Genomic DNA, 55431 nt, shown 5'->3' with positions numbered 1-55431 from the left:
CGTGCCCGCGGACCGGCTCGACGTCGGGTGGGCCGAGCGATGGGTCCGGGACCACGTCGTCGGGCGCATCCCCGGCGGGACGCACGACCCGGAGGCGGGCTCGTGATCCTCTCCGACCTGCTCGACGCCCCGGTCGTCGGTCCCGACGGCGCCCCGCTCGGGTTCGTCGTCGACGCGCGCCTCGAGCTCGACCTCCTCGCGGAGGACGACGGGCCCGGCGGGGCGCGCGACCGCGAGGACGTCGCGCCCCAGGAGGACACGGAGCAGGAGGCCGGGGCGCACGACGAGCCGCTCAGCGCCGGGACCGCGCGCCGGGGCGCGGTGGGCGACGCGCGCGTCGTCGGGATCCTCGTCAGCCCGCGGAAGGCGGGGTCCTTCCACGGGTACGAGCGCACGGACGTGCGCTCCCCGTGGCCGATCCCGCAGCTCGTGCGGCGGCGGCACCGCGGGACGTACCTGGTGCGCTGGGAGGACGTCGCGGACGTGGGGCCGGAGGGCGTCCGGCTCGCCGCCGGGTACACCGAGCACGACCCGGGCCTCGACACCCCGGCCTCGTAGCCCGAGCGGCTGCACGCCCCGGGTGCCGGTCGGGCGAGTCCTGGAGGCCGTGGTTACGGTGTCGGGAGGGTCGAGCAGCGCGCCCACGACGTCATGAGCTGCGTCCGGAGGTGGCCGCCGTGAAGGCCCTGTTCGTCAGCTGCACCCTCAAGAAGTCCCCCGAACCGTCGAACACGGAGGCCCTGGCCCGGGTCGTGGCCGAGGCGCTGCAGGACCGTGGCGTCACCGTGGAGCACGTACGGCTCGTCGACCACGAGGTGCCACCCGGCGTCGTCACGGACCTCGGCGGGGGCGACGAGTGGCCGCAGGTCCACGAGAAGCTGCTCGACGCCGAGATCCTCGTCGTGGTGACCCCGACCTGGCTCGGCCGACCGTCGTCGGTCGCCCAGCGCATGCTCGAGCGCATGGACGCGATGATCTCCGAGACCGCCGACGACGGCACGCCCGTCGCGTACAACCGCGTCGCCGGCGTCGTGGTGACGGGCAACGAGGACGGCGCCCACCACGTCATCTCCGAGATCAGCGGGGCGCTCGTCGACATCGGGTACACGATCCCCGGCCAGTCGTGGACGTACTGGAACCAGGGCCCCGGGCCCGGCCCCGACTACGTGCAGACGGGGCACGGGCACGAGTGGGCCCGCTCGACCGGCAAGCTCATGGCGCACAACCTGCACGCCGTCGCGACGGCGCTCGCCGAGCGTCCCGTGCCGCCGCAGGGCTGACCCGGGAGAAGCGGTTCTCCGCGTGCGGGCGCTCCGGGCCCGTGCCAGCGTGAAGGCGCCGGGTCCAGCAGAGAGCCCGTCGTCCCTTGCGTGAGGAGCGACCATGGCCGAGAAGTTTGAGACCAGGACCACGACCGACCACGACGAGGAGCTCGCCTTCCTCTACCAGGCGCAACGCTCCGGGGGCGGCGGGAGCACCTTCTTCACGCTCGTGCGCCGGTGAGCGCCCCGACGACGCCGCGGCCCGTGCAGCGCGCAGTGGTCACCGGGGGCGCGGGGTTCGTCGGCAGCCACCTGTGCGAGGCGCTCGTCGCGGGCGGCACCGAGGTCGTGTGCGTCGACGACCTGTCGACGGGCCACGAGCGCAACGTGGCGGGACTGCGCGACGACCCGCGCTTCGACCTCGTGGTGACCGACGTCTCCGCGGGGCTCGAGATCCCGGAGCCGGACCGTGTCGACCTGGTGCTGCACCTCGCGTCCCCCGCCTCGCCCGCTGACTACCTGCGCCTGCCGGTCGAGACCCTGCTGGTCGGGTCGGCCGGGACGCGGAACGCCCTGGAGCTCGCCGAGCGCGCCGGGGCGCGGTTCGTGCTCGCGTCGACGTCCGAGGTGTACGGCGACCCGGAGGTCCACCCGCAGCGCGAGGACTACTGGGGCCACGTCAACCCCGTCGGACCGCGCAGCGTGTACGACGAGTCCAAGCGGTTCGCCGAGGCCATCACGACGGCCTACCGGCGCAGCCGCGGCGTCGACGCGGGCATCGTCCGGATCTTCAACACCTACGGACCGCGCATGCGGGGCCACGACGGCCGGATGATCCCGACGTTCGTGCGGCAGGCGCTCGCGGGCGAGCCGCTCACGGTGGCGGGGGACGGGTCCCAGACGCGGTCGGTCTGCTACGTCGACGACCTCGTCGAGGGCCTGCTCGCGTTCGCGGCGAGCGGCCACACCGGGCCGATGAACCTCGGCAGCACCACCGAGCTCACGGTGGAGCGGGTCGCGCAGGACGTCGTCGCCGCGACCGGGTGCGACGCCGGCATCGTGCGCGTGGACCTCCCCGAGGACGACCCCCGCCGACGGCGCCCCGACACGACGCTCGCGGAGCGCGAGCTGGGGTGGGCGGCCCGTACGTCCTGGCCCGACGGACTGGCGCGCACCGTCGCGTGGTTCCGCGCCAGGCCGCAGGACCGCCCCGACGCGCCCGACGACAGCGACCGCGCAGGCGCTGCGGTCGTGGGGGCCGCGGCGGTCGGGTCGGCGGGCGGGGCGGACGAGGTGTAGCGCCGACCGAGGTCGACCCGGGGTGCCGAGGGGGCGGTCGACGAGCCGGTCGCTCAGGCGGTCTCGCCGGACCCGTGCACGTCGAGGGGGCGCTGCATGACGTACCGGTCGAGCGTGACGTCGCCCCGGTGCACCGTCTCGCGCTCGACGACCGCGAACCCGGCACGCTCGAACACCGGCCGGGCGACCTCGCTCGCGTGGGTGCTGAGTGCCGGGACGCCGTCGTGCCGCGCCGTCTCGACCACCTGCGCGAGGAGGCGCGCGCCGATCCCGCGGCGCCCGTGGTCGGGAGAGACGAACAGCATGTCGACGTAGCCGTCGTCGCGCAGGTCGGTGAACCCCGCGACCTCTCCGTCGACGAGGGCCACAACCGTCCCCGCCGCGGCGCGCCGCTGGTGCCACGCCGCCTCGTCCCGCGGGCCGCCGAGCCACGCCAGCACCTGCGCCTCGGAGTACCGCGAGCGAGCCGTCTCGGTGACGGCCCGCTCGAAGATCCGCAGGGTGGCGGCGGCGTCACCGGCTGCGTAGGGGCGGATCGTCACGTGGTCCGAGGTCACCGCAGGAGACTACCCACCGTGGTCGGTGCCGACGCCACCGCCGGCCGTCCGGACCGTGCACGCGTTGAGCGGGCGCAGATGCTTGTCATGTTTACTAAAGGGGTCTAGCGTCGTCGCATGCTCATCCCGCCCGGCGCCCGGGCCGGCGCGCTCGTCTGGCGCCTGTCGACCCGGTGGCGCACCGCCGTCGACCGCGCCGTGGCACCCCACGGCCTGACGCACGCCACGTACGTCGTGCTCACGACGCTCTTCGCGATGCGCGGTGCCACCCCGGCAGGAGAGGACCCGGGCGCGCCGAGCCAGCGTGCCCTCGCCGAGGTCTCGGGCCTGGAGCCGATGTACGTCTCTCGGCTCGTCCGCACGCTGGAGGCCGACGGCCTGGTGGCCCGCAGCCGGGACGACCAGGACTCCCGCGTCGTCCGCCTGGAGCTGACGGAACGCGGTCTGGCCGTCGTCCGCCCGGCGATGCGCACGGTCCAGGCACTGCTCGACCAGCTGCTCGCGCCGCTCGGCGGTCGCGACAGCCCGCGCAGCGCGGAGCTGGTCGCCATGCTCACCGCGCTGCTCGACGCGCCCCTCGACGCACGACCCGACACACCGCCCGACACGCCCCTCGACCCAGGAGCCATCGATGCCTGACGTCCCCGTCCTCGGCTCGACCCTGCACTTCACGGAGTCCTCGACCGGTGCCCCCGGTGCGGCTCCGGTCGTGTTCCTCCACGGCAACCCGTCGTCGTCGTACACCTGGCGCCGGGTGCTGCCGGCCGTCGGGCACGGCCGGCTGCTGGCGCCGGACCTGATCGGCATGGGCGCGTCCGGCAAGCCCGACCTCGCGTACACGTTCGCCGACCACGCGCGCTACCTCGACGCCTGGTTCGACGCCGTGCTGGGGGACGAGCCGGCGGTCCTCGTCGGTCACGACTGGGGCGGGGCGCTCGCGATCGACCGCGCGGCCCGGTTCCCCGAGCGGGTCCGCGGCGCAGCGCTGTTCGAGGCCGTGCTCCGGCCGGTACGACCCGAGCACCTGTCGCCGCAGGCGCGGGCGCGCCGCGAGCTCGTGGCGTCTCCGCAGGGCGAGGTGATGTTCCTGGACCAGGACACGGCCGTCCGCCAGGCCTACACGGGCGGCGTGCTGGCCCCGGCCTCCGCGGAGGACCTCGCCGCGTACCTCGCGCCCTACCCCACGCGGGAGAGCCGTCGCCCGCTGCTGGCCTGGGCTCGCCAGCTCGGCGCGCCGCCCCCGGAGCTCGTCGCACGGCTCGAGCGGGCAGGGGTCTGGCTGCAGGACTCCTCGGACGTGCCGAAGCTGCTGCTCGCCTTCGAGGGCTCCCCGACCCTGCTGCTCGACGAGCCCGCGGTCGCGTGGGCGCGGGAGACCATCTCTGCGCTCGAGGTCGAGCACCTCGGTGCAGCAGGCCACCACGCGACCGAGGACAGGCCCGTCGAGATCGGCCGCGCGGTCGGGGCGTGGCTCGACCGCCACGCCCTGCGCTGATCGCGCCGGCTGGTCAGCGGCCGGTCTGCTCGTCCGCGAGCAGCGCGTCGGCCGCGTCCGTCACCTCGTCGACGGTGACGCGCTCGAGCGCCGGGTCGAGGTCCTCGCCGTGCGGGTCGCCCCGGTAGGGCGCGGGCTCGCCGTGGGCCGCCGGGAGCACGTCCTCGCCGTGCCAGAGGACGACGTGCCGGTCCGGCTCGATCGCCGGCCCCCACAGCGCGGGCGGCGTCGGGCCGAACAGCACGACCGACGGCGTCCCGTACGCCGTCGCGAGGTGCGCGACGCCCGTGTCCCCGCTCACCACGAGGAGCGCCGTCGCGACGACGTCGGCGAGCGCGGGGAGGTCGAGCACCCCCGCCGCGTGGTCGACGGCGCCGCGACGCGTGCGCGCCCGGTCGCCGGTCGCGCTGCCGGTCGGTGTGTCGGTCGGCGAACCGGTCGGGACGGGCGCGTGCGCGTCCGTCGCCTCCGCGACCACCCGTTCGCACAGCTCGCGCTCGTCCGCGCTGCCCGTGACGACGACGTCGTACCCCGCGTCCGCGAGGTGCCGCACCACGGCGGCGAACCGCTCGGCCGGCCACCGCCGGGAACCCGACGCGGCGCCCGGGTGCACGACGACGTGGGCGTCGCGCGGGGCGGGTGGCTCGAGCCGCAGGTCCTCGCGCGCGCACTCGCCCCCGGCGGAGGTGACGAGCCGGCACCAGCGGTCCACCTCGTGCTCGTCCCGGTCCCACGCCGGTCCGTCGACCCCGGCCTCGCCCGACGCGAACGCCACGAGCCGGTCCGGCTCGGTCGCGAGCAGCACGCGGTGGCTCTCCGGCCCGCTGCCGTGGAGGTTCACCGCCACGTGCCCTGCCGCGGGCATGCCGGTGACGGTCTCGGCCTCGTCGACCCAGCGCAGGGGCGCGAGGCCCCTCGTCGGGACGACGCCGTCGACGAGCCCCAGCCCTACGAGCCAGGAGCCGACCTCGGCCGGGGCGGCGAGGAGCACGCGCCGTCCCGGCCACGCGCGTCGGATCCCGCGCAGCGCGGGGATCGCGGTCACCGCGTCGCCGAGCCCCAGCGCGCGCAGCACGAGGACCGTGCCCTCGTCCTCACCCTCGACGACCGCGGGCAGGTCGGGGGCCAGCTCGGTCGCGCCGTCGCTCACGGCCACGACGTCTCGCCGGAGGCCATCACCAGCATCTCGCGGATCTCGCAGCCCACGGGCTGGCGCAGCGCGGTGACGACGGCGGCCGCCGTCGCGCGCGGGTCGTTGAGGTCGGCGTCCGGCCCGGGCTTGTACTGCTCGGTCCGGCCGTCGAAGAACGCGGTCCGCATGCCGCCCGGGACGAGGCACGTCACGCCGACCGTGCCGGCGAGCTCGGCGGCGAGCGCCTGCGAGAAGCCCCGCACCGCGAACTTCGACGCGCAGTAGGCGGTCGCGTCCGAGACGCCCTTGAGCCCGAGCGTCGAGGCGACGGTCACGACGGTCCCGCGCCGCTCCGCGAGGTAGGGGATGGCGGCGCGCACGACGGCCACGGTCCCGAAGAGGTTGACGCGCACGACGCGCTCCCACGTCTCGACGTCGATCTCGTCGAGCCGCCCGCACGCGTCGGTCCCCGCGGCGGTGACCACGGCGTCGGGTGGGCCGACCTCGACCGCGAGCCGATCGACGGCCGCTGCGGCTGCCGCGGAGTCGGACAGGTCGACGATCGCGTGCAGGCCGCCGTTCGCCGGGGCGACCCGGTCGAGCACGACGGGCTTGCCGCCCGCGGCGGTCACGGCCTCGACGAGCGCCGCACCGAGGCCGCTCGCGCCGCCCGTGACGTAGACGGTGCCGACCTCGCGGGGCACGGGGAGCGGGGAGTCGGCGGGCTGCTGGAACGTGGGGGAGGTCATGCGGAGGTCTCCTTCGGGGTCGGGGAGGTGGTCGGGACGGGAGCGCGGTCGGTGCCCGGGTGGCCCTCGGGGCCTGCGCCGGGAGCGGCGGCGGGCGCGTAGCGGCCCGAGCGCTCGAGGATCGAGGTCGTGGAGCGGCCGGCCACGTAGGGCAGGACGACGACGCGCCCGCCGTGGCCGCGGACGACCTCCGCCTCGGGAAGCGTCTCCTCGGTGTAGTCACCGCCCTTGGCCCACACGTCGGGACGCAGCGCGTCGAGCGCGGCGCGCGGGTCGTCCTCGTCGAACACCACGACGGCGGACACGCAGTCGAGAGCGGCCAGGACCCGCGCACGGTCGGACTGCGCGACGACGGGCCGCTCGGGCCCCTTGAGCCGCCGCACGGACGCGTCACCGTTGAGGAGGACGACGAGGTGGTCGCCGAGCCGGGCCGCGGCCTCGAGCGTCGCGACGTGCCCGGCGTGCAGGATGTCGAAGCACCCGCCCGTCGCGACGACGGTGCCGCCGAGCGCGCGCAGGCGCTCCCCGACCTCCTGGGGCGTCGGCGCGTCGCTCCGCGCGACGCCGCGGGGGTCGCCGTCGGCGAAGGCACCGCCGGCGACGGACCTGCCCGAGCCGGCCGGCTCGCCCGACCCCGTGGTGCCGGACGGCCCGGTCCGGTGCGCCGCGCCGCCGACCTGCCCCGAGGTCTCCGCGCGTCGCCGGTAGCCCTCCGCACCGCCCGTGGCGACCCACGTGGACGCGACGTCGACGCCGCGCGCCACGGCGTCGACGAGGCCGGTGCCGCGCGCGAGCTCGGCCGCGACGGTCGACGCGAAGCGGTCGCCCGCGCCGCACGGGTCGCCCGCGACGGCCGTCGCCGGGACGTAGGCAGGCTCGCCGGTCGGCCGCGCGACGAACGCGCCGCGGTCGCCTGCGGTGACGCAGACCGCGCCGACCTCCCAGCCGCGCGCGAGCGCCTGCGCGAGACCGCCGAGGTCGTCGGGCGACGCCTCGATCCCGAGCGAGTCCGCGGCGTCGAGCGCCTCGGCGAGGTTCGGCGTGACGAGCGCGGCGCCGGGCACCGGGCGCCCGCCGCGCGGGTGCGGGTCCCACACGACCGGCGTCGACGTCGCGGCCTCGGCGAGCAGGTCGCGCAGCGGGCCGTCGTGCGTGGTGCCCGCGCCGTAGTCGGAGACGAGCACGACGGCCGCGTCGGCGAGCGCCGTGCGGACCCGCGCGACCGGGACGTCGACCGGGCGGGCGGGGCCGCCGTCGTCGACGCGGACGACCGTCTGCCCGGCCGAGCGCACGCGCGTCTTGCGGCGCGTCGTGCCCTCCTGCGGCACGGCCACGACCTCGACGTGCCGGCTCAGGAGGCCGCGGAGGTCGCGCCCGGCGTCGTCGTCGGCGAGGGGTGCGACGAGACGCACGCGCGCGCCGTCGGCCGCGAGGAGCGCGGTGAGCCCGGCGCCGCCGGGGCTGCGCCGCACACCGAGGGTGTCGACGACGGGCACGGGCCCGTCGGGGGAGAAGCGCGTCACCTGGCCGTCGACGTCGCGGTCGAGCAGGACGTCTCCCACGACGACGACGCGTGGGCGGTCGTCCGCCGGCGCAGCGGTCTCCGGCGAGACCCCCGGTGTGACGCCCGGAGAAGCCCCTGGCGACACAGCCGGTGCGGTCACCGGCTCCGGCACGGGCTCGCCCGAGGCCCCGGTCTCCCGCTGCCGGACGTGCGCGTCGAGCGCGGCGCACAGCGCGTGGGCGACGACGAGGTGCAGCTCCTGGACGGACGACGTCGAGGCGCCCTGCATCGCGAGCGTGTCGTCGCACGCGGCCGAGAGCCCGCACGGGCTCGGCCCGGTGAGGGCCCACGTCGTGAGGCCGAGCTCGCGCCCGCGGTGGGCGGCCGCGACGACGTTCTCGCTGTTGCCCGACGTGGACAGCAGCAGCAGGACGTCGCCCGGGCGGCCGTGCGCGGCGACCTGCCGCGCGTACATCTCGCCGATCCCGTAGTCGTTGACGATCGCGGTGAGGCTGGAGGTCTCGGCGTGCAGGCTGATCGCGGACAGCGGCACGCGCTCGCCCTCGAACCGTCCCACGAGCTCCGCGGTGAGGTGCTGCGCCTCCGCGGCGCTGCCCCCGTTGCCCGCGACGAGCAGGCGCCCGCCCCCGAGCACGACGTCGGCGAGGTGCTCGCCCCACGCGTCGATGCGCCCGGCCTCGGCGAGGAGCAGGTCGAGGCCCTGGTGGAGGTCGTCGGCGTGCGCGCGCAGCCAGCGCTCGGCCGCGGTCATCGGGCGCTCACCGCCCGCACCGGACGGCCGTCGGGCGCCATGTCGGGAGGCGTGGTGGTGGGCGTGGCGGTGGGTGTGGCGGTACGCACCGCGGGGGGCACCGGGCCGTGCGCGGTCCTCGTGTCCCGTGCGGCCGACCGCCGACCCTCGGCGACGACGCGCTCGTACGACTCCAGCGTGCGCGCCGCGACGGTCGTCCAGCCGTACAGGCGCTCCGCCCGGACCCGTGCCGCCGACCCGAGGCGCTCGCCGAGCGCCGGGTCGTCGGCGATCCGCCGCAGCGCCGCGGCCAGCGCGGCCGGGTCGCGCGGAGGGACCAGCAGGCCGGTGCGGCCGTCGACGACCGAGTCGAGCAGGCCGCCGACGGCGGCCCCGACCACCGGGCGTCCGCAGGCCGCGGCCTCGAGCGGGACGATGCCGAACGGCTCGTACCACGGGTCGCACACCACGACGTCGGCCGTCTGCATGAGGCCGCGCACGTCGTCCTGCGTCACGCTCCCCACGAGCCGGACGCGGTCGAGGACGCCGAGCGCGTCGGCGAGCTTGACCAGGCGGCGCGCCTCCTCGTCCTCCTCGAGGTGCGCGGCCGGCGGCCCGCCGGCGACGACGAGCTCCGCGCCCGGCAGGTCGGGCAGCGCCTCGATGACGGTGTCGACGCCCTTGCGCTCGACGAGGCGACCGATCGACAGGAGCCGCAGCGTCCCCGGTTCGCGATGCCGGTGCACGGAGCGCCGCGGGCCGGGGCGGAAGCGCCCGATGTCGACGCCGCACGGCACGACGTCGACGCGGTCCGGGTCCGCGCCGAGCGCGACGAGCTCGGCGACCTCGTCGCTGCACGTCGCGACGATGCGGTCGACCCCGCGGCACAGCAGGCGCTCCCGCGCGACCCGCTCGCGCGGGCTCGTGTCCCGCGCGCCCTGGTGCCGCCGCTTGACCGAACCGAGCGCGTGGAACGTCTGCACGAGCGGGATGCCGAGCGGGGGCGCGGACAGCAGGCCCGCGATCCCCGACATCCAGAAGTGCGCGTGCACGACGTCGGGCACGGCGTCCGGGACGGCCGGGTCCGACCAGCGGCGCAGGAGGTCCGCGCCGAACGCGTCCATGTGGGGGAGCAGCTCGTCCTTGGGGACGGGGACCGGGGGACCCGCGTCCACGTGGACGACCTCGACCCGCGGCGCGAGGGGCACCCGCTCCGGCAGCGAGGCGTCGTCGCGGCGGGTGTAGACCTCCACGTCGTGCCCCTGGGCGCCGAGCCGCGTCGCGAGCGACGCGACGTGGACGTTCTGGCCGCCGGCGTCGACGCCGCCCAGGGCGGCGAGCGGGCTGGCGTGCTCGGAGATCATGGCGATCTTCATGAGGTCACCTCCTGGAGGACCGTGTCCCAGCGGTGCAGGAACCTGGCGTGGGAGTAGTGCTCGAGGACGTGGGCGCGCGCGGCGGAGCCGTGCTCGCGCGCCTCGTCCGGGTCGGCGAGCCAGCGGCGCGCGGTCGCGACGAGCTCGTCGGGGCGGGAGCTGAGCGTCCCGGCGGTGGGCGGCACCGCGACGGGTGCCTCGGTGGTCGGGAGGGCGAGGACGGGCATCCCGAGGGCCATCGCCTCGAGGAGCGACAGGCCGAGGCTCGTCCAGCGGTAGGGGTGCAGGTAGGCGCGCGACGTCGCGAGGCGCGCGTGCATCGCGGCCTGCGGGACGTCGTCGTGCAGGCCGTGCGTGCGGTGACGGGCGGTGCCTGCGGTGACGGGTGCTGCGCCGGGCGCGTCCAGGTGCTCGGCGAGCTTGCCGACGCCCATGCCGTACACGTCGAGCGGCACGTGGCGGCCCACCTCGACGAGGACGTCGGTGCCCGCGACGCGCCAGCGCCGCACGGGCTCGTTGACGACGACGCCGACGCTCGCCCGCTCACCCGAGTAGAGGTGGCCGGGGTCGGGGATGCCGTGGTCGACGACGAGGGTCCGCGCGTCGCCGGTGTCCCACATGAGCGCGTTGAACGCCGTGACGTGGACGATCGGGACGAGGCCCTCCTCGACGACGTCCAGGTCGGCGAGCGGGTGGCGCGTCGAGGCGGCGTGGCCGGTGGGCGCGTTGTGCTCCACGTAGACGGCAGGGACGTCCCGGCCGGGGACGAGACCGGTCCAGCGCCGCAGCAGCTCGACCTCCTCGGGACGCTGCAGCACGACGACGTCGATCCCGCCGCCGGCCGCGAGGTCGGCGAGCTGCTCGGGCGTCGCCTCGCGCACCGTCGCGGGCCAGTCCCACGTCTGCGCGCGACCGCGACCCTCGGGCCCGCGGTCCGCGACGACGGGGACGACGTACTCGTGCTCGCCGGCGACGAAGGCCGTGGCCCACGAGCCGTGCACGTGCCAGACGAGGATCCTCATGCGACGACCTCCGCGGTCTCGGGCGCCGGCCCGCGGGCGGGTGACGCGTCGGTCGGGTGGTGCTGGGGCGTCCGGAAGGGCTCGCCCGGCGGGCCGGCCGTCGAGCCGGGAGCGAGCCGCGCGACGGCGTCGACGACCTCCTGCGGGTCGACGCCCGTCAGGCACGGGTGGCCCGGGACGGGGCACTCGCGGGCACGCGAGCCCTGGCACGCCGCGGACCGGTCGCCGAGGACGACCGTCGGCACACCCCACGGCGCCCAGCGGTCGGCGGGCACGACGGGCGAGAAGAGCGACACGACAGGGGTCCCGACGGCTGCGGCGAGGTGCGCGGGACCGGTGTTGCCCACGACGACGCACTGCGCACCCGCGAGCACCGCCGCGAGGCCGGGGAGGTCCGTCCGGCCGGAGAGGTCGACGACACGTGCGGCGCCGCGTCCGGCGACAGGTCCGGCGGCGACGTGCGCGGCGAGGTCGGTCTCGCGCGGCCCGCCCGTGACGACGACGCGGTGGCCGCGCTCGACCAGGGCGGCGACGACCGCGCGCGCGTGGTCGGGCGACGGGGCGCGGGCGGGCACCGACGCGCCCGGGTGCACGACGACGTACGGCGCGTCGTCGTCCGCGCCCGCGGCGTCGGTGGGGACGGGCAGGAGGTGGCGCACGTCGGGCAGCGGCCCGCGCACGCGCAGCCGGTCGTCGCCCGGGGCGGAGGGGAACCCGGCGGCGCGCGCGAGGTCCAGAGCGGCCTCGACCTCGTGCAGGCCGTCGGGTCGGCGGTGCCGCACGTCGAGCAGCGAGCCGGGGTAGTCGTCGCTGGTCCCGGCGACGTGGGGGATCCCGGCGAGCCGGGCCAGCAGCGCCATGGGCAGCGGGCTCTGGTGGAACGACGTGAAGACCACCGCGGCGGCGTACCGGCGCGCGGCGAGCGTCTCGACCAGGGCCATGACCTCGGCGCGGTCGAGCGGCGGCGGGTCGTACCCGGACCACGGCGCGTCGAACGTCAGCACGTCGCGCACGCCGGGAAGCAGGCCTGCGGCCGCGCGACCGGCCGACGACGCGAGCACGTCGACCTGGCCCCCGCGGGCCGCGGCGCCCGCCGCGAGGGCGCGGACCGCCGGCCCCGTGAGGAGCACGTCGCCGTCGCTGTCGAGCCGGACGGCCAGCACGTCGGCGCTCATGACCCACGCCCCCCGAGATCGGCAGATCGGCGCGAGATCGGCAGTCGCGGGCTGCCGATCTGATGCGATCCTGCCGATCTCGACGTCACGCCCTCAGGCGGCGCGGCGTGGCGCCGGTCGTCGAGCATCGTGACCGCGGCGGCGAGGTCGGGGGCGACGCGCGGGGCGGCGTCGACCTCCTCCGGGCGGGTGACCGGCGTCGGGACGAGCACCGGCACGGCGCCCGCGGCGACCGCGGCCCCGACGTCGGCCCCGATGTCGCCGACGACCGCGCAGCGCCACGGCGGCACGCCGAGCTCCGCGGCGGCGGCGAGGACCATGCCGGGCGCGGGCTTGCGGCACGCGCACGCGTCGTCGGGCCCGTGCGGGCACACCTGCCACGTGTCGAACGGCCCGAGCAGCTCCTCGACGCGCGCGTTGACGGCGTCGACCTGCTCGCGCGTGAGCAGGCCCCGGGCGATGCCCGACTGGTTCGAGACCACGCCGACGCGCACGCCGCGCGCCCGCAGGTCGTCGAGGACCGCGCGCGCGCCCTCGACCGGGCGGACCTCGGCCCGGTCGCCGTTGTAGGGGACGTCGTGCACGAGGGTGCCGTCGCGGTCGAAGAGGACGGCGGCGAGCGGCGGCGGCCACGGGTCGAGGCCGCGCCGCGCCGCGACGGTCCCGGCCACGCGGTGGCGCACGGCCGCGAACGGGATCGCGGCGCTCGTCCAGAGCATGCGGCGCAGCTCGGCACCGAAGACGTCGTCGCCGGGTCGCGGGCCGGGCGCGAGGCGGCGTCGCGCGAAGTCGAGGGTGAGACCGGCCCATGCCGCGGCGCCGAGCGCGGCGACGCGCCGTCGACGGGCGAGCATCCCGGCGACGCCGACGCCCGCCGCGGCGACCGTCGCGACGTGCCACGCCAGGCGGCCACGGCCCGTCTCGGCACGCTCGCGCCAGTCCGGCCCGTGCAGCGCGCGCATCGTCGCGTCGTCGCGCGTCCCGGCCTGGACGCGCAGGCTCACGCCGTCGTCGGTCGGGCGGACGGGGTGGGTCGTGGTGCGGGTGCCGCGCTCGAGGTTCCAGCCGGCGTCGCGGACCCGCAGCGCGAGGTCGGCGTCCTCGCGGTAGGCCCGGGGGAACCGCTCGTCGAACCCGGACACCTGCTCGAGCGCCGCGCGGCGGTACGCCATGTCGGCGGTCGGCCACAGCGCGTCCTGCAGGCCCGCGGTCCCGCGCTCCCAGTCGGTGGGACGGCGGTCCGTCGGCAGCGGCACGTGCAGGCGACCCTGGACGCCGCCGGTGCGGTCGTCCGCCGCCGCGAGGTCGGCCGCGAGCAGCCCGGCCCAGCCGGCGGGCAGCTCGACGTCGTCGTCGAGGAAGACGACCCACGGCGCGGAGGTCGAGCGCCACCCGGCGTTGCGCGCCGCCGCAGGGCCGCGGCCGCCCGTGCGCACGACCCGCGCGCCGAGACGGTCGCCGGCCTCGCCGAGGTCCAGTGGTCCCGGAACGGAGGATCCGGTCGCGCCCCGGCCGGGCAGGGGGAGGCGGCGGTCGTCGGCGACGACCACCTCGGTCGGAGCCGGCGCGCTGGGGGACGACTCCGCCTGCGCGGCGAGCGTCTCGAGCAGCCGCAGGAGCGAGGGCCGGCCGATCGACGGGACGACGACGGCGTAGGGGTCGCGGGCCAATGCCCCCGGCCGACCGGCTCCGGCCTCCGGGGCCGCCGCGTGCCGGGGCGTCGTCATGCGTGCTCCTCCCCGTCGTCGCCGCCGGCGCCGTCCCCGCCGGCGAACACGTCGGCGCGCCGCACGAGGTGCGGGCCGAGCACGAGCAGGTCGACCGGCGCGGACCCGAAGAGCTCGAGCGCGTCGCGCGGGTCGTCGACCATCGGGCGGCCCGCGGTGTTGAGGCTCGTGTTGACGACGACGGGCAGTCCCGTGCGGTCCTTGAAGGCCCGGATCATGGCCTGCAGGCGCGGCGTGGACTCGTCGACCGTCTGGATGCGCGCGGTCCCGTCGACGTGCACGACGGTGGCGATCCGGTCCCGCCACTCCGGCGCGACGTCGTGGACGAAGAGCATGTACGGGCTGGGGATCGGGCCGCCGCTGAAGATCTCCGCCGCGTCCTCGAGCAGCACCATCGGCGCGACGGGGCGGAACTGCTCGCGGCCCTTGACGTCGTTGAGCCGCTCGAGGTTCTCGACCGGGCCCGGGTTGGCGATGAGCGAGCGGTGGCCGAGCGCGCGCGGGCCGAACTCGGCGCGGCCGTCGAACCATGCCACGACCCCGTTGTCGGCGAGGACCTGCGCGACCTCGCCGGGCAGGTCGTCGGGGGTCGTGAACGGCACCTTCGCGGTGCGCAGCCAGCCGGCGAGCTCGTCGTCGGTCCAGGATCGTCCCAGGGCGGCCGAGCCCATGGGCTCGACCGTGTCGCCGGCCTCGGCCGCGAGCTGCATCGCCGCGCCGAGCGCGGTGCCGGAGTCGCCCGCGGCGGGCTGGACCCACACCTCCTCGAACGGCGTCTCGCGCCAGATCCGGGAGTTCGCGACGCAGTTGAGCGCCGTGCCGCCGCCCATCGTGAGCACGCGGTCGCCGGTCTGCCCGTGCAGCCACGTCGCCAGGTCGACCAGGACCTCCTCGAGCCGCGCCTGCACCGACGCCGCGAGATCGGCGTGCTCCGCGAGGCCGCCGTGCTCGGTGCCCCACGTGCCGTCGTCGACACGTCGCGGCGCCCAGCGCGTCCAGTCCGGGGCCTCGGCGACGAACCCGCCGTCGTCCGTGGCGTGGAGGATCTCGCGCAGGTCGTCGAGGAACCGCGGCTCGCCGTACGACGCGAGCGCCATGACCTTGTACTCGTCGCTCGACCGCAGGAACCCGAGGTGCTCGGTGAGCGACTCGTAGACCAGGCCGAGGGAGTGCGGCAGCTCCTGGCTCGCGAGCACCTCGAGCCGGCCGTGGTCGTAGCGGCCCGCGAGGTGCGACGAGCGCTCGCCGCGCCCGTCGAGCGACAGCACGCTGGCCACGGGGAACGGCGAGGCGAGGGCGGCCGACGCCGCGTGCGCCACCTCGTGCGGCACGAACCGGACCGCGGCGGGGGACAGGCCGGGCAGCGCCGTCGCGATGAACTGCGGGGCGCGCTCCGCGTACTGCACGCGCAGCCAGTCCCACGGGTCGGGCAGGCCCATCTCCTCGGCGGGCTTCGCGAGCGCCGGGTCGAACGAGTAGGCGACGGCGTCGAGGTCCTGGGGCCGCAGCCCGCCGGCCTCGAGGCACCAGGCCATCGCCTTCTCGGGCAGCTCCCACGCCGCGAACGGCACGGGCCGCTTGCCGTGCTTGCGCCGGGAGAAGCGTTCCTCCTCCGCGGCCGCGACCACGCGGCCGTCGACGACGAGCGCGGCGGAGGGGTCGTGGAACAGGGCGTTGACGCCGAGGACGCGCATGGGCTGGCGAGCCTTCCTCGATGGGGCCAGGCTCGTGGTGCGCCTCGAGAATCCGTGGGCGCTCGCCTGACGCGTACGGGTCGGCTCTGCTGCAACCCGTCCTCACCCTGACCCCGAGAAGCGCTTCTCGCACCTCGGCCCCGCACGGACAGGTACTTCTCCTCGTGTCATCCCCTCTGGAGGACCGCATGACGACGACCTCGACCTCACGTCCCGCCCTCGACCCGCACGCTGCGCCGACCGCCGTCTCCCCGGGTGGACGCCGGCTCGAGCGCACCGACCCCGCGACCGGCCGTCCGGGGACCCCGGTGGAGTGCGCCGGACCGGACGAGGTCGACGCCGCCGTGCGCGCCGCCGTCGCGGCATGGCCCGCGTGGCGCGCGACGCCGCCGGGCGAGCGTGCGGCTGCGCTCCGTGCCGCCGCGACGGCGGTGCGGGAGGCCGCCGACGAGCTCGGGGCGCTCCTGCGCGCGACGACCGGTCGACTCGAGGGCGAGGCGCGCGCGTCCGCGGAGGTCGCGGCGGAGCTCTTCGAGGAGGCCGCCGTCTCGGGCCTCGGCCGGTCCGGGCGCGTGCTCGCCGGGGACCCGACGGCGCTCGACGTGGTGCGCCGGGAGCCGCGCGGCGTCGTCGCGGTGATCACTCCGTGGAACGACCCGTACCCGGCCGCCGCGGGGCTGATCGCCGCGGCGCTGGTCACGGGGAACGTCGTCGTCCACAAGCCGTCGGAGCGCAGCGACGCCCCGGGCGTGCGGCTCGCGGAGCTCGTCGCGGGCGCCCTGCCGCCCGACGTGCTCCGCGTGGTCAGCGGCGACGGTGCGACGGGCGAGGCGATCGTCGCGCACGACGACGTGGCGCTCGTCGCGCACGTCGGCTCCACCGCCGCGGGGCGCCGCATCGCCGCGACCGCGGGCGCGCGGGGTGCGAAGGTGCTGCTCGAGAACGGCGGCAAGGACCCGATCGTCGTCGACGCCGGGGTCGACCCGGCGCTCGCGGCCCGCCAGATCGCGACGGGCGCGTTCACCAACGGCGGGCAGCTGTGCACGGCGGTCGAGCGCGCGTACGTCGTGGAGGACGTGGCCGACGCCGTCGTCGCCGAGCTCGCGCGCATCGCCCAGGACCTGCGGGTCGGCGACCCGGGCGACGAGGCGACCTCGATGGGGCCGCTCGTCGACGAGGACCAGCTCGCCGTCGTCGACGAGCACGTGCGCGGTGCGACCGCCGCGGGCGCCGAGGTGGTGACCGGCGCCGAGCGGCTCGACCGGCCGGGCTCGTTCTACGCCCCGACCGTCCTGGACCGCTGCCCCGACGACGTCGCGCTCCTCACCGAGGAGACGTTCGGCCCCGTCGTCCCGGTCGTGCGGGTCGCGGACTTCGAGGAGGGTCTGCGCCGCGCGTCGGCGTCCGCGTACGGGCTCGCGGCGACGGTGCTCACGCCGTCGCTCGCCCACGCCCTGCGCGCGGCCGACGTGCTCGACGTCGGGACGGTCAAGGTCAATGCCGTGTTCGGCGGCGCGCCGGGCGGGTCCGCAGACCCGCGCCGCGGCAGCGGCGGCGGCGCGGGCTACGGGCCGGACCTGCTCGACGAGCTCACCGTCCGCAAGGCGATCCACCTCGAGGGCCTCGCCTGAGTCCTGCCGCGCGTCGCGCCCGCCGGTGCGACGCCCGGCCCAGCCGAGCGCCGGCTGCCGAACCCCGGGTCGAGCGGCTCTCACAGGGCTGATGACCGCACGACCCGGGGTTCGGCAGGTGACCGCACCCGACTGAGGCGTCAGCGGGCGTCAGCTGCCGGCCTCGATCGCCGTCGGGGTGGCGGAGTGGCTCACCTCGATGCGGCGCGGCTTCGCCTCCTCCGACACCGGGATGGTGAGGGTCAGGACGCCGTCGGCGTAGGACGCGCCGATCTGGTCGAGCGCGAGCCCGCGGCCCAGGGTGACCTGGCGTGCGACGGTGCCGGTCGGGCGCTCGCGGAGCAGCCACTGGCCCTCGGCAGAGCGCGCCGTCCGCTCGGCGCGGATCGTCAGCGTCCGGTCCTCGCACGAGACGTCGATGCTGCCGGGGTCGATGCCGGGCAGGTCCACGGCGAGGACGTAGTGGTCACCCTCGCGGAACAGGTCCATCGGCATCGTGGGGGCGTTCCGCGAGCTCAGGGCCAGCGAACCGAACAGACGGTCCATCTCCTGGAACGGGTCCCAGTAGGTAGCCATCGCGCATCACCTCCTCGACGAGGCCGCGCACCGCGACCTCGACCGCGATCAGTGCGCCGGGCCTTCCGGCGTCACCTGGCTACAGCACCACTATTAGCACTCGACGGGGCCGAGTGCCAAGAGGTGGTGGCCGAGAGCTTCGAGGCTCCTCAGGCGGGCTCGCCGCTGCGGTACCCGTTCACCTTGTGGGTGCCGTCGCACCACGGGGGGATCGCCGTGCCGCCGCACCGGCAGAGCGCGACGGTCGCCCGGTTCCGCTCGATCTCCCGGCCGTCGGCGTCCACCAGGCGCGCGGGGCCACGGACGAGCAGCGGTCCGTCCGGGCAGGCGGTGACCGTCACGTCGTCGTGCGCGGGGCGGGTCACGAGGCGCCCCGTCCCGCGGCACGGGCGCGCAGCGCGGGGATCGGGTGCGCCGCGCGGCGCAGGCGCGTCCCCGCGTAGGGGACGCCGCCGAGCGTCCACCACCCGAGCGCGAGCCACGCGCACAGCGCGCGCTCGACCACCCACGCCGGCGCCCACAGGGCGGCGGTGGCGGGGAACGCGGCCGTCCCGCCCGCACGCCGGCGGCCGGCCTCCGCGAGCACGACGGCGCCCGTCATCAGCACGAGGAGGACGGCCCACCCCGCCGACCGGGTGAGTCCGCGTCCGCGGACGCCGCAGAGCACGCCGGCGCCCAGCACCGGAGCCACGGCGAGCTCGACGGCGAGGCGCGCCGGCTGCGCCAGCGAGTCGTAGGCCTGGCGCACCCGTTGCTCGGCGAAGCGGCGCACGTCGGGCGGTCGGCGGGGGACCACGAGGTCGACCGCGTGCACGACGCGTCCGCCCCGCGCGACCAGCGTGCGCTCGAGCTCGAGGTTCTCGAACAGCACACGGGCGTCGTAGCCCCCGGGCCCGAGGGCGTCGCGCCGCAGCGCCGCCGTGCCGGCGTAGTCGTGGCCGACGGCCCGGTTGACGAGCGACCGGGCGGTGTCCCAGCGCGCGTGCCACGGCATCGGGTCGAACACGTTCTGCGGCACGACCAGGTCGGCGTCGTCGAGCAGCCCGAGCGCGCGGTCCAGCGACGGACCGTCCCACCGGACGTCGTCGTCCGCCACGACGACGCGCGGCTGGGCCGTCGAGGCCAGCCCGGCGAGGACCCCGACGACCTTGCCGTTGGTCCCCGGCGGGACCGGCGGGACGGCCACGAGCCGGGCGGCCCCCGCCCACGACGCGGCGTGCCGCGCCCGGACGTCCGGCGGTGAGCCGTCGGCGACGACGACGGGCAGCTCGCGCGCGAGCCGGCGCAGGTAGGCCGCGAGCTCCGCGAGCTCGCCGTCGTCCACCGCCGGGCGTCGGAGCGGGAGGACGTAGACGGCGTCAGTCCTGGGCACGCGCCGGCTCCCCGGGCTGTCGAGGCTCAGCCGCGAGCGGCGTGCGCAGCGCGGACAGGCCCCCCTGCCAGCGCTCCAGGGCGTACGCGGCGACGTCGCCCTCGACGGCGAGGCAGGCCGCGGCGCCGAGGAGGACGTCGTCGCACAGCGCCGGCTCCTGCTCGACGAGCCGGCCGGCCAGGTCACGCGCGGCGATCTGCTCGTGGACGGCGTCCGCCTCGACGTGCTCGTCGAAGTACCACGTGGTGCCCTCGTCGTGGCCGAGCCGTCGGAACCCGTTCCCGTACAGCCGGCTCGGGACCGACGACGTCATCTCGAACGCCGCGAGGTGGCCCACGATCGCTCCCCGCAGGCGACGGTGCAGACCGAACAGCGACATCGTGTTGAGCGCGACGAGGACCGGCGTGGGCACGGCGTCGACGTACCGGCCGTACGTGTCGTCCAGCCCGACCCCGCGCATCGTGCGCGCGAACAGCTCGGCATGCATGCGACCCGGCCGTCCGCCGCCGTACTCGTCCGCCTGGATCTCGACGAGCGCGGCCTTCGGCGCACCGGCGAGCCGTGGGACCGCCCACGTGTGCGGGTCCGCCTCCTTGAGCTGGTAGAGCGACTTCAGCGCGAGCAGCTCGCGCACCTGCGCGTCGTCGGCCCGCTTGGCGACGTAGCGCGACAGGCTCGGCCCGTCGTCCTCCGCGGCGAGCTCGAAGAGCCGCCGTGCCACCGTCGCGGCGTCCGTCCCCGGGCAGGCCGGGCTCCCGGCGCGCTCGCGCACCGCGGCCTCGAACGGCCGCTCGATCGTGGCGCGCACGGCGAGCAGCGACGGCTCCCACTCCCACGCGTCGTCCACGCCGTCGACGCCCCGGTAGTGCAGCTCGTAGAGGACCGTGAGCGTGAGCTGGAGGTCCTCGTCGTCGAGCACGTCGCGGCCCGACGTCGCCCGGTGCAGCCGGTCGGCCACGGTCGCCCGGACCGCCTCGAGCCGGACGTCGGCCGACTCGTCCGACGAGCCGTCCGGCGGGCCCGCCGTGAGCGCGGCGAGCAGCGCGGTGCTCACGGGCCCGCGGGGGGCAGGGAGCGGCAAGCGGGTGGAGGCGGCGGTCGCGGTGGTGGCCGCGTCGGCGGCGCCGGTGCGTACCGGGGTCGAGGTCATCGGGGCGCTCCAGGGTCGCGGGAGAGGCGCCCCTGCTCGACACCACCGTCATCCTGCGCCTGGCGCGCCGCGCTCGCTCGCCGGGAGGCGCGGACGCTCGGACCGTGGGGCCGCGCGGACCTGCGCACCCGCCGACGTCGCACACGCACGGGCGCGCGAAGGCCCGGGCGACGGGGTCGCCCGGGCCTCCGACGTGCTCAGCCCTCCGTGGCCTGCGAGCGGACGTCCTGGGCGGCCTCGCGCCCGTGCTCGCCGACCGAGCGGGCCGCGTCCTTCGCGGAGTCCGCGACCGCCTGCGCGCTCTCCTTCGCGGGCTCCTTCAGGTCGTCGACCATCTCGGTGGCCGTCGCCTTGACGTCGTCGACGAGCGGCGCCGCCTTCTCCTTGACGGTCGTCGCGGCGCGCTGCTCCGTGCGGCTCGCCGGGATGAGCGAGGCCGCGACCAGACCGAGGCCGAAGGCCACGAGGCCCACGGCGAGCGGGTTGCCCTGCGTCTGCTCCCGGACCGCGCGGGGGGCCGAGCGGGCGGTGTCGGCGACCGACGACGCGGCGCCGCGCGCGGAGTCCGCGACGGACGACGCCGCCTCGCGACCGCGGTCCGCGAGGTCGTGCGTCGTGTCGCGCGCGGAGCCCGCGGTGTCGTGGGCGCTGCCCATGACGCGGTCCTTCACGGAGCCGACGCCGGACTTCACGCGGTCGACCTGACGCCGTGCCACGTTGCCGGGGCTCACCTTGTCGCCGAGCGCGTCGACGTCGCGGCTGAGGTCGCTCCGCGTGCGCTCGATGTCGGCGCGGATCTCCTCCGGGTCGCTGGTGCTCATGAGTTCTTCTCCTCGTGTCCTCGGACGGCGTTCGGGATCTTCTTGATCGTGTCGGCGGTCTCGGGCATGCCCTCGACGGTCTTGAGCTGCTTGCGACCGACCGCGGCGAGGACGGCCGCGACCACGGCCCACAGGACCGCGACCACGAGCGCCGACCAGCCGTGGCCCATGACGGTTCCCAGCGACCACCACAGGGCGATCGACAGGAACAGCAGGACCATGTGCCCCGCGACGCCCGCGCCGGCGAGCATGCCGGCGCCCTTCCCGGCGCGCTGCGCCGACTGCTTCGCCTCGGCCTTGGCGAGCTCGACCTCCTGCCGCATGAGCGTGGAGAGGTCGCGGCTGACCTCGGCGACGAGCTCGCCGACGCTCTGCTGCTCGGGCGGGAGGACCGGGTCCGCCGGGACGGCGCCCGCGCCGAGGCCCGGACCGCCGGTCCCGAGGTCCGGCCCCGTGGCGGCGGCGTGCCGCGACGTGCTCGCCGCGGCGAACGGGTCAGGTGCGCTCGACATCGGCCTCACCCCCGAGCGTGGAGGTCCCCGCGGCGCCGCCCGTGGGCGTCGGCGGGAATGACGGCGGCGGCGTCGGCTCCGCGGTGGTCGGCTGCTCGGGATCCGGCACGAGCGCGTCGTCCCCGAGTCCGTACGTGCCGGTCGTGCGGGCACCGGGCTCCCCGCCTGCCACGCCGGACCCGGACACCCCGCCGGCCGTCGTGCCGACGGACCCGGTCGTCGCCCCGGTCGCGTACGCGGAGCCCGTGCCGTAGCCGCCGGTGCCGTAGCCCGTCGTCGTCCCCGTCGACCGGTAGTCCTCGGTCCCGTAGCCCGCGGTCGCCCCGGTCGTCCCGTAGCCCTCGGTGCCGTAGCCGGTCGAGCCGGCGCCCTCGGACCGGTCGGGTCCGGTGTCGGACGCGTCCTTCGCGCCCCGCAGGAGGCGGCCGACGACCAGGCCCGCCCCGGCCGCGATCGCGATGAACAGGCCGGGACGCCGGCGCGCGAAGTCCTCGACGTCGCGCAGGACCGACGAGGGATCGCGCTCCTCGAACCAGTCCGCGACGCGGCCGGTCGCGTCGCCCGCGCGCTGGACGAGGTCGCTCGCGTACCCCGGGTCCTGCGTGCCGTCGGCCATCTGCCGCAGCTCGTCGCCCAGCGAGCGCAGGCCACCGGCGAGGCGTTGCTGCTGCGACGACGCCTGCGTGCTCAGCTCGTCCCGCGTCTGCTCGACCAGACCTCGAGCGCGGTCCTTCGCCTCGTGCGCGACGTCGCGCGCCTTCTCCTTCGCGTCACCGGCGACCTCGCGCCCGGCGTCGCCCGCGTGGGACGCCGCGTCGCCGACCCGGTCCTTGACCCCGGTCGCGTGCTTGCCCCCCGTGCCCCCGTCGTCCGGCGTCGCGGAACCCGGCGAACCGGGGCCGGTGCCGTAGGGAACGTTCGTCTCGCTCATGGTCGGACTCCTGTCGTCGTCCTCGCCCGTAGAGGATCTGGGACTGACGGCGGAGCGGAGACCGCGCCGGGCTCTGCTCCACCGGTACGGCCGCTTCATGACCAGTTCTCACGGTAGGCACGTGCGCGCCGCTCGCAACGTACGAGGAGTGGTCCGTCCGCCGTCCGCTCGGACCGTGCGGATGGACCGGCTGCGGTTGCGAGCCCCGCGAGCCTTGCGACGGTGGAGGTGGTCCAGCAGCAGGCCGTCGCACCCGCCGGGCCGCGGCTCGGCATCACGACCACGCACCGACGCCGGTGTGCCGGAGGAGCAGATCATGGCTACAGGAGAGACCGGGTTCGACGACGTCACGTTCGACCTCATCTCGGTGCAGTACCACTCGCTCAAGGCCGGGCACGACTACGGCCAGTACGTCCGTGACGCACGGAACGCGGGCAAGGAGGAGATCGCGTCGTTCTTCGAGAAGGTCATGCAGGAGGACTCCGAGCGCGCGCAGCAGTGCCACCGCTTCCTGGCCGAGCTGACGCAGCACGGCACGTCCGCCACCTCGCCGCAGGGCTCGCAGCAGGGCTGAGGTCGACCACGGAGGGAGCCGTCATGGCTACCTGTGACATGTGCGGGAACGACTACGACCGCACCTTCACCATCACGCGGCACGACGGGTCGAGCGGCGTCTTCGACTCCTTCGAGTGCGCGGTGCACGCGATGGCGGTCAGGTGCGCGCACTGCGGCTGCGCGGTCCTGGGCCACGGCGTCGACGTCGGGGACCAGACGTTCTGCTGCAGCCATTGCGCGCGCGAGACCACGGGGGCGGACCTCACCGACAGCGTGCGCGGCTGAGCCCTCGCCCGAGCGGGCCGCGGTGCGCGACGCGCCGCGGCCCACGTCGTGCGCTCGCGACCGGCGAGAGAGGCGACGCAACAGCGGCTGCGGGGTTCCTCCGTGGCGTCGCGGTAGTCAGAGCGCTTGAATCGTCGGGCCGGGCGGTGTCCGCCGCCCGGATCATCTGCACGAAGGACGAGGACCCTCATGCCCACGATCACCACCACCGACGGCGTCGAGATCTTCTACAAGGACTGGGGCAGCGGCCAGCCCATCGTGTTCAGCCACGGCTGGCCCTTGTCGTCGGACGACTGGGACGCCCAGCTCATGTTCTTCCTGCACCAGGGCTTCCGGGTCGTCGCCCACGACCGCCGCGGCCACGGCCGCTCCGAGCAGGTCGCCACCGGTCACGACATGGACCACTACGCCGACGACCTCGCCGCGGTCGTGTCGCACCTCGACCTGCACGACGCCGTCCACGTGGGCCACTCCACCGGCGGCGGCGAGGTCGTCCACTACCTCGCCCGCCATGGCCAGGACCGGGCTGCGAAGGCCGTGCTGATCAGCGCCGTACCGCCGATCATGGTGCAGACCGAGGCCAACCCCGGTGGTCTGCCCAAGGAGTTCTTCGACGGCGTCCAGGAGCAGGTCGCGACTCGGCGGGCCGCGTTCTTCCGCGAGTTCGCCGAGGGCCCGTTCTACGGCTACAACCGCGACGGCGCCGAGCCCGCGGAGGGCGTCATCGCCAACTGGTGGCGCCAGGGCATGGCCGGCGGCGCTCAGGCCCACTACGACGGTGTCGTGGCGTTCTCGCAGACCGACTTCACCGCCGACCTGCAGGCCGTGACGCTGCCGACCCTGGTGCTGCACGGCGAGGACGACCAGGTCGTGCCGATCGCCGACTCCGCCGAGCTGTCGGTCAAGCTCCTGGTCAACGGCACGCTCAAGACCTACCCGGGCTACCCGCACGGAATGCCCACCACCCACGCCGACGTGATCAACGCCGACATCCTCGACTTCATCCGCGGCTCCAGCGTCGACTGACCGGCTCCTCACGACTCGCGCCCGCGTCGCCGCGACCTTCCGTCTCCCGGCGACGCGGGCCCACCACCGGCCGATTCACGGGAGACAGGACGAATCCCCGCACGCCGGCAGAAGACCCGAGGGTCGTCACCACCACGCCCGCATCCCGGCTGCGCGGCCGTCGGCGAGGCCGAGATCGGCGTTCTCGACGACCGTCAGCGCGGCGCCGCCGAGAGCACGGTCCACCGTCTCGCTCGCACCGGTGCAGCCCCCGACGTCGACATCCGAGGGGGTTCGACTCACGGCCGGAGTCTCCCGCCGCCTCGAGCGCGAGGTCGGACGATCCGGGGAGGACGAAACGGCGGCGAGACCGCCCGGTGGCGTCAGGCGCCGTCGTCGCCGGACGCCTCGCCGCCGGAGCGCGGGTTGAGGTTCGCCGGGTCGGCGTCGGGGTCGCCCCCGTCGTCGGTGTCCTGGGCCCCCTCACCCACCCGTGGGTTGAGGGAGCGCGGGTCGGCGTCGGGGTCCTCGCCGGGGTCGTAGCCTCGGCCCTGCTCGTCGCTCTCGCTCATGTCGGCACCTCCGCAGACGACGTCGTTCCGGCGCCCGGGCGGGCGGCGGTCCCGTCACCGTCGCACGCGCCGTCAGCGCTCGCAGGCCCGGGGTGCCCACGGCGGCCGACCCTCGTAGCCTGACGTCGACGGCCGCCGCGTCACCCGGTCGTCACGGAGTCGAGAACTGGCCCCGCCCGGTCGCACGGCACGAGCCGTGCGGTGGAGTCAGGAAGGTCTCGATGACGATCCAGGACAGCGGCACTCTCGACGGGCTCCCGCGGCTGCGAACTCTCGCGGAGGTCGCGGAGCTGGTCGGTGTCGTCGACCCCTTGTACGTCCGGTTCAGCGGGGGGCCCGAGGACGACCGGCGGAGCGTGAGCCGCGACCACGAGAGCGGCTGCCTCCTGCCGGGGCTGAGCGTCAACCCGATGAACCCCGAGCCGTGGTGGGACCGGCCCGTCGAGCACTGGGTGGCGAGGCAGCTGTGCCAGTACGCCCATCTCATGACGACCGAGCGCTTCCCCTGGTTCCTCACGGGCGAGATCTCCGGGCGGGGTCCGGACTGCGAACCCCTCCTCGTCCGGGTGCTGCCCGTCGCCTCGCTCGACCCGGGCGTGGTGGACGAGGCGGGGCGCCTCTACCGCGAGGTGTTCGACGCCGGCGACGACGGCACCTGACGGAGCGCACGGGGCCGCGGTGCAGCGGTTGCGGGGGGCGACGACCGCACCGACCCTGGGGCTGGCCCGGACGTGGCCGCTCGACCGGCGCCCGGGAGGCCCTCATGACCGCGCTCGCGCGCACCGACGTGTCCGCCCTCGACGGGGTGCCCCTGGCAGCGCCGGGCTCGACGGGTGGTGGGGTGCTCACCGCCGACGACCTGGACACCGTGCGTCGCCTGGGCACCGACGTCCCCGCGACGATCGCGTGGGTCGCCGACGTCGCCGCGCGGCTCCCGCTCCCCGGCACGGGTCGCACCGCGGACCTGTGGGCGGCGCTCGCGGCCGTGGCGGCCGTCGACGTGGGCGTCGCCCGGACGCTCGAGCCGCACCTCGACGCGCTCGCGATCCTCGCCCAGGCCCCCGTCCCGGTCGATCTCGACGCCGTCGGGGCGGGCGAGCGCAGCACGTGGGGAGTCTTCGCCGCCGAGGGGCCGGGCGCGCGGCTCGAGGCGACCGCGACGCACGACGCGTGGTCGCTGACCGGCACCAAACCCTGGTGCTCGCTCGCGGCCGACCTCAGCCACGCGCTCGTCACGGCGTGGACTGACGAGGGCCGGCGCCTGTTCGCCGTCGACCTGCGCCCGGCGTCGGTCGTGCCGGCCGAGGGGCCGTGGGTCGCCCGGGGCCTCGCGCAGGTGGTCAGCGCCCCCGTCCGGTTCGACGCCGCCCCGGCCGTGCCCGTCGGAGCGGCGGGCTGGTATCTCGAGCGGCCCGGGTTCGCGTGGGGCGGGATCGGCGTCGCCGCGTGCTGGTGGGGCGGCGCCGTCGGGCTCGCTCGCACGCTCTGGGAGGCGCTGAGCCGTCGGGAGCCGGACCAGCTCGCGCTCGCGCACCTCGGGGCGACCGACGTCGCCCTGGGCGCGGCCCGCGCGGTCCTCGCGGAGGCGGCCGCCGCCGTCGACGCCGGTGTGGCGGGCGCGGACGCCGCGCTCGTCGCCCGGCGTGCCCGGTCGGTCGTCGCCGACGCCGTGGAGGAGGTGCAGCGCCGGTGCGCCCACGCACTCGGGCCCGGTCCGCTGACGACGGACGAGGAGTTCGCGCGCCGGGTCGCCGACCTCGGCCTCTACGTGCGCCAGCACCACGCCGAGCGGGACGAGGCCGCGCTCGGGCGGGACCTGCTCGCGGCGGGGGAGCGGCCGTGGTGAGCTTCGACCACAGGGAGCCCGGGACGTCCGAGGACGACTGGGTGCGCGCGGGCGTCCTCGACCGGCCGCGCGACCTCGACGTGGACGACGTCGCGGCGCTCGTCGTGCTCGCGGCGCACCCCGACGACGAGTCGCTCGGCGCGGGAGGCCTCGTCCACCGGCTCGCCGCACGCGGCGTGCCCGTGACCCTCGTCGTCGCGACCGACGGCGAGGGTTCTCACCCGGGCTCGACGACCTCGCCCGCGGAGCTGCGCGCGACGCGACGCCGCGAGCTGCTCGAGGCGGTGGACGCCCTGGCGGAGGGCTCGCGCGTGCTCCTGCTCGGTCTCCCCGACGGGGGCCTGCGCGAGCGCCGGGACGCGCTGCGCACCGCGGTCGGCGCGGCCCTGGACGTCGCCCGCGCCACCGCGACCGGCCCGGCGTCGACCGGCCCGGAGGGGCGCAGCACCCTCCTGTGCGCGCCGTGGCGGGGCGACGGGCACCGCGACCACCGCATCGCCGGGGAGGTCGCCGCCGAGGTCGCGGCGCGGCGCGGCGTCCGGCTCGTCGAGTACCCGTTGTGGCTCTGGCACTGGGGCGACCCGACAGGTCCCGACGTGCCGTGGGACGCGCTGCGCGGTCTGCGCCTCACCGACGCGGAGACCGCGGCGAAGGCCAAGGCCGTCGCCGCGCACGCGTCGCAGGTCGGCCCGCTGTCCCCGCGTCCGGGCGACGAAGCCGTCGTCGGCCCCGAGATGCTGCGCCACGCGGCCCGACCGGTCGAGGTGCTCGTCGAGACGGACGGGCCCGACCGGGAGGCAGGCCCGTCCGAGGCGGCCGGCGGGAGCGGGCGTGCCGACGCCGACCGCTCCCTGGCACGGGACTTCTTCGACCGCTTCTACACCGGTCGCGCCGACCCCTGGGGATTCGAGTCGCGCTGGTACGAGGAGCGCAAGCGCGCCGTCCTCCTCGCGTCGCTGCCGCGGCCGCGGTTCCGCGCGGCGCTCGAGATCGGGTGCTCCACCGGGGTGCTCACGGCGGAGGTCGCGTCCCGCGCCGACCGTGTCGTGGGCGTCGACGTCGCCGACGCGCCGCTCGCGGCGGCCCGCCGCCGCCTCGGCCCGGAAGTCGAGCTGCTCCGGCTCGACACCCCGGACGAGTGGCCGGAGGGCGAGTTCGACCTCGTCGTGCTCTCCGAGGTCCTGTACTACTACGGGCGCGAAGACCTCGACCGCGCGCTGGACCGGGCCGTCGGATCGCTCGCGGACGACGGGGTCCTCGTCGCGTGCCACTGGCGCCACGACGTCCCCGAGTACCCGCTCGCCGGGGACGAGGTACAGGCGCGCGTCGTCGCACGGCCCGAGCTGGGCGTCGTCGCGCACCACGAGGAGGAGGACTTCCTGCTCGACGTCCTGGCCCGGCGCCCCGCACGTTCGGTCGCGCGCGAGACGGGGCTGGTATGACCGCGGGGCGTCACGGCACGCGGGCAGCCGGCCCGGGCGGCGGTCGTGAGGGAGGTGCTCCTCCTGTCGGAGCGGTCCTCGTCGTGGTCCCCGCGCACGACGAGGAGGAGCTGCTCCCGGCCTGCCTGGACTCCGTGGGGCGTGCGGTCCGCACCCTGGGCGACGCGCGGCCCGGTCTGTCCGTCGTCGTGCTCGTCGTGCTCGACGGCTGCACCGATGCGAGCGCGGACGTGGTCGCCTCCGTCGGTGTGCCCGCCCTCGTCCTGGACCGCGCGGGCGTGGGCCCGGCGCGACGCGCGGGCGTCGAGGCGGCGTTCGACCTCCTGGGCGCGGGTGGGCAGGCCCGGGAGAGGGTCTGGCTCGCGTGCACCGACGCCGACTCGGTGGTGCCCGACCACTGGCTGACGCACCACCTCGCCCTGGCCGACGACGGTGCGGACGTGGTCGTGGGCACGGTACGACCCCGGCTCGACGACCTCTCGCCCGACCGTGTCGCGGCGTGGCGGGAGCGCCACGTCCCGGGGCACGCGAACGGGCACGTGCACGGCGCCAACCTCGGCATCCGCCTGGCGACCTACGACGCGGCAGGCGGCTTCGCGGCCGTCGCCGAGCACGAGGACGTGGGGCTCGTGCACGCGGCGCAGCGGTCGGGCGCCCGGGTCGTCGCCGACGCGGTCGGGGAGGTGCTGACCTCCGGACGGCTCGTCGGCCGGACCCCGGGCGGCTACGCGCGGCACCTGCGAGAGGACCTGATACCCCTCGGACGGTCCGCCTAGGCGCGGCACCGCGACCCCCCGAAGAGGCGAGCGGGAGCGTGTGATGCAGACACTGAGGTGACAGGAGGGGAGGCTCAGTGGTCGACGCACTGCAACCGGGTCGGGTCGCCCGCCTGCTGGCCCGGCTGGATCCGGGACTGCCGCTGGCGAGCGGGCTGTGCAGCGCCTGCGTGGAGGTGCTCGGCGCACAGGGAGGGGCACTGACGCTTCTGCCGACCGGCGTCGAGCGCTTGAGCGCCAGCACGTCGGACGCGGTGACGCGACGGCTCGAAGATCTGCAGGAAGTCCTGGGCGAAGGGCCGGGCCGGCTGGCATACGTCGAGAACCGCCCGGTCGCCCTGTCGCTCTCGAGGGACGCGGAGGAGCCTCCGGCGCTGTCGCTCTTCGCCTCCGCGGCCGCCGGTGTCAGGGCGTCGGCGGGGGTGGTCGCCGTTCCACTCCGCCTCGACCGGCGACCGCTGGGGTCGCTGACCCTGTACCAGGAGGCCGGTCGAGCACCGATCCCGACCGACGACGCACAGCCGCTCGCGGACACGGCCTGCGCCGTGCTGCTCGGCTCTCGTGCCCCGCTCGAGCAGCAGTGGCCCGACCAGACGAGGAGGCATCGCGCGATCGGGATGGTGATCGCCCAGCTGCGGGTCGGGCCCGACGACGCGCTCGCGGTCCTCCGCGGGCGTGCCCTGTCGCGCGCGTCCACGCTCGCGGCCGTGATCGACGACGTCCTGGAACGCCGTCTGAGCTTCGGGTCGGCGCGAGCCTCGTGAGCGGTCGTGTCCCCGACCGGGTGAAAGTGGGCTAGGTTCGGACCGTCGAGTCTTGCCCTGGCTCCTCGCCGACATCGAGAACCGGTGGTCAAGGATGTCCGTCCACGACGCAGAGATCGAGCACGCCCTGGCCCGGGGCGCCGGCCAGCAGATCGGCCGCTACCGGCTCGACCTGGCCACCGGCGTGTGGTGGTGGTCGTCCGAGACGTTCCTCATGCACGGGTTCGCGCCTGGTGACGTCGTGCCGACCACCGCGCTCGTCCTCGCGCACAAGCACCCCGACGACCGTGACCGGGTGCGACAGGTGCTCGAGCAGGCGCGTCGCACGGGGGAGCCGTTCTCCAGCCTGCACCGGATCATGGACGCCCGTGGGCGCGAGAGGTCGCTGGTCGTCGTCGGCCAGGGACGACGACGCGCCGACACGGGGCAGGTCATCGAGCTGGTGGGCTACTTCATCGACGTCACGCAGACGGTCCGGGCCGAGGCCGCGGCCCGGGCCGAGCGCGACATCGCCGCCGCAGCGCACAGCCGTGGACCGATCGACCAGGCCAAGGGCATGGTCGCCCTGGCCTGCGCGGTGGACCCGGAGGAGGCGTTCCGCCGTCTCCGCCGCGTGTCGAACGACCGCAACGTCCCGTTGCGCGAGCTGGCCGAGCAGGTCGTCGGCACGGCGACCAGCGGCGCACCGGACGTCGTGCGGCGCGTGGTCGAGATGCTCCGGTAGTCAGGCCCTCGGCCCGTAGAACCACCCGTGGAACGCGCTGCGGGCGCGCTGCGGGAGCACGCGGGACGCCAGGAGCATCGTCGTGCCCGCCGATCCCGTGGTGACCTCCGGGCGCCCCGCCTCGAGCGCGTCGAGGGCCTTGCGTGCCACCATGGCCGCGCCGGGTTTCGGCAGCCGTCCCACACGGGTGCGGCGCATCCCGGCCTCGGCGAAGAACGGGGTGCGCGTCGGCCCGGGCAGGAGCGCGGTCACGGTGACGCCGGTGCCGGTCAGCTCGCCCCGCAGCGACCAGGCGAAGGAGCGGAGGAACGCCTTCGACGCCGCGTACGTGCTGAACAGCGGGGCCGGCATGGTCCCGGCGACGGACGACGTGACGAGCAGCCGCCCGTCGCCCTGCGCGAGCAGCTCCGGCAGCAGCAGGTGGGTGAGGTGCACGACGGACCGGACGTTGAGGTCGACCAGCCCCAGCTCGGCCTCGAGAGGGGTCCGGAAGAACGGCCCGTGGACGCCGACGCCGGCGTTGAGCACCACGGTCCGCACGCCCAGGGAGCGGGCGCGGGCCGCGGCCGCCTCCACACCGGAAGGGGTCGTCAGGTCGACCTCCAACCCGGTCACCCGGACGCCGTCCCTGCTCCCCAGGTGCCGCACGGCGTCGTCGACCTCGCGGTCGGCGACCACCAGCACGTCGTGACCGCGCTCGACGAGCTCGCGCGCGATCGCGAGCCCGATGCCGCTCGAGGCGCCGGTGACCAGCGCGACGTCGCGGTCCGCCGGCCCGGCGGCCGGGCCCCGGGACCTCACGCCGCCCCCGAGGCGTCGTCCTCGGAACCCAGCGCGACGTCGGCCGGCGGCTCGCGCAACGCCTGCGCGAGGTGCCCGCCGAGGTAGGCGCTCGCTCCGGCGACGCCGTACGCGAGCAGCGAGACCGCGACACCCGCGCGTCGTCGGCCCCCGCGTCGCAGGAGCCACGACGCGCCGTACAGCACCGACACCCCGCCGTTCAGCGTCGCGTGGACGGAGCCCACGCGACGGGCCCGACGGTCGACCGCGAGGTAGTCCGCCAGCCCGGTGAGAGCAGTCGGGACCGCGGCGAGGAGGCCGAGACCCACGAGGCGCTGTGCCGCGGGGGCGCTGCGTTCGCCGCCCGTCAGGTCGAGCACCGCGGCGCTCGTCCACAGGCCGACCGGGACGTCGGTCAGGGTCGAGTGCAGCGCGTGGCCGAGCGACCGGCCGTGCAGCTCTTCGCGGAGCCTGCCGTGCGCGGGCACGACGGCGAGGGCGACACCCCGCACGATGCCCGAGAGGCCGTCGACGCTCGACGACTCCTCGAGCCGTCGCACGGCACCCAGCAGGGCGGGGGTGTCGGTCGGTTCGGTGGACATGGCGCCTCCTCGGTCGGTGCGCACAGGTCTCGACGCCTCGTCGTCGACCGTAGGCAGGATCCGCTCCGCACGCTCGCGCGCAGGACCGGGGTGAGAGGCCCCGAGGAAGGGTGCGGGACGACCCGGTCGCTCAGCCCCCGCTGACGGAGTCGTCGTCGGTGACCACCAGGGCCCGCAGGACCGTCTCCGCGACCTCCCGCCGGCTCACGTTGCGGTGCTGCGAGGCGGACTCCAGGATGCGTCGGGCCTCCGCCTCGCTGCAGCCGTTCGTGTGCATGACGGCACCGACGGCACGCTCGACGGCGACGACGTCGGACATCTCGCGGTAGAGGCCGGCGGTGCGGTCCTCCAGCTCGGCGAGCTCGAGGTGCAGCCGCACGGTGGACGCGACGAGCTGGGCGTACGAGTCGGCCGCCGCGCGCAGACGATCCGTCCAGGGGTCGGGCGACCGCGAGTAGAGGTTGAGCGCGACGCCGACGTCCGGTTCCACCAGGGCCGGGACGCCCAGCGAGGAGACGAAGCCCTCGCGCACGGCCTGGTCGCGCCACGCCTCCCAGCGGTCGTCCGTCGCGATGGCCGGCACGAGGACGGCCGTCCCGCGGCCGATCGCGTCGATGCACGGGCCGGCGTCGGCGAGCGCCTCCGCCTGGTCGCACCGCGCCGCGGACTCGGTGCTGCTCCCTGCGCGCAGGCTCAGTCCGTGCTCGCGCAGCGTGATGCTCACCTCGAGGTCGGACCCGAGGACCGCGGCCGCACGCTGGGCGAACTCGGACGGGTAGCGGGAGATGCTCATGGCGTCCGTCCTGTCTGACGGTGCACGCCGGTGTCCTGCGAGCGTGGCCGTCGTGTCGGCATGACGGCGGTCGTCGGACCGCCCTGACCTTCACCGTACGCAGGGCGCATGCGCTCGCACCGCAGGGTGCGTGCCGCTGCGAGCGCCGGGCGTCGTGCCCATGCTGGACGGACGACCGACCGACCGAGACGGGAGCACCCATGACGGACCAGACCACGCCGCAGGACCCGACCACGCAGCACCCGGAGCCGGAGCAGCCGGCCGACGACCTCCAGCCGCCCGGCCGCACGGGGGACATGTCGCAGGAGCCCGACCACGGGGAGGAGTCCTACGAGGGCTCGGGGCGCCTCGAGGGGAAGCGGGCGCTCATCACGGGCGGCGACTCCGGCATCGGGCGCGCGGTCGCGATCGCGTTCGCTCGCGAGGGCGCCGACGTCGCGATCTCCTACCTCCCCGAGGAGGAGGAGGACGCCCGCACGACGGCGCGCTGGGTCGAGGACGCGGGCCGCAAGGCCGTGCTGGTCCCGGGCGACATCCGGGAGGAGGCATTCTGCCGGCAGCTCGTCGAGGACGCGGTGGCGGGACTCGGCGGCCTCGACGTGCTGGTCAACAACGCCGCCTACCAGATGGCGCAGGACGACGGGCTCCGCGGCATCACGACCGACCAGCTCGACCGGGTCCTCAAGACGAACGTCTACGCGCTGTTCTGGATCACCCGGGCGGCGCTCGACCACCTGCCCCGCGGCGGCTCGATCATCAACACGACGTCGATCCAGGCGACGCAGCCGAGCCCGCAGCTGCTCGACTACGCGTCGACGAAGGCCGCGATCCTCAACTTCACGCGCGGGCTGTCGCAGCAGCTCGCCGAGGAGGGCATCCGCGTCAACGCGGTCGCCCCGGGCCCGATCTGGACGCCGCTCATCCCGGCGACCATGCCGGAGGAGAAGGTCGAGCAGTTCGGCGCGGACACGCCGCTCGGCCGCGCGGGCCAGCCCGCCGAGCTCGCGCCCGCCTACGTCTTCTTCGCCTCGCAGGAGTCGAGCTACATCACCGGCGACCGTCTCGGCGTCACGGGCGGCCGGCTGCTCTGAGACGTCGTCCCGTCGGCCGGGGCTGCGTCTCCCGGCGCCTCCTCGCCGCATCCCTCCCGGTCGCACCTCGGACACGTCACGAGATGCGACCGGGAGGACGCCGGTCGACGCTGGTCGCACGTTCGACGCGTCGAGAACGAGGCGCGTGCCGGGGCCTGTCCGGTACGCGGTGCCGTGCCGTGGCGGCCGACTCTCTCGAAGGAGAGACCATGTTCTTCCACCGTCAAGAGCTGCAGCACAGCGCCAAGCCCGACAAGCCCGACGCCGTCTACGCCCGCAAGCTCCAGGAGGTGCTCGGCGGGCAGTACGGCGAGATCACCGTCGCCATGCAGTACGGGTTCCAGTCGTGGAACGCCCACCTGCCCGGGAAGTACCGGGACCTCCTCTACGGCATCGGAGCGGAGGAGATGGGCCACGTCGAGATGCTCGCGACGATGATCGCGCAGCTGCTCGAGAAGGCGCCGGTCGGGGTCGTGGAGGGCGCCATGCAGGACGACCCGACGATCGCGGCGATCGTCGGCGGGACCGACCCGCAGCACGCCATCGTCGCCGGTGCCGGCGCGCGCCCGGTCGACTCGAACGGCAACCCGTGGACGGCCGGCTACATCACCGCGAGCGGCAACATGCTCGCCGACTTCACGGCCAACGCGAACGCCGAGATGCAGGGTCGGCTCCAGGTCGCCCGGCTCTACCACATGACCGACGACGCGGGGGTGAAGGACCTGCTCTCGTTCCTGCTCGCACGCGACACGATGCACCAGAACCAGTGGCTCGCCGCGGCGCAGGAGCTGCGCGACGAGGGCATCGAGGAGCTTCCCGTGCCGAGCACGTTCCCGCTGAAGCAGGAGGACCGGTCGGTGTCGTACCAGTACATCAACTTCTCGGACGGCGAGCACGCGTCCGAGGGCCGCTGGGCGAGCGGTCCGACCCCGGACGGCAAGGGCGAGTTCGAGTACGTCCCGACGCCGCCGGCCGGTGTCCCGATGCCGCCGCCCACCCAGCCCGACGAGCGGTTCCACGGCACCACGCCGAAGCCGTCCGGGCTCGAGAAGGCTGCTGGGGTCGTCAAGGACGCCCTCCACAAGGACTGAGGAGGTCCCGACCATCTGACGGACACACCCGTCGACCTGACGACGAGCGAGACCGGGCGCGACCTGCAGGACGTCCTCGGTCCGCTCGTCGCGCAGGGGCCGGTCCTCCGACGACCTGCGGCGGCTGCTCAGCCTGCCTGGGCCTCGAGGAGGACGTCGTGCGCGACGGCGGTCAGCGAGACGCCGTCACGCTCGGAGCGGGCGACCAGCTCGTCGTAGGCGGCGGAGACGTCGACGTCGAGGAGGTGGGCGAGCGCTCCCTTCGCCTGCTCCACCACGACCCGGTCCCGGAGGGCCCGTGCGATGCTCCGGCCGAAGTCCAGCGTGCTGAGGCGGTAGGGCTGGCCCACGACGAGCGTGAGCATGTCGGCGCACGCCCGCACAGAGCGGCGCTGCTCGTCGGTGAGGGGCTCCCGGCCGAAGACGTTGAGGCCGCCGACGACGCCCCCCTGCCACGCGAGCGGCACCGCGTGCACGACACGGAAGCCCGCGGCGACGATCGCGGGCCCCACGGTCGGCCAGCGGTCCACGATCTCCTGGCGGCCGACCGCCTCGACGGCTTGGCCGGTCTCGACCACGTCGACGCACGGGCCTTCTGCCCGCTGCGACTGGAACGCCTCGAGGTGCTCGGCCGCGTGCGACGTCGTGGTCAGCGTCTCCAGCCGTCCGTCCGCTCGGACGAGGAGCCCGGCCGCGTCCGCTCCGGCGAACAGCACCGCATCCCGGGTGAGGCGCGCGAGCAGGTCGGTGACGTCGTGCTCGCCGAGGAGCGCCCGGGCCGCGTCGGCGAGGGAGTCGGTGGGGGTGCGCGGCGTCATGGCTCCTCGGTCCTCTCGATCGTGATGGCGTCGGTCTCGTGGTCGGTGAAGCCGATGCGTCGCGCGAGCACGTCCTGCGCGACGTCCTCCAGCGTGGCGGAGCCGGCGAACGCGTGCGCGCGCAGGACCGCCAGCGCGTCGCGCGGCGAGATGTGCAGCTGAGCCGTGACCATGCCGGTCGCTTGGTGGATGCGGGACCTGGCCGACCAGTCGATCGACTCGATCTCACCGAGCAGGGCCGTCCCGACGGCGTCGGCGAGGAACTGGACGTCGTCGGCGTCGCGCGCGAGCCGGCTGGTCGTGACGTAGAGGCTGAGCACCCCGATGACCCGGCCCCCGGCGTGCATGGGCACGGCGTACGCCGTGGCCGGGCCGGTGATGGAGGCCACGAGGTGCGAGAAGACGGGAAAGGACCGGTCCGTCGGGCTGTCGCCGTCGAGCTCGGTGACGACGATGCGGTCCTCGTCGAGCGCGAGCTGGCCCGGCCCTTCGCCGAGCAGCTCCTCGAGGTCCTCGATCTCCGCCGACATCCCGTCGGAAGAGCTGACCGTCACGCGGTCCTCAGGCGTGGCGCGCACGGTCAGCGCGCCGCTCTGCGCCCCGAGGATCTCGACGCACGCGCGGCACAGCCGCGAGGGCATCGCCATGTCGGGGTCGATGCCTGCGAGCGACCGCGCGAGCAGTCCGAGCAGCGCCGACGCGTCCACCGCGCCCCCTTCCTCCTGTCCACCCTCACCCTGCCAGACCGACAAGTTTTCCACCGATCCGCGTGCTCGCGCGCTGTCGTCAGCGCTCGCGGTCGTCGACGACGTCGTCCCCGCTGCCCGGCGCGAGCGAGCGGAGGATCGACTCGGCGATCACGCGCCGGCTCACGCCGCGGTGCTCCGACGCCGACCGCAGCACCTCGCGGGCCTCGTCCTGGGAGCAGCCGTTGGTCTCCATGATCGCGCCGACGGCCCGCTCGACGGCGACGCCGTCCGACATGCTCCGGTACAGCCCGGCCGCCGCGTCCTCGACGTCGGCGAACTGCAGGTGCAGGCGCACGCCCGCGGCGATCAGGCGCGCGCACGCGTCGGCCGTCCCGAGCATCTCGGCGGGCCAGCCGTCCGGGGACCGGGAGTACAGGTTGAGCGCGACGGACACGCCCGGGCTGACCTCCGAGGGCACGGCGAGCGCCTTGGCGAACCCCTCGCGCGTCGTCTGCTCGCGCCACGCGTCCCACCGTGACTCCTGTGCGACGTCCGCGACGACGAGGACGGACTTCCCGATCATCGCGTCGATGCAGGGCCCGGCGTCGGCCCTGGCCTCTGCCTGGTCGCACCGTCCGGCGCCGTCCCCGCTGCTGCCGGCGCGCATCGTGATGCCGTGCTCGCGGACCGTGATGGACGCCTCGAGGTCTCCGCCGAGGGCGTCCGCGGCACGCGCCGCGAACTCGTGGAGATAGCTGGAGAGAGCCATGGGTCTGCGTCCCGTCTGGCGACCGACGCCAGTAGCGAGTCCGCCGCGCTGGATCGCCCATCACGGTCTCTCGGTCCCGGGGGGACGCGGAGTCTCCCCGAACTTCCACCGTACGCCCCCCGCGGGTTGCCAGTGGGCGGGTCGTGGCTACGGTCGGACCATGGTGACCGTCACGCGGACCGTGCGCTGCTCGAAGGACGCGGTCCTGGCCGTGCTCGCCGACGGCTGGACCTACGCGACCTGGGTCGTGGGCACCGCCCGCATCCGCGCCGTCGACGACGGCTGGCCCGCACCCGGCGCACGCATCCTCCACTCGGTGGGCCTGTGGCCGGCGCTGCTCGACGACGAGACGGTCGTGCGCGCGTGGGACCCGCAGGGCTCGATCGACATCCAGGCCCGCGGCTGGCCGGCGGGGGAGGCGCACGTCCGGATCGACGTCGTCGGGTCGGGCCCCGACACGTGCCGGGTCCGCATCGTCGAGGACGCCGACCGCGGCCCGGGCACGCTCGTGCCGAAGCCCGTGCGCAGCGCCGTGATCGCGCCGCGCAACCGCGAGACCCTGCGCCGGCTGGCGTTCCTCGCCGAGCGGCGCACGGCCTGACGCGTCAGGTCTCTCGGAGCAGGCGGGCCCACGCCGAGCGCGCGAGCGCGCGCGGGACGGCCTGCCACCCGCCTGCGGCCCCCAGCGCGGCCCGGGCGGCGTTCCAGCCGCACGCGCCGTGCACGCCGCCCCCGGGGTGGGCGGACGCGCTCGCGAGATAGAGCCCGGCGACCGGCGTCTCCGGTCGCCCGAGCCCCGGGGTCGGTCGGAGGAACAGCTGCTGGTGGATGGCCGACGTCCCGCCGTTGACGGCTCCGCCGACGAGGTTGGCGTCGGCGTGCTCGAGGTCGGCCGGGCTCTGGACGTGGCGGCCGACGACGGCGTCGCGGAAGCCCGGTGCAACGCGCTCCACCGCGTTCTCCATGCGCTGGACCTCGTCCTCGACCGCCTCGGGCGTCCACGCGACGCCGTGCGGGACGTGCGTGTAGGCCCACGCGGACTCGGTCCCGCGCGGCGAGCGCGACGGGTCGGACGTCGTCATCTGGCCGAGGACGAGGAACGGGCGGGCCGGGACGTGGCCCTTCGAGAGGTCCGCCGCCACGTCGACGAAGCCGGACCGGTCCACGCCGAGGTGCACGGTCCCTGCGCCGACGGCTCCCTCGGCGGTCCACGGCAGCGGCCGGTCGAGGGCCCAGTTGAGCTTGAACGTCGGGTGGTCCCACTGGAACCGCTCGAGGTCGCGGACGAGGCGCGGGGGCAGGTGCGAGGCGCCCACGAGGTCCCGGTACAGCGTGGGCGCGGTGACGTCGGCGAGCACGGCGCGCCGGGCGCGGACGTGCTCGCCCTGCGCGGTGCGCACGCCCACCGCGCGACCGCCCGCGACGTGCACCCGGTCCACGCGGGCGCCCGTGACGAGCTCCCCGCCGCCGGCGGCGAGCCGCGACGCGAGCGCCTCGGCGAGCATCCCCGCCCCGCCGACCGGCACGGGGAAGCCGACGTCCTGGCCGAGCATCGCGAGCAGCCACCCGTACACGCCGCTGCCCCCGGCGTCGGGCGGGACGTCGGCGTGCATCGCGTTGCCCGTGAGCAGCAGGCCGCCGCCCTCGCCGCGGAAGGTCTCGTCCGCCAGGCGACGCACGGGCAGCGTGGCGAGGCGCGCGAGGTCGAGCGCGCCGGGCACGCCGAGCCGGCGCAGCAGCCGCACGACCGGACCCGCGGCCGGCAGTGGGCTGAAGAGCGCGTCGAGCAGCGGGTCGCGGACGCGTGTCCAGGACTCGAACATCCGCAGCCAGGCCTCGCCGTCGCCCGGGGCGAAGCCCTCGAGCCCGGCCGCCGTGTCCTCGGGGTCGTCGTGCAGCACGGCGGCGCGGCCGTCGTCGAGCACGTGCGCGAGGACCGACGGCGCGCGCGACCACGCGAGCCCGTGGTCCTCGAGGTGCAGGCCGCGGATCACGGAGGAGCCGGCGGCGAGCGGGTAGAACGCGCTGAACAGGTCGGTGCGGAAGCCGGGCGCTGCCACCTCGGCGGTCCGGACGGCGCCGCCGGGCGTGTCCTGGGCCTCGAGGACCAGGACGTCCCACCCCGCGTCGACGAGCGCGTTCGCGGCCACGAGGCCGTTGGGCCCCGCGCCGACGACGACGGCGTCTACCGTGCGCACCAGCGGTCGCCCTCGCTCGACCGGTGGCCCTCGCCCGCCCGACCGCCCGGGCTCACCCGGTGGTCTCCGCCCACGGGTCGAGCACGACCTTGATGCACCCGTCCTCCTTGCGCTGGAACGTCCGGTAGGCCTCGGGCGCCTGCTCGAGCGGGACGCGGTGGGTGCGCAGGTCGAGCGCGCCCAGCGGGTCGGCGTCGTCCTGCACGAGGGGCAGGATGTCGTCGGTCCAGCGCCGCACGTTGGCCTGTCCCATGCGCAGCGTCACCTGCTTGTCGAAGAGCTGCATCATCGGCATCGGGTCCTTCGCGCCGCCGTAGACACCGGAGATCGACACCGTCCCGCCGCGCCGCACGACGTCGAACGCCGTGTAGAGCGCGGCGAGCCGGTCGGCCCCGGCGCGCTCGGTGAGCGGAGCGGCGACGGCGTCGGGCAGCATGCCGACGACCTTCTGCGTCGCCTCCGCGACGGGCGAGCCGTGCGCCTCCATCCCGACGGCGTCGATCACCGAGTCGGGTCCCCGGCCGCCCGTGAGGTCGCGCAGGGCGGACGCGAGGTCGTCGACCGTCGTCGGGTCGACCGTCCGCACGCCGTGCCGGTGCGCCATCGTGCGGCGCTCGGGCACCAGGTCGACGCCCACGACGAGACCCGCGCCGCGGTGCAGCGCGACGCGAGCGGCCATCTGCCCGATGGGCCCGAGGCCGAGCACGACGACGCTCCCGCCCTCGGGGACGTCGGCGTACTCGACCGCCTGCCACGCGGTGGGCAGCACGTCCGAGAGATAGAGGTACCGCTCGTCGGGGGTGCCGTCGTCGGGCACGGCGACCGGCCCGTAGTGCGCCTGCGGCACGCGCAGGTACTGCGCCTGGCCGCCCGGGACCTGGCCGTAGAGCTTCGTGTATCCGAACAGGGCGGCGCCCTTGTCCTGCGAGTGGACCTGCGTCGTCTCGCACTGGGTCTGCAGACCGCGGGTGCACATCCAGCAGTGCCCGCACGCGATGTTGAACGGCACGACGACACGGTCGCCGACCGTGAGGTCGCCCGCCGCGGAGCCGACCTCCTCGACGACGCCCATGGCCTCGTGCCCGAGCACGTCCCCGCTGTCGAGGAACATCCCGAGCACGCGGTACAGGTGCAGGTCGGAGCCGCAGATCGCCGTCGACGTCACGCGCACGACGGCGTCGGTCGGTTCCTCGATCCGGGGGTCGGGGACGTCCTCGACGCTCACGCTCTCGCGTCCTTGCCAGGTCAGTGCTCGCACGGTGTCTCCTTCGGGTGGTGGTGCGTGGTGCGGAGGGGGGTCAGCCCTTGCTGCCGGTCGTCGCCACCCCCTCGACGAAGTGCCGCTGGCCCAGGAAGAACAGCAGGATCATGGGGATCGTCGTGATGACCGACGCCGTCACGACGATCTCCCACTGCGACTCGCCGCCCGGGCCGAACTGGTCGATGAGGGCCTTGAGCCCACGGGGGATCGTGAACGTGGACGAGTCCTGCAGGTAGATGAGCGGGCGCATGAGGTCGGTCCACGACGCCTGCGCCTCGAAGAGGAACGTGAGGATGAGCGCGGGCCGGCACAGCGGCACCGCGAGGCGCCAGAACTGCTGCCAGTTGTTCGCGCCGTCGAGCTTCGCCGCCTCGAACGGCTCGCGTGGCAGGCCGAGGAAGAACTGGCGCAGCAGGAAGATGTAGAACGCGCTGCCGAAGAGGTTGCCCGCCCACAGCGGCACGTTCGTCCCGACGAACCCGAGCTGGTTCCAGATGAGGAACGTGGGGATCATCGTCACCGCGCCGGGGAGCATCATCGTCGCGAGCACGAGGCCGAAGAGCGGCCCCCGACCGCGGAAGCGGAAGAACGCGAACCCCCACGCGACGAGCGCGCTCGACAGCGTCACGAGCCCGGCCGCCAGGACCGTGACCACGACCGTGTTGCCCAGCCACAGCGCGAGCGGCGCCTCCTGCCAGACGGTGACGTAGTTGTCGAGCGTGAACGTGCTCGGGATCAGGCGGTTGTCGAACACGTCGGCCCGCGGCTTGAACGACGCGGAGAGCAGCCACACCAGCGGGTAGACGAACGCGACCGTCGCCAGGAGGAGCGCGACGAGCACGACGACGCGCAGCACGCGGCGCCGGGGGCTGCGGCTCCGCGCGGTGGCGCCCGGGGGCGGGGGAGGGACGACGGCGCTCGCGTCACCCGTCGCGGGGTCCGGCGCCGCGCCGGGTGCGGGGACCGCGGGGCGCGGGAAGGACGGGGCGGTGGTCATCGCTGCTCCCCCTCGTAGTAGACGAGGCGTCTCGACACGAGGAGCTGGACGACCGTCACGAGCATGATGACGACGAACAGGAGCCACGCCAGCGCCGACGCGTACCCCATGTGGAGCTCCTGGAAGCCCTCCTGGAACAGGTAGATGACGTAGAACAGCGCGGCGTCGTTGCTGTACGTCGAGTTGCCCGCGCCGAAGTAGGCCGAGTACGCCTCGGTGAACATCTGGAAGGCCGCGATGGTGTTGACGACGACGACGAAGAAGATCGCCCCGCTGATCATCGGGATCGTCACGGTGCGCGTACGGCGCCAGAAGCCGGCGCCGTCGACCCGCGCGGCGTCGTACAGGTCGTTCGGCACGTTGCGCAGCGCCGCGAGGAGGATGATCACGGCCGCGCCCACGGTCCACAGGCTGATGAGGACGAGCCCGGGCTTGATCCAGTCCTGGTCGGTGGTCCACGACGGGCCCTGGATGCCGAACCAGGACAGCACCTCGTTGACGACGCCGTACTGCCCGTTGAAGAGCAGCAGGAGCAGGACGCCCACGGCGACCGGCGGCGTCATCTTCGGGATGAAGAACGCCGTGCGGAAGAACCCGGCCGACCGGCCCGCCTGGTTGAGCAGCAGGGCGAGCCCCAGCCCGACGACCGTGTACAGCGGCACCTGGAGCACCGTGTACACGAGCGTGTTCCACAGGGAGAGCGAGACCTTCGGGTCCTGGAACATCTCCCGGTAGTTCTCCAGACCGACGAACGTCGGGTCGTTGATGACGTCGTAGTCGGTGAACGACAGGTAGGCGCTGTAGAGGATCGGCCACGCGGTGAAGACGAGGAAGCCGACGATCCACGGGCTGATGAACCGCAGCGCGGCGTTGCGCTCGCGGCGCGCGCCCGGGCTGAGGCGCCGTCGGCGGCGCGTGCCGTCGTGACCCCGCGACGCGGCGCCCGGTGCCGCGACGTCGACCGCGGTCACCTCACTCCTCCTCGTCCCACTGCGCCCACGCGTCGTCGAGGGCGCTCTGAGCCTCCTCCTGCGCCTGTGCCATGGCCTCCGCCGGCTCCTGCTGCCCGTTGAGCACGCGGTTCACCGCGTCCTGCCACGCCGTCTCGAACTCGTTGTCGGCAGGGTTCGCGGGGAGCGCGAACGTCGCGTCGTTCGCCTCGTACATCGCGTCGATCGCGTCCTGCCACGGCTGCGGGGCGTCGTCGGGCACGAGCTCGGAGCGGATCTGCTCGTCCGCCTCCTCGTTGCCCGTGAGGACGCCGGTGAAGACGAGGCCGTCCTGCTCGCGCGCGTCCGCGCGCGCCTGCGCCGCCGCGACCCACGCGTCGGTCTCGGTCATGAGCCGGGCGAACCGGCACGCGGCACCGGCGTTCTCGCTTCCGCGCGGCACGGCCCAGGCCGAGCCCGACGCGAAGGCGATCGGGTCGCCGTCGGTGGTGCGGACCGCGTCGAACGCCATGGGGGCGTCCGGCGACGACTCGTTGAGCACGTTGATGTACCACTGCTCCATGGGCATCGCGCCGAGCACGTCCGTCGCGAACTGGTTGCCGGCGCCGAAGAAGTCCGCCGAGTCGCGGTACGTCTTCACCGCGGGGAACCCGCCCTGGGCGTCGTAGATCGCCACGGCCCACTCGAGCGACTCGACGACCTCCGGGCTGTCGAGCTGCGCGGTCCGACCGTCCTCGGAGAGCAGGTCGGCGCCGACCGACTTGGCCCACAGCGGGAGGAACTCGGGCAGCTTGGAGTCGTACCCGATGACGCTCAGCGTGCCGCCGTCCGCGGACATCAGCGCCTCGTTGGCCGCGGTGACCGCCTCACGGTCGGAGCCGTTGACGTCCTCGACCGAGAGCCCCGCCGCGTCGAGGAGCTCGGCGTTGGCCATGGTCACCTGCACCTGGTTGAACTCCGGGATCCCGTAGACGCTGCCGTCGAACGTGACCTGCTCGACGGCGGTGTCGACGAACGCGTCCATGTCGACGTCCTCGGCCTCGACGCACTCGTCGAGGGACAGGATCGCGTCGCGCGAGGCGAACGTGCCGATCTGGTCGCGGTTCGCGTAGACGAGGTCGGGCGGGTTGCCGGACGCGACCGCCGAGAGGAACGCCTGGATGTCCAGCTCCCCCTCGGAGAGGTTCACGTCCGCGCCGAGCTCCTCGACCGCGCGCTCGTACCGGACCTCGCCGATCTCGTCGCCCGTGCCGAAGCCCATGACCGAGATCTCTCCGGGCGTCTCGTCGACCGAGAAGTCGGCGTCCGTCTCGGTGTCGCCCGTTCCCTGCGCGCACGCGGCGAGGGCGAGAGCCCCGACCGCCAGCATGCCTGTCCGTGCGGCTGCGGTGCCGCGTCCTCGTCGCATCTCCGGCCTCCTCGTGGGATCCACGGGGGCGGACGCAGGGGTCGACGACGCCACCGTGCTGCTCGACGGCGTCGGCGAGTCTCTGCACCGACGCCGTCAGTGAAGCACCGCCCTCCGGTGCTCACACCCCGAAGCGCTCCTCCGCCGCGACGGCACGCCCGGGAGCGACCCGCGAGGCCGTGCCGTAGCCTGCCGCGGTGACGTCTCCTGGTCCGGACGCCGCGGGCCGGGACGTCGCGGCCGCGGGCTCCCGCCGCCGACGCCGCCTCCCGCTGTGGGCGGTCGCGGCGGGCCTCGTCGTCGCGCTGCCCGCGACGGGCCTTCTTCCCGCCGACGACGCGCGGGACCTCGTCGTGCGCACCGGTCCGGTGCTCGTGTTCCTCCTCGCGATCACCGTCGTCGCGGAGCTCTGCGCGGGGGCAGGGCTGTTCGACGCGGTCGCCGGGCGCGCTGCTCGCGCAGCGCGGGGTCGTCGCCTCGTGCTGTGGGCGCTCGTCGTGCTCCTCGCGACCGTGAGCACCGTGGTGCTCTCCCTGGACACGACGGCGGTGCTCGTCACGCCCGTCGTGCTCGCCCTCGCGCGCCGCACCGGGACGCGGCCCCTGCCGCTCGCGCTCACCGTGCTCGCGCTCGCCAACACGGCCTCGCTGCTGCTCCCCGTCTCGAACCTCACGAACCTCCTGGCGGCGCACCGGTTCGGGGCCGGGTACGTCGGCGTGATGTGGCGGCCGGCGCTCGCGGTGCTCGTCGTGACGGTCGTCGTGCTGCTGTGCCTGCACGGGCGGTCGGTCTCGGGCCGGTTCGTCCTCACCGCAGCGGGTCCCACCCCGCCCGACCGCGTGCTCCTCGTGGTCACCGGCGTCGTGGTGGCCCTGCTCGCGGTCGCCTTCGCGGCCGAGCTGCCGGTCGCGCTCGCCGCCCTCGCGGGCGTGGCGGTGCTCGGGCTCGCGACGTGGTGGCGCCGGGTCCCCCTCCTCGTCCCCGTGCGCGAGATGGTCCCGTGGCGGTCCGCCGTCGTGGTCGCGGGCCTGTTCGTCGCCGTCGAGACGTGGCACGCGCACGGGCTCGGCGACCTCCTCGCCGCGGTCGCCGGGGACGGCACGGACGGGGGAGACCTGGCGCGGCTCGCCGCGACGGGAGTCCTCGCCGCCAACGCGGTGAACAACCTCCCCGCGTTCCTCGCCCTCGCGCCGACGGCGGGCGAGGACGTCGACCGTCTCGCGACGCTGCTCGTCGCGGTCGACGCCGGGCCGCTCGTCACGCCGTGGGCCTCGCTCGCGACCGTCCTGTGGTGGCAGCAGTACCGGCGCCACGCGTTCGAGCACGGCCCGCCACCGACGTGGCAGGTCGTCCGGCAGGGTCTCGTGCTCGCGCCGCTCGCCGTCGCGGCGGGGGTCGCCGCCGTCGCGCTCGCGTGACCACGCCGCCGGTCGTGCTCGGGGTGCCTCACCCGTCCGGGTGCCGAGCACGACCTGGGGGTCGCTGTCCGGCAGACCGCGACCCCCAGGTCGTGCTCGGCGACGCGCGACGTCGTGCTCGACGGCGCGTGGTGTCGTCAGCGCCAGAAGCCCTCGTGGGCGAGCGCGGCCTCGTCCTCGACGAGCGGCCCGACGACGTCGACGTGCCGCTGGCCGCGCGCGAAGACCTCGCGGCAGGGGAGCGCGAACGTCGGGTTCTCCGGGTTGTCGCCGGTCAGGCGCAGCAGCCGCTCCTCGGAGAGCGCGTAGACGACCCGCCCGACACCTGTCCAGTACACGGCACCGGCGCACATGGCGCACGGCTCCGCGCTCGTGAAGAGCGTGGCGTCCCGGAGCTCCTCGAGCGGGACGGACCGGGCGGCCGCGGCGACCGCGGAGAGCTCGGCGTGCTGCGTCGGGTCGCCCTCGGGCGGCATCGAGTTGTTCCCCGCCTCCGCCAGGATCGTGCCGTCGGCCGCCGCGACGAGCGCGCCGAAGGGGTGGCGCCCGCGGTCCTTGGCCTCCTGCGCGATCGCGATGGCGCGGCGCAGGAGCTCGAGGTCCTGGGCGGTGCACTGCTCGGCGGCGGCGATGGTGTCGGTCATGGTGTCCTTCCGTTCTCCGGAGCGGGTGCTCAGGCGGTGTGGGTGGTGACGGTCTCGGTCGGGGCAGGGGAGCGGGCGGTGTCCGGCTGCTCGTCGGGTTCCTCCGGTGCGGGCGCGTCGGGTGCCGTCGAGGCGTCACCGCGTCCGAGCACCGCGTTGAGCAGGACGGCGGTCAGCGCGCCGAGGAAGATCCCGCTCTCGAGCACCATCGACAGCGGACCCTCGATGCGGCCGAACAGCTCGGGCGACGCCATCGGCAGCACCCCGACGCTGATCGAGACGGCGACGACCAGCGCGTTGTTGGTCCCCGCGTAGCGCACCCGCGCGAGTTCCTGGATGCCCGCCGCCGTCGTCATGCCGAACATGACGATCGCGCCGCCGCCGAGGACCGCCGGCGGGATCGTCGCGATGACCGCGCCCACCTTGGGCAGCAGGCCGAGGACGATCATGATCGCTCCGCCGGTCGCGACGACGTACCGGCTGCGCACCTTCGTCATGGCGATGAGCCCCGTGTTCTGGCTGAACGCGTTGAGTGCGAACCCGTTGTACAGGCCCCCGAGCATGGTCGAGAGACCGTCCGCGCGGAAGGCGTCGCCGAGCCGGCGGCGATCGACCCGGACGTCGACGATCTGCCCGATCGCGAGCATGTTGCCCGTCGTCTCGGCGAGGATCACGAGCATCGCGAGCGACATGATGAGGATCGGCACGACGTGGAACTGCGGAGCGCCGAAGGCGAGGGGCGTGGCGAGCCCGACCCACGCGGCGTCGCCGACCCCGCTGAGATCGGTCGTCCTCGTCACCAGGGCGGCGACGGTGCCGACGGCGAGGCCGACCAGCACCGACAGGCTGCTCCACAGGCCCCGGCCCAGCACGTAGACCGCGACGGTGACGACGACCGTGAGCAGGCCGAGCAGCAGGTTGCGGGGCGCCCCGAAGTCGTCGCTGCCCTGCCCGCCACCGAGCCAGCCGGCCGCGGCGGGCATGAGCGAGATGCCGACGATCGTGATGAGGCAGCCGATGACCACCGGTGGGAAGAACCGCAGGAGCCGGGAGAACACGGGCGCCACGGCGACGGTGATCGCCCCGGCCGCGATGACGGCGCCGAACACGGACGGCAGGCCGTACTCCTGGCCGATGAGGAGCGCCGGGGCGAGACCGATGAACGACGCCCCCTGGACGAGCGGGAACCGCGCGCCGAAGCGCCACAGCCCGAGCGTCTGGACCAGGGTGCCGATCCCGCCGACGACCAGGTTCGCGTTGATGAGGGTGACCGTCTGCGACGCGGAGAGACCGAGCACCTCGGACAGGATCAGGGGGACTGCGACGACGCCCGCGTACATGACGAGGACGTGCTGCAGCCCGAGCGTGAGCGAGCGGCCGAGCGGCAGCCGCTGGTCGACGGACGTGGTCGGCGCGGTGACACGGTCGCGCCGCCTGGTCGAGCGGATCAGGGACATGGGATCTCCCGGTGACTCTCGGGCGGTCGTCGACGCTGACGACCGCGAGCTCTGTCCTGTGTCGGACGTTGCGGGGACCGTAGTGCTCACATCGGCGATACAAGAAGTCACTTACCATCGACAGAACCGATAGGAGGTGGCCGCGTGCGGATCTCGCTCGAGCGTCTCGAGGCGTTCGTCGTCACGACGGAGACCGGGTCGTTCTCCGCCGCGGCCCGGCGTCTCGGCAAGTCGCAGTCGACGTTGTCCGCCGCGATCGCGCAGTTCGAGGTCGACGTGGGCACCGACCTGTTCGACCGGTCCACCCGCCGCCCCACCCTCACCGACGCGGGCCGCCGACTGGCCCTCGAGGCGCGGACCGTGGTCGACCGCGCGCTCGACTTCGAGCGGCACGCGGACGCGTTCTCGCTCGAGGAGGCGAGCTCGCTCACCCTGAGCGTCAACGTGCCGCTCCGGGTGCTCGCGCCGCCCCTGCGGGAGTTCGGCACGGCGTTCCCCTTCGTGAACCTCGTCGTGCTCAGCTCGGTCGGCGACGCGGTGGACGCGCAGGTCCGGACGGGCGCGGCTGCGATCGGCGTGGGGTTCGCCGCGCAGAACTACGACCGGTCGCTCGAGTTCCGCCAGCTCGGCAAGCTGATCCTGCTGCACGTCGTCGGGCGCGACCATCCGCTCGCGAGCCGTCGACAGGTCTCCTTCGCCGACCTCCGGGAGCACCGCCGGCTCGCGTACAACGACCAGGTCGCGGTCCAGCCGACCACCGAGTATCTCCAGGCCGCGCAGACGTGGCAGATCTTCGGCTACGGACCTCTGGTCGAGCTGACGAAGGCCGGTCTGGGGTGGTCGACCGTGCCCCGCCAGCTCGTGCTGGGCGAGCTCGCGCGCGGGGACCTCGTCGAGCTCCAGCTCGAGGCCTACCCCTACACGGACTGGCTCGTCAGCGTGGACATGGTCTTCTCGCGCGCGCGGCGCCCGAACGCGCCCGAGCGCTGGTTGCGCGAGCGGCTCGCCCAGCACCGCGTCTCGGAGCGCGACCGGCACGGGAACGCCACGGCGCCGCACTGATCACGCGACCGTCCCCGCGCCGACCACGACCTGAAGGTCGTCATGGGCCGTATGACGTCGCTCATGGCGTTCTCGCGGCAGGGAACGTCGTGCTCGTGACGACGGCCGGGCACGACGCTCCGAGATGCACGTCCGGCCTGTCCGTGTTCGGGTGGTGGCGATGACTTCGCGATCGACGACGACACGAGCTGTCCGCGCCGCAGCGTCCACGCTGGCGGCGGTCCTCCTCCTCGGCGGTGTGCCCGCCGCGGCTGTCGCCGGGCCGGGGGGTGACCCACCGCGCGAGACCGGCAGCGCGCCGTCGGGCAGCGGTGGTGGAGGCCCGACGGCGGCGGGCCAGGTCGACGCGCCCGTGCCGGAGATCCCGTGGGGACCGTGCGACGGCGAAGGTCTCGAGGCGTTCGACTGCGCGAGCGTCGAGGTACCCACCGACTACGACCGCCCGGACGGCCGGACGACGACGATCGCCCTGACGCGCCTGCCGGCGACCGACCCGGACGCGCGCGTCGGGAGCCTGTTCACCAACTTCGGCGGCCCGGGCGGCCCGGGCGTCGCGAACCTGCACCTGCTCGGCGGGTCGATCGTCGCGCCCGAGGTCCACGCGGAGTACGACCTCGTCGGGTTCGACCCGCGCGCCGTCGGGACGTCGGACCCGGCGACGTGCTTCCGCGACGCCGAGCGGGAGAACGCGTTCTTCGCCGACGTCCCGGCGTTCCCCGCCACGGGTCGCGACGAGGTGCGCTTCCTCGGGCAGATGGCGGTGCTCGGCGCGAGCTGCTCGGTGTTCTCCGCGGACCGCATCTCGTCGTCGTCGACGGCGAACGTGGCGCGCGACATGGACCTGCTGCGCCAGGCCGTCGGCGACGAGAAGCTCACCTACCTCGGCTACTCGTACGGGACGGTGCTCGGCGCGACGTACGCGGCGCTGTTCCCGGACCGGGTCGGCTCGATGGTGCTGGACGGCACGATGGACGTCGACGCGTGGTCGGGCGTGGGCTCGGACGAGCTGCTCGGCGCGCGCATCGGCCAGGCGGCGGGCTCGACGGAGACGTTCGGCGAGTTCGTGCGCCTGTGCCAGGAGGCCGGTCCCTCGACGTGCGCGCTCGCGTCGCTCGGCGACCCCGCCGAGGTCGTCGAGGCCACGTACGCGGCCCTGCGCGAGGAACCCGTGGAGGCGCCGATGCCCGACGGCAGCACCGCCGAGATCGGCTATCCCGACACCGTCGGGCTCGTCTTCCAGTACCTGTACGAGCCCGTCGCCTGGGGCGACCTGGACCTCACGCTCGCGCAGCTCGCGGTGCTGAGCGGCGCCGTCGAGGCGCCGCCCGCGGCCCGCCAGCCGCGCGCCCTGGGCGCCGCGCCCTCGCTGGGCGAGCTCCTGCGACGCGCGGGCTACGCCGAGGACTACCCGTCGATCGGCGGGTCGCTCGCGAGCCTGTGCGTCGACACGACGACGCCCGGCCGCCCGTGGCAGTACCCCGCGAAGGTCGACGCGCTCGACGCGCAGTACCCGCACTTCGGCCGGCTGCGCGGCTGGGTCGGTGCGCCGTGCGAGTTCATCGCCGCGCACGACGAGGACGCCTTCACCGGCCCGTGGGACCAGACGACCGAGGCGCCCGTCCTCGTGATCGGCACGCGCTACGACCCCGCGACCCCGTACGGCTTCACGCAGCCGTACGCCGACCGGTGGCCCGACGCGCGCGTCCTGACCGTCGAGGGCTGGGGGCACACGATCCTCGGCAAGAGCGCGTGCGCCGAGGAGGCGGTGGCCCGCTACCTCGTTGACGGCGAGGCGACCGACGGCGCCACGTGCGCGCAGGACGTGGTGCCGTTCGAGTCCCCGACGGTCCCGCTCGGCGAGACCCTGACGACGCCGATGATGTAGCGGCTCCGCGCAGCCCGCTGAGCTCTCCGCCGGGGCGGTCGCTCACGCCGTCCCGGCGATGGTCAGCGGCACGCTCGTCAGCTCCTCCGAGACCCGCCAGACACGGCCCGCCTCGACGGGGTCGCGCAGGGGAGGGAACAGGCGGTGCTCGGCCGGGCCGCCCCCGAGGTGGCCGGGCCCGTCAGGTCCGTAGAGCCGTCCGCCACGAGCCTGGGGGGACGTGGCGGCGTACAGCGCCGGCAGCGCGGCGCTCTCGGGCGTCCCGAGGAGGATCCCCGCCCGGGACAGCCGGCGGATGACCGCGATCTGCGGGGTGTCGCGGTCGCGGCCCAGCTCCGGCCGCGCGGTGAGCAGGCTCGTCGGGGCGACGCCGGGGTGGGACAGGTTGCTGGTGATCCCCCAGCCGTTCGCCCCGCTCCGCCGGTCGAGCTCGAGCGCGAAGAGCCCGAACGCGATCTTGGACTGGCTGTAGGCGCGCCGGCCGTCGTAGAGAGTCTCCCAGTTGACGTCGTTCCAGCTCATCGACCCGCTCCGGGCTGCCACGCTGATCTGCGACGTGACGCGCGCCCGTCCTGCGGACAGCAGGGGCAGCAGGTGCGCGACGAGCGCGACGTGCCCGAGGTGGTTGGTCCCGAGCTGGAGCTCGAACCCGTCTTCGGTGGTCTGGCGCTCGGGCGGGGTCATGACGCCGGCGTTGTTCACGAGCACGTGGATCGGACGACCCTCGTCGCGCAGGTCGCGGCCGAGGGCGGCCACGGAGCGCAGGGACGCGAGGTCGAGGTCCCGCAACGAGATGCGGGCAGATGGGTGCGCGTCGCGGATCCGGGCGACGGCGGCCTCTCCCTTGGTCCGGTTCCGGACGGGGAGGACGACCTCGGCTCCGGCGGCAGCGAGCCGCTGCGCGATGCCGAGGCCGATCCCGTCGCTCCCTCCGGTGACGACGGCGCGGCGCGTGGACAGGTCGGGCAGGTCGAGGTGCGGTGTGCGAGGCATGGTGAGCTCCTGTGGTTCGGTCCGGACGCGCTCGACGGGCGGGCCGCGCGGCGGAGATGGTCGACGGACGGTGCAGGGTGACCGGTCCGTCGTGGGGTGTGACGTTCAGCGGTGGACGGGTGCCGGGGCGCCGGGCGAGGCGACGGTCGCGACGGCCACGCGGCGCGCGACGACGAGGGTCACGGCGAAGTGGACCGCGAACAGCGAGGTGGCCACGACCTGGATCGCGGCGAGCACCCCGGGGGCGTCGGCGACGTAGAACACGACGCGGACGACGAGGTTCGCCGTCGCCATCGCGAGGCCGACGACGGACGTCACGGTGTACACGCGCCGCAGGGATGCGTGCCCGGGCCAGTCGCGGGGGCCGCCGGCCAGGCGGTTGACCATGAAGCCCGTGAGGGGCCGACCGGCGACGAGCGAGACGACGTAGGCGAGGACGAAGACGACGGGCAGCACCATGCCGGGCAGGAAGAACGCGCGCGCCTCACCGGCGAGGGCCGCGACCGTCGCGCAGACCGCGGCGACCACCAGGCCCGCGACGGCCGCCCCGGGCGGCTCCCGCCGCGCGAGCCGCACGCCGCTCGCGACGACGGCGGTGACGGCCAGCGCGACGAACGCCGTCCCGAGCCCGGCGGCGGCGTCGGCGGCCACGAAGGCGATCGTCGGGGCGGTGGCGACGGCGAGGCCGACCGGCCCGCCGACGCGCTCGAGCGTCCGGCGGGCGGCGGCGCGCCCTGCGGACACCTCGACGAGGTCAGGCAGCCCGAGCACCCGGCGGACGGTCGCGCTGGCGCTCCGCGACGCGTCGGGAAGGGCGAGCTCGGGCGGCTGGTGGACGGGTGCGGGTCGAGCGATCACGGGTTCCTCCAAGGTCTGGGGGGCTGTGGGGGTTGTCGAGACGGTGGGGACGGTGCCGGGCGGTACTGGCGGTACTGGCAGTGCTGGCAGTGCTAGCAGTGCTGCCGGTGCTGCCACCTTCCGTCGCGGCGCCGACCGCAACCAGGGCCTCCCGATCCGTCCCTGGCGCAGCGGGGGATCGGGAGGCCGTGGTTGACGGCGGCTGGGCGCGGTACAACGGAGACACCCCAGCCGAAGGAGAGCGACCGGTGATCGACAGGACAGGGCTCGCGGAGTTCCTCCGCCGCCGGCGGCACGCGTTGCAGCCGGAGGACGTCGGCATGCCCCGAGGCCGGCGCCGACGGACGGAGGGGCTGCGCCGGGAGGAGGTCGCCGCGCTGTGCCACATGTCGACGGACTACTACGCGCGGCTCGAGCGCGAGCGCGGCCCGCACCCGTCGGCGCAGATGGTGGCCTCGATCGCCCAGGGGCTGCACCTGAGCCTCGACGAGCGCGACCACCTCTTCCGCCTCGCCGGCCACCAGCCACCACCCCGCGGGGCGCTGAGCGACCACGTCAGCCCCGGGCTGCTGCGCATCCTCGACCGCCTGACCGACACCCCCGCCGAGATCGTCACCGAGCTGGGCGAGACGCTGCGCCAGTCACCGCTCGGCGTGGCGCTGACCGGCGACGCCACCGCGTACACCGGACCGGCGCGCAGCGTGGGCTACCGGTGGTTCACGGACCCCGCGTCGCGCGAGCTCTACCCGCCCGAGGACCACGACCGGCTGTCCCTCGTGTTCGCCTCACAGCTGCGCCAGGTCGTCACGCTGCGGGGACCCGGGTCCCGGGCCGCACGCCTGGCCGACGTCGCGCTCGCGCACAGCGACGAGCTCCGGCGGCTGTGGGACGCCCACGAGGTCGGACACCGCCACCGCCCGGACGAGACCAAGCGGTTCGTCCACCCCGACGTCGGTGCGCTCGAGCTGCACTGCCAGACGCTCCTCGACCCGCAGCAGTCGCACCTGCTCCTGGTCTACACCGCCGTGCCCGGGAGCGAGAGCTACGAGAAGCTGCAGCTCCTCTCGGTCGTCGGCGCGCACGCCTCGGTCTGACGTCGGGCGGACGACCCCGCCGGCACCCGGGGTGCAGGCCGCGAGCCCGAGAGCGCCGAGCCGCGACGCCGAGGAGCAGCGTGCGGGCGTCACGCGTCCTGGGTGCCCTGTCCTGCCGTGGGGACGCTGTGCGAGGCGTCGGTGAGCGCGGGGAACGCGCGCCGCGCGAGGAGGACCACGACCAGCGCCGCGAGGATCATCCCCGCCCCGACGAAGGGGACCGCGTCCAGTCCTGCCCCGGCGAGGACGAGCGCGCCGACCGCGGCGCCGCCGCCGATGCCGAGGTTCGCCGTCGTGTTGACGAGCGCGCCGGTCATGTCGGGCGAGGCGCCGTGGGCCTTGATGGCCGCCGACTGGAAGACCGAGGCCACGCCGCCGAACCCGGCGCTCCACACCGCCGTCGCGACCAGCACGCCGACGAGACCCGGGAAGACCAGCCCGAGCCCGAGGAGCCCGCCCCCGACGGCCACGAGCATGACGACCGTGGTGCGCCGCGGGCGGTGGTCGAGCCGCGCCGCGGCGAACGCCGTCCCCACGAGCCCGAGCGCCCCGAGCACGAGCAGTGCCGGCCCGAGCGCCGACTCGGTGAGACCGGCCGCGAGCAGCAGCACGGACACGTACGTGTACACCGTGTACTGGCCGAGGTAGGTCAGGGCGTTGGTCGTCACCACGACGGCGAGCGCCGCGCGCCGGGCCGACCGCGCGGCGTCGGCGGGTGGAGCGCCCCCACCGGGGACCGGTGGGAGCAGCCACGCGATGAGGAGCGTGGTCACGGCGCAGACCCCGGCGAGGACGGCGAACGAGGCCCGCCAGCCGACGGCAGCCCCGAGCGCGGTCGACAGCGGGACGCCGAGCACGAAGCCCGCGCTCGCGCCCGACGTCACGAGCGCGAGAGCACGACCCGTGAGGTGCGGCCGGACCAGCCGCGACGCGTACCCGATGCTCACGGAGAAGAACACGGCGTGCGACGCGCCGCCGAGCGCCCGAGCGGCCGCCACGACGGCGAACGTGGGCGCGACGGCGACGAGCACGTTGCTCAGCGTATAGATCCCGAGCGTCGTGAGCAGCAGGCCCTTGCGGGGGAGCCGCCGCGTGCCGAGCGTCAGCGGCACGGCGAGCGCGGCGACCATGAGCGCGTAGGCCGTCACGAGCAGCCCTGCCACGGACTCCGTGACGTCCAGGTCCGTGCTGATGAGCGGGAGCAGCCCGATCGGCACGAGCTCGGTCGTGATCGCGACGAACGTCGCGAGGCTCAGCGCGACGATCCCGCCCGCGGCCTCACGGATGCCCCCGCGGACCGCTGGACGTGTCATCCGGCGAGCGTATCCGGGAGGTCGTTCAGCGCGGCAGGTGCGACTCGACCACGCCGACGACCGCCGGGTCGTCGGGCTCGGTCCGCGGACGGAACCGGTGGACCTCGCCGCCCGGCACGACGACGAACTTCTCGAAGTTCCACGTCACGCGCCCGGCCTTGCCGTCGGCGTCGGGGGTCTTCTTGAGCTCCGTGTACAGCGGGTGCTCGTTGCGCCCGTTGACGCGCACGCGGTCGACCACCGGGAACGTCACGCCGTACGTCAGGGAGCAGAACTCCTGGACCGCCTCGTTGCTGCCGAGCTCCTGGAGGAACTGGTTGCTCGGGAAGCCGATGACCTGGAACCCGCGCTCGCCGTACTCCTTCTGCATCCGCTCGAGCGTCGCGTACTGGGGCGCGAGGCCGCACCGTGACGCCACGTTGACGACGAGGACCACGTCGTCGCGGTGCTCGCCGAGGGTGTGCGTCGAACCGTCCATCGCCTGGAACGGGATGTCGTAGAGGGTCATGCGGCCCATCCTGCCTCGTTACGCTGGCGGGAGGGTCGCGACGAGGC

At 75.1% G+C, this 55431-nt stretch carries 58 protein-coding genes (1 of these 58 cut by a window edge); 23 read left to right on the top strand and 35 right to left on the bottom strand.

The window, feature by feature from the left end; translation table 11 throughout:
- The 4 genes from NFS20_RS16360 to NFS20_RS16345 all read left to right on the top strand — a co-directional run.
- A protein-coding gene (locus tag NFS20_RS16360; protein WP_251152866.1) for a hypothetical protein crosses the window boundary here: on the top strand, window positions 1–106 show its end. It extends 293 nt beyond the left edge of the window; the window shows 106 of its 399 coding nt (coding positions 294–399); its start codon lies beyond the left edge, outside the window; it ends in the stop codon at window positions 104–106.
- A complete protein-coding gene (locus NFS20_RS16355) occupies window positions 103–558 on the top strand; it encodes a PRC-barrel domain containing protein (RefSeq protein WP_251152865.1) in 456 nt (151 codons plus the stop codon). Before NFS20_RS16360 ends, NFS20_RS16355 begins: the two co-directional genes overlap by 4 nt.
- A 119-nt stretch (window positions 559–677) precedes the next feature.
- The gene (locus tag NFS20_RS16350) at window positions 678–1280 is read left to right on the top strand and encodes a flavodoxin family protein (RefSeq protein ID WP_251152864.1); all 603 of its coding nucleotides are present in this window, start codon (window positions 678–680) and stop codon (window positions 1278–1280) included.
- A gap of 219 nt (window positions 1281–1499) precedes the next feature.
- Window positions 1500–2561, top strand: a complete 1062-nt coding sequence (locus NFS20_RS16345; RefSeq protein WP_251152863.1) for an NAD-dependent epimerase/dehydratase family protein — start codon at window positions 1500–1502, stop codon at window positions 2559–2561.
- A 53-nt stretch (window positions 2562–2614) separates the two neighbouring features.
- On the opposite strand, the gene NFS20_RS16340 is transcribed toward NFS20_RS16345, so the two are convergent.
- On the bottom strand, window positions 2615–3118 hold the full coding sequence (locus NFS20_RS16340) for a GNAT family N-acetyltransferase (protein ID WP_251152862.1): 504 nt from the start codon (window positions 3116–3118) through the stop codon (window positions 2615–2617).
- Window positions 3119–3235: 117 nt separating this feature from the next.
- Between NFS20_RS16340 and NFS20_RS16335 the strand changes: the two genes are divergently transcribed.
- On the top strand, window positions 3236–3757 hold the full coding sequence (locus NFS20_RS16335; protein ID WP_251152861.1) for a MarR family winged helix-turn-helix transcriptional regulator: 522 nt from the start codon (window positions 3236–3238) through the stop codon (window positions 3755–3757).
- The gene (locus NFS20_RS16330) at window positions 3750–4613 is read left to right on the top strand and encodes a haloalkane dehalogenase (RefSeq protein WP_251152860.1); all 864 of its coding nucleotides are present in this window, start codon (window positions 3750–3752) and stop codon (window positions 4611–4613) included. The genes NFS20_RS16335 and NFS20_RS16330 overlap by 8 nt, the downstream gene beginning before the upstream one ends.
- Before the next feature lie 13 nt (window positions 4614–4626).
- Here NFS20_RS16330 and NFS20_RS16325 read toward each other — a convergent pair whose 3' ends face one another.
- Genes NFS20_RS16325 through NFS20_RS16280 form a run of 8 tightly spaced genes read right to left on the bottom strand, consistent with a single transcriptional unit; the run spans window position 4627 to window position 15743 of the window.
- Window positions 4627–5769: a glycosyltransferase family 9 protein gene (locus NFS20_RS16325; protein ID WP_251152859.1), complete on the bottom strand. Its 1143-nt coding sequence runs from the start codon at window positions 5767–5769 to the stop codon at window positions 4627–4629.
- Window positions 5760–6494 carry an SDR family oxidoreductase gene (locus tag NFS20_RS16320; protein ID WP_251152858.1) on the bottom strand — a complete coding sequence of 245 codons (735 nt, stop codon included), beginning with the start codon at window positions 6492–6494 and terminating at the stop codon, window positions 5760–5762. Before NFS20_RS16320 ends, NFS20_RS16325 begins: the two co-directional genes overlap by 10 nt.
- The gene (locus NFS20_RS22305; protein WP_353050472.1) at window positions 6491–8770 is read right to left on the bottom strand and encodes a PfkB family carbohydrate kinase; all 2280 of its coding nucleotides are present in this window, start codon (window positions 8768–8770) and stop codon (window positions 6491–6493) included. The genes NFS20_RS16320 and NFS20_RS22305 overlap by 4 nt, the downstream gene beginning before the upstream one ends.
- Window positions 8767–10125, bottom strand: a complete 1359-nt coding sequence (locus tag NFS20_RS16305; protein ID WP_251152857.1) for a glycosyltransferase — start codon at window positions 10123–10125, stop codon at window positions 8767–8769. The genes NFS20_RS22305 and NFS20_RS16305 overlap by 4 nt, the downstream gene beginning before the upstream one ends.
- On the bottom strand, window positions 10122–11147 hold the full coding sequence (locus tag NFS20_RS16300; protein WP_251152856.1) for a glycosyltransferase: 1026 nt from the start codon (window positions 11145–11147) through the stop codon (window positions 10122–10124). Before NFS20_RS16300 ends, NFS20_RS16305 begins: the two co-directional genes overlap by 4 nt.
- On the bottom strand, window positions 11144–12322 hold the full coding sequence (locus NFS20_RS16295; RefSeq protein ID WP_251152855.1) for a glycosyltransferase family 9 protein: 1179 nt from the start codon (window positions 12320–12322) through the stop codon (window positions 11144–11146). Before NFS20_RS16295 ends, NFS20_RS16300 begins: the two co-directional genes overlap by 4 nt.
- On the bottom strand, window positions 12319–14049 hold the full coding sequence (locus NFS20_RS22300) for an HAD-IIIA family hydrolase (RefSeq protein WP_353050471.1): 1731 nt from the start codon (window positions 14047–14049) through the stop codon (window positions 12319–12321). Before NFS20_RS22300 ends, NFS20_RS16295 begins: the two co-directional genes overlap by 4 nt.
- Window positions 14046–15743, bottom strand: coding sequence for a carbamoyltransferase family protein (locus NFS20_RS16280; RefSeq protein ID WP_251152854.1), 1698 nt, complete (start codon window positions 15741–15743; stop codon window positions 14046–14048). The genes NFS20_RS22300 and NFS20_RS16280 overlap by 4 nt, the downstream gene beginning before the upstream one ends.
- Window positions 15744–15931: 188 nt before the next feature.
- On the opposite strand from NFS20_RS16280, the gene NFS20_RS16275 reads away from it, so the two are divergent.
- The gene (locus tag NFS20_RS16275; RefSeq protein WP_251152853.1) at window positions 15932–17374 is read left to right on the top strand and encodes an aldehyde dehydrogenase family protein; all 1443 of its coding nucleotides are present in this window, start codon (window positions 15932–15934) and stop codon (window positions 17372–17374) included.
- Window positions 17375–17524: 150 nt separating this feature from the next.
- On the opposite strand, the gene NFS20_RS16270 is transcribed toward NFS20_RS16275, so the two are convergent.
- From NFS20_RS16270 to NFS20_RS16240, 7 genes are all read right to left on the bottom strand, one after another.
- The gene (locus tag NFS20_RS16270; protein WP_251152852.1) at window positions 17525–17950 is read right to left on the bottom strand and encodes an Hsp20/alpha crystallin family protein; all 426 of its coding nucleotides are present in this window, start codon (window positions 17948–17950) and stop codon (window positions 17525–17527) included.
- Between the two features lie 149 nt (window positions 17951–18099).
- Complete coding sequence (locus NFS20_RS16265) at window positions 18100–18315, bottom strand: CDGSH iron-sulfur domain-containing protein (protein WP_251152851.1); 216 nt, start codon at window positions 18313–18315, stop codon at window positions 18100–18102.
- Window positions 18312–19322, bottom strand: a complete 1011-nt coding sequence (locus NFS20_RS16260; protein ID WP_251152850.1) for a glycosyltransferase — start codon at window positions 19320–19322, stop codon at window positions 18312–18314. The genes NFS20_RS16265 and NFS20_RS16260 overlap by 4 nt, the downstream gene beginning before the upstream one ends.
- A complete protein-coding gene (locus NFS20_RS16255; RefSeq protein ID WP_251152849.1) occupies window positions 19309–20472 on the bottom strand; it encodes an iron-containing redox enzyme family protein in 1164 nt (387 codons plus the stop codon). Before NFS20_RS16255 ends, NFS20_RS16260 begins: the two co-directional genes overlap by 14 nt.
- Window positions 20473–20669: 197 nt before the next feature.
- The gene (locus tag NFS20_RS16250; RefSeq protein WP_251152848.1) at window positions 20670–21293 is read right to left on the bottom strand and encodes a DUF3618 domain-containing protein; all 624 of its coding nucleotides are present in this window, start codon (window positions 21291–21293) and stop codon (window positions 20670–20672) included.
- Window positions 21290–21805: a phage holin family protein gene (locus NFS20_RS16245; protein WP_251152847.1), complete on the bottom strand. Its 516-nt coding sequence runs from the start codon at window positions 21803–21805 to the stop codon at window positions 21290–21292. The genes NFS20_RS16250 and NFS20_RS16245 overlap by 4 nt, the downstream gene beginning before the upstream one ends.
- Window positions 21789–22736: a hypothetical protein gene (locus NFS20_RS16240; RefSeq protein ID WP_251152846.1), complete on the bottom strand. Its 948-nt coding sequence runs from the start codon at window positions 22734–22736 to the stop codon at window positions 21789–21791. Before NFS20_RS16240 ends, NFS20_RS16245 begins: the two co-directional genes overlap by 17 nt.
- Window positions 22737–23052: 316 nt before the next feature.
- Here NFS20_RS16240 and NFS20_RS16235 point away from each other — a divergent pair, with 316 nt between their 5' ends.
- From NFS20_RS16235 to NFS20_RS16225, 3 genes are all read left to right on the top strand, one after another.
- Window positions 23053–23310 carry an acyl carrier protein gene (locus NFS20_RS16235; protein WP_251152845.1) on the top strand — a complete coding sequence of 86 codons (258 nt, stop codon included), beginning with the start codon at window positions 23053–23055 and terminating at the stop codon, window positions 23308–23310.
- Between the two features lie 23 nt (window positions 23311–23333).
- The gene (locus tag NFS20_RS16230; RefSeq protein WP_251152844.1) at window positions 23334–23576 is read left to right on the top strand and encodes a metallothionein; all 243 of its coding nucleotides are present in this window, start codon (window positions 23334–23336) and stop codon (window positions 23574–23576) included.
- Window positions 23577–23765: 189 nt separating this feature from the next.
- On the top strand, window positions 23766–24602 hold the full coding sequence (locus NFS20_RS16225) for an alpha/beta fold hydrolase (protein WP_251152843.1): 837 nt from the start codon (window positions 23766–23768) through the stop codon (window positions 24600–24602).
- A gap of 126 nt (window positions 24603–24728) precedes the next feature.
- Here NFS20_RS16225 and NFS20_RS16220 read toward each other — a convergent pair whose 3' ends face one another.
- Entirely contained in the window at window positions 24729–24884 is a 156-nt protein-coding gene (locus NFS20_RS16220) for a hypothetical protein (protein ID WP_251152842.1), read from the bottom strand.
- An 80-nt stretch (window positions 24885–24964) separates the two neighbouring features.
- Window positions 24965–25153, bottom strand: a complete 189-nt coding sequence (locus NFS20_RS16215; protein WP_251152841.1) for a hypothetical protein — start codon at window positions 25151–25153, stop codon at window positions 24965–24967.
- A gap of 221 nt (window positions 25154–25374) precedes the next feature.
- Here NFS20_RS16215 and NFS20_RS16210 point away from each other — a divergent pair, with 221 nt between their 5' ends.
- The 6 genes from NFS20_RS16210 to NFS20_RS16185 all read left to right on the top strand — a co-directional run bounded on the left by NFS20_RS16210 (window position 25375) and on the right by NFS20_RS16185 (window position 30705).
- Window positions 25375–25812, top strand: a complete 438-nt coding sequence (locus tag NFS20_RS16210) for a DUF6098 family protein (RefSeq protein ID WP_251152840.1) — start codon at window positions 25375–25377, stop codon at window positions 25810–25812.
- Window positions 25813–25916: 104 nt separating this feature from the next.
- Entirely contained in the window at window positions 25917–26999 is a 1083-nt protein-coding gene (locus NFS20_RS16205) for an acyl-CoA dehydrogenase (protein ID WP_251152839.1), read from the top strand.
- Window positions 26996–28441, top strand: a complete 1446-nt coding sequence (locus NFS20_RS16200; protein ID WP_251152838.1) for a bifunctional PIG-L family deacetylase/class I SAM-dependent methyltransferase — start codon at window positions 26996–26998, stop codon at window positions 28439–28441. Before NFS20_RS16205 ends, NFS20_RS16200 begins: the two co-directional genes overlap by 4 nt.
- 83 nt (window positions 28442–28524) lie before the next feature.
- On the top strand, window positions 28525–29217 hold the full coding sequence (locus tag NFS20_RS16195) for a glycosyltransferase family 2 protein (protein ID WP_251152837.1): 693 nt from the start codon (window positions 28525–28527) through the stop codon (window positions 29215–29217).
- A 77-nt stretch (window positions 29218–29294) separates the two neighbouring features.
- Window positions 29295–29981, top strand: coding sequence for a GAF domain-containing protein (locus NFS20_RS16190; RefSeq protein WP_251152836.1), 687 nt, complete (start codon window positions 29295–29297; stop codon window positions 29979–29981).
- 52 nt (window positions 29982–30033) lie between these two features.
- Entirely contained in the window at window positions 30034–30705 is a 672-nt protein-coding gene (locus NFS20_RS16185) for a PAS and ANTAR domain-containing protein (protein ID WP_251152835.1), read from the top strand.
- On the opposite strand, the gene NFS20_RS16180 is transcribed toward NFS20_RS16185, so the two are convergent.
- The 3 genes from NFS20_RS16180 to NFS20_RS16170 all read right to left on the bottom strand — a co-directional run bounded on the left by NFS20_RS16180 (window position 30706) and on the right by NFS20_RS16170 (window position 32880).
- Complete coding sequence (locus tag NFS20_RS16180; protein WP_251152834.1) at window positions 30706–31506, bottom strand: SDR family NAD(P)-dependent oxidoreductase; 801 nt, start codon at window positions 31504–31506, stop codon at window positions 30706–30708. It lies immediately after the preceding gene.
- Complete coding sequence (locus tag NFS20_RS16175) at window positions 31503–32087, bottom strand: DUF2231 domain-containing protein (protein ID WP_251152833.1); 585 nt, start codon at window positions 32085–32087, stop codon at window positions 31503–31505. Before NFS20_RS16175 ends, NFS20_RS16180 begins: the two co-directional genes overlap by 4 nt.
- A gap of 130 nt (window positions 32088–32217) precedes the next feature.
- Window positions 32218–32880, bottom strand: a complete 663-nt coding sequence (locus NFS20_RS16170; RefSeq protein WP_251152832.1) for an ANTAR domain-containing protein — start codon at window positions 32878–32880, stop codon at window positions 32218–32220.
- A gap of 200 nt (window positions 32881–33080) precedes the next feature.
- Between NFS20_RS16170 and NFS20_RS16165 the strand changes: the two genes are divergently transcribed.
- Both NFS20_RS16165 and NFS20_RS16160 read left to right on the top strand, forming a co-directional pair.
- Complete coding sequence (locus NFS20_RS16165; RefSeq protein ID WP_285821143.1) at window positions 33081–33971, top strand: SDR family oxidoreductase; 891 nt, start codon at window positions 33081–33083, stop codon at window positions 33969–33971.
- A 209-nt stretch (window positions 33972–34180) separates the two neighbouring features.
- Window positions 34181–35062: a manganese catalase gene (locus tag NFS20_RS16160; RefSeq protein WP_251152831.1), complete on the top strand. Its 882-nt coding sequence runs from the start codon at window positions 34181–34183 to the stop codon at window positions 35060–35062.
- 128 nt (window positions 35063–35190) lie between these two features.
- Here the strand turns inward: NFS20_RS16160 and NFS20_RS16155 are convergent, their stop codons facing one another.
- The 3 genes from NFS20_RS16155 to NFS20_RS16145 form a co-directional block, all read right to left on the bottom strand.
- Window positions 35191–35880, bottom strand: a complete 690-nt coding sequence (locus NFS20_RS16155; RefSeq protein WP_251152830.1) for a GAF and ANTAR domain-containing protein — start codon at window positions 35878–35880, stop codon at window positions 35191–35193.
- The gene (locus NFS20_RS16150) at window positions 35877–36587 is read right to left on the bottom strand and encodes a GAF and ANTAR domain-containing protein (protein WP_251152829.1); all 711 of its coding nucleotides are present in this window, start codon (window positions 36585–36587) and stop codon (window positions 35877–35879) included. The genes NFS20_RS16155 and NFS20_RS16150 overlap by 4 nt, the downstream gene beginning before the upstream one ends.
- A 79-nt stretch (window positions 36588–36666) precedes the next feature.
- Entirely contained in the window at window positions 36667–37338 is a 672-nt protein-coding gene (locus NFS20_RS16145) for an ANTAR domain-containing protein (RefSeq protein WP_251152828.1), read from the bottom strand.
- 160 nt (window positions 37339–37498) lie between these two features.
- Here NFS20_RS16145 and NFS20_RS16140 point away from each other — a divergent pair, with 160 nt between their 5' ends.
- Window positions 37499–37939 (top strand): SRPBCC family protein, encoded by a 441-nt coding sequence (locus NFS20_RS16140; RefSeq protein WP_251152827.1) that lies wholly within the window; start codon window positions 37499–37501, stop codon window positions 37937–37939.
- 4 nt (window positions 37940–37943) lie between these two features.
- Here the strand turns inward: NFS20_RS16140 and NFS20_RS16135 are convergent, their stop codons facing one another.
- Genes NFS20_RS16135 through NFS20_RS16115 form a run of 5 tightly spaced genes read right to left on the bottom strand, consistent with a single transcriptional unit; the run spans window position 37944 to window position 44152 of the window.
- Window positions 37944–39536: a phytoene desaturase family protein gene (locus NFS20_RS16135; RefSeq protein ID WP_251152826.1), complete on the bottom strand. Its 1593-nt coding sequence runs from the start codon at window positions 39534–39536 to the stop codon at window positions 37944–37946.
- Window positions 39537–39588: 52 nt separating this feature from the next.
- Window positions 39589–40794 (bottom strand): zinc-dependent alcohol dehydrogenase, encoded by a 1206-nt coding sequence (locus NFS20_RS16130; protein WP_251152825.1) that lies wholly within the window; start codon window positions 40792–40794, stop codon window positions 39589–39591.
- Window positions 40795–40834: 40 nt separating this feature from the next.
- On the bottom strand, window positions 40835–41794 hold the full coding sequence (locus NFS20_RS16125) for a carbohydrate ABC transporter permease (protein WP_251152824.1): 960 nt from the start codon (window positions 41792–41794) through the stop codon (window positions 40835–40837).
- Window positions 41791–42765, bottom strand: coding sequence for a carbohydrate ABC transporter permease (locus tag NFS20_RS16120; protein WP_251152823.1), 975 nt, complete (start codon window positions 42763–42765; stop codon window positions 41791–41793). The genes NFS20_RS16125 and NFS20_RS16120 overlap by 4 nt, the downstream gene beginning before the upstream one ends.
- A gap of 1 nt (window position 42766) precedes the next feature.
- Complete coding sequence (locus tag NFS20_RS16115; protein WP_251152822.1) at window positions 42767–44152, bottom strand: type 2 periplasmic-binding domain-containing protein; 1386 nt, start codon at window positions 44150–44152, stop codon at window positions 42767–42769.
- A gap of 197 nt (window positions 44153–44349) precedes the next feature.
- Between NFS20_RS16115 and NFS20_RS16110 the strand changes: the two genes are divergently transcribed.
- Window positions 44350–45570 (top strand): SLC13 family permease, encoded by a 1221-nt coding sequence (locus NFS20_RS16110; RefSeq protein WP_251152821.1) that lies wholly within the window; start codon window positions 44350–44352, stop codon window positions 45568–45570.
- 137 nt (window positions 45571–45707) lie between these two features.
- Here the strand turns inward: NFS20_RS16110 and NFS20_RS16105 are convergent, their stop codons facing one another.
- On the bottom strand, window positions 45708–46214 hold the full coding sequence (locus NFS20_RS16105; protein ID WP_251152820.1) for a nucleoside deaminase: 507 nt from the start codon (window positions 46212–46214) through the stop codon (window positions 45708–45710).
- Between the two features lie 29 nt (window positions 46215–46243).
- A complete protein-coding gene (locus NFS20_RS16100) occupies window positions 46244–47671 on the bottom strand; it encodes a nucleobase:cation symporter-2 family protein (protein ID WP_251152819.1) in 1428 nt (475 codons plus the stop codon).
- 144 nt (window positions 47672–47815) lie between these two features.
- Here NFS20_RS16100 and NFS20_RS16095 point away from each other — a divergent pair, with 144 nt between their 5' ends.
- Window positions 47816–48733, top strand: a complete 918-nt coding sequence (locus NFS20_RS16095) for a LysR family transcriptional regulator (RefSeq protein WP_251152818.1) — start codon at window positions 47816–47818, stop codon at window positions 48731–48733.
- A gap of 160 nt (window positions 48734–48893) precedes the next feature.
- On the top strand, window positions 48894–50618 hold the full coding sequence (locus tag NFS20_RS16090) for an alpha/beta fold hydrolase (protein ID WP_251152817.1): 1725 nt from the start codon (window positions 48894–48896) through the stop codon (window positions 50616–50618).
- A gap of 42 nt (window positions 50619–50660) precedes the next feature.
- Here the strand turns inward: NFS20_RS16090 and NFS20_RS16085 are convergent, their stop codons facing one another.
- Both NFS20_RS16085 and NFS20_RS16080 read right to left on the bottom strand, forming a co-directional pair.
- Entirely contained in the window at window positions 50661–51611 is a 951-nt protein-coding gene (locus tag NFS20_RS16085; protein ID WP_251152816.1) for an SDR family oxidoreductase, read from the bottom strand.
- Window positions 51612–51716: 105 nt separating this feature from the next.
- Complete coding sequence (locus NFS20_RS16080; RefSeq protein WP_251152815.1) at window positions 51717–52469, bottom strand: DUF3159 domain-containing protein; 753 nt, start codon at window positions 52467–52469, stop codon at window positions 51717–51719.
- A 248-nt stretch (window positions 52470–52717) separates the two neighbouring features.
- Between NFS20_RS16080 and NFS20_RS16075 the strand changes: the two genes are divergently transcribed.
- On the top strand, window positions 52718–53563 hold the full coding sequence (locus tag NFS20_RS16075) for a helix-turn-helix transcriptional regulator (RefSeq protein ID WP_251152814.1): 846 nt from the start codon (window positions 52718–52720) through the stop codon (window positions 53561–53563).
- 89 nt (window positions 53564–53652) lie between these two features.
- Here NFS20_RS16075 and NFS20_RS16070 read toward each other — a convergent pair whose 3' ends face one another.
- Together NFS20_RS16070 and NFS20_RS16065 are read right to left on the bottom strand one after the other, a co-directional pair.
- Complete coding sequence (locus tag NFS20_RS16070; RefSeq protein ID WP_251152813.1) at window positions 53653–54876, bottom strand: MFS transporter; 1224 nt, start codon at window positions 54874–54876, stop codon at window positions 53653–53655.
- 25 nt (window positions 54877–54901) lie between these two features.
- Window positions 54902–55384, bottom strand: coding sequence for a glutathione peroxidase (locus NFS20_RS16065; protein ID WP_251152812.1), 483 nt, complete (start codon window positions 55382–55384; stop codon window positions 54902–54904).
- Window positions 55385–55431: the final 47 nt, after the last annotated feature.

The sequence above is a fragment of the Cellulosimicrobium sp. Marseille-Q4280 genome, assembly GCF_943181405.1.
Classification (GTDB): Bacteria; Actinomycetota; Actinomycetes; order Actinomycetales; family Cellulomonadaceae; genus Cellulosimicrobium.
Note: the sequence above shows the minus strand (reverse complement) of the source record. Positions and strands in the feature narration are given on the sequence as shown.

Coding starts and splice junctions, on each gene's coding strand:
- NFS20_RS16335 (WP_251152861.1), top strand. CDS start 3,236: ATGCTCATCCCGCCCGGCGCCCGGGCCGGCGCGCTCGTCTGGCGCCTG.
- NFS20_RS16330 (WP_251152860.1), top strand. CDS start 3,750: ATGCCTGACGTCCCCGTCCTCGGCTCGACCCTGCACTTCACGGAGTCC.
- NFS20_RS16320 (WP_251152858.1), bottom strand. CDS start 6,494: ATGACCTCCCCCACGTTCCAGCAGCCCGCCGACTCCCCGCTCCCCGTG.
- NFS20_RS22305 (WP_353050472.1), bottom strand. CDS start 8,770: ATGACCGCGGCCGAGCGCTGGCTGCGCGCGCACGCCGACGACCTCCAC.
- NFS20_RS16305 (WP_251152857.1), bottom strand. CDS start 10,125: ATGAAGATCGCCATGATCTCCGAGCACGCCAGCCCGCTCGCCGCCCTG.
- NFS20_RS16300 (WP_251152856.1), bottom strand. CDS start 11,147: ATGAGGATCCTCGTCTGGCACGTGCACGGCTCGTGGGCCACGGCCTTC.
- NFS20_RS16295 (WP_251152855.1), bottom strand. CDS start 12,322: ATGAGCGCCGACGTGCTGGCCGTCCGGCTCGACAGCGACGGCGACGTG.
- NFS20_RS22300 (WP_353050471.1), bottom strand. CDS start 14,049: ATGACGACGCCCCGGCACGCGGCGGCCCCGGAGGCCGGAGCCGGTCGG.
- NFS20_RS16280 (WP_251152854.1), bottom strand. CDS start 15,743: ATGCGCGTCCTCGGCGTCAACGCCCTGTTCCACGACCCCTCCGCCGCG.
- NFS20_RS16275 (WP_251152853.1), top strand. CDS start 15,932: ATGACGACGACCTCGACCTCACGTCCCGCCCTCGACCCGCACGCTGCG.
- NFS20_RS16270 (WP_251152852.1), bottom strand. CDS start 17,950: ATGGCTACCTACTGGGACCCGTTCCAGGAGATGGACCGTCTGTTCGGT.
- NFS20_RS16255 (WP_251152849.1), bottom strand. CDS start 20,472: ATGACCTCGACCCCGGTACGCACCGGCGCCGCCGACGCGGCCACCACC.
- NFS20_RS16250 (WP_251152848.1), bottom strand. CDS start 21,293: ATGAGCACCAGCGACCCGGAGGAGATCCGCGCCGACATCGAGCGCACG.
- NFS20_RS16245 (WP_251152847.1), bottom strand. CDS start 21,805: ATGTCGAGCGCACCTGACCCGTTCGCCGCGGCGAGCACGTCGCGGCAC.
- NFS20_RS16240 (WP_251152846.1), bottom strand. CDS start 22,736: ATGAGCGAGACGAACGTTCCCTACGGCACCGGCCCCGGTTCGCCGGGT.
- NFS20_RS16235 (WP_251152845.1), top strand. CDS start 23,053: ATGGCTACAGGAGAGACCGGGTTCGACGACGTCACGTTCGACCTCATC.
- NFS20_RS16230 (WP_251152844.1), top strand. CDS start 23,334: ATGGCTACCTGTGACATGTGCGGGAACGACTACGACCGCACCTTCACC.
- NFS20_RS16225 (WP_251152843.1), top strand. CDS start 23,766: ATGCCCACGATCACCACCACCGACGGCGTCGAGATCTTCTACAAGGAC.
- NFS20_RS16215 (WP_251152841.1), bottom strand. CDS start 25,153: ATGAGCGAGAGCGACGAGCAGGGCCGAGGCTACGACCCCGGCGAGGAC.
- NFS20_RS16210 (WP_251152840.1), top strand. CDS start 25,375: ATGACGATCCAGGACAGCGGCACTCTCGACGGGCTCCCGCGGCTGCGA.
- NFS20_RS16205 (WP_251152839.1), top strand. CDS start 25,917: ATGACCGCGCTCGCGCGCACCGACGTGTCCGCCCTCGACGGGGTGCCC.
- NFS20_RS16175 (WP_251152833.1), bottom strand. CDS start 32,087: ATGTCCACCGAACCGACCGACACCCCCGCCCTGCTGGGTGCCGTGCGA.
- NFS20_RS16170 (WP_251152832.1), bottom strand. CDS start 32,880: ATGAGCATCTCCCGCTACCCGTCCGAGTTCGCCCAGCGTGCGGCCGCG.
- NFS20_RS16165 (WP_285821143.1), top strand. CDS start 33,081: ATGACGGACCAGACCACGCCGCAGGACCCGACCACGCAGCACCCGGAG.
- NFS20_RS16160 (WP_251152831.1), top strand. CDS start 34,181: ATGTTCTTCCACCGTCAAGAGCTGCAGCACAGCGCCAAGCCCGACAAG.
- NFS20_RS16155 (WP_251152830.1), bottom strand. CDS start 35,880: ATGACGCCGCGCACCCCCACCGACTCCCTCGCCGACGCGGCCCGGGCG.
- NFS20_RS16145 (WP_251152828.1), bottom strand. CDS start 37,338: ATGGCTCTCTCCAGCTATCTCCACGAGTTCGCGGCGCGTGCCGCGGAC.
- NFS20_RS16140 (WP_251152827.1), top strand. CDS start 37,499: ATGGTGACCGTCACGCGGACCGTGCGCTGCTCGAAGGACGCGGTCCTG.
- NFS20_RS16125 (WP_251152824.1), bottom strand. CDS start 41,794: ATGACCACCGCCCCGTCCTTCCCGCGCCCCGCGGTCCCCGCACCCGGC.
- NFS20_RS16115 (WP_251152822.1), bottom strand. CDS start 44,152: ATGCGACGAGGACGCGGCACCGCAGCCGCACGGACAGGCATGCTGGCG.
- NFS20_RS16105 (WP_251152820.1), bottom strand. CDS start 46,214: ATGACCGACACCATCGCCGCCGCCGAGCAGTGCACCGCCCAGGACCTC.
- NFS20_RS16100 (WP_251152819.1), bottom strand. CDS start 47,671: ATGTCCCTGATCCGCTCGACCAGGCGGCGCGACCGTGTCACCGCGCCG.
- NFS20_RS16090 (WP_251152817.1), top strand. CDS start 48,894: ATGACTTCGCGATCGACGACGACACGAGCTGTCCGCGCCGCAGCGTCC.
- NFS20_RS16085 (WP_251152816.1), bottom strand. CDS start 51,611: ATGCCTCGCACACCGCACCTCGACCTGCCCGACCTGTCCACGCGCCGC.
- NFS20_RS16070 (WP_251152813.1), bottom strand. CDS start 54,876: ATGACACGTCCAGCGGTCCGCGGGGGCATCCGTGAGGCCGCGGGCGGG.
- NFS20_RS16065 (WP_251152812.1), bottom strand. CDS start 55,384: ATGACCCTCTACGACATCCCGTTCCAGGCGATGGACGGTTCGACGCAC.